Source organism: Yersinia sp. SCPM-O-B-9106 (C-191), assembly GCF_026183365.1.
GTDB classification, from domain to species: Bacteria; Pseudomonadota; Gammaproteobacteria; order Enterobacterales; family Enterobacteriaceae; genus Yersinia; species Yersinia rochesterensis.
In genome coordinates this window covers 343,313-400,983 of the sequence record NZ_CP110791.1, presented here as the reverse complement: position 1 = coordinate 400,983, position 57,671 = coordinate 343,313, and the positions used below count along the sequence as shown (strand labels likewise).

The window sequence follows — 57,671 nt, the reverse complement described above, 5'->3', positions numbered from 1 at the left end:
GGCAGGCGGTGGCCTTGGCCACCACGCTGGGTACCCTGGGTACAGTGACCGAGCAGGCCAGCGGGGTGTATACCGCGACCCTGACCGCCGGTACGCTAGCCGGTACGGCCAGCCTGACGGCCAGTGTTGGTGGTACTGCACTGGGCGTGGCCCCGGCCACGGTGACGCTGAACGGCAACAGCAGTGATCTGAGCACCACCAACTCAACGTTAGTGGCGACCCCGGTCAATATTGAAGCCAATGGCAGCGACACCTCGCTGGTGACGCTGACGCTGCGTGACAACAACAATAACCCGGTCACCGGGCAGGCGGTGGCCTTGGCCACCACGCTGGGTACCCTGGGTACAGTGACCGAGCAGGCCAGCGGGGTGTATACCGCGACCCTGACCGCCGGTACGCTAGCCGGTACGGCCAGCCTGACGGCCAGTGTTGGTGGTACTGCACTGGGCGTGGCCCCGGCCACGGTGACGCTGAACGGCAACAGCAGTGATCTGAGCACCACCAACTCAACGTTAGTGGCGGCCCCGGTCAATATTGAAGCCAATGGCAGCGACACCTCGCTGGTGACGCTGACGCTGCGGGACAACAACGATAACCCGGTCACCGGGCAGGCGGTGGCCTTGGCCACCACGCTGGGTACCCTGGGTACAGTGACCGAGCAGGCCAGCGGGGTCTATACCGCGACCCTGACCGCCGGTACGCTAGCCGGTACGGCCAGCCTGACGGCCAGTGTTGGTGGTTCTGCACTGGGCGTGAATGCAGCTAGTATCGTATTAATGCCAATTCCTGTTGACTTAACTATGTCGGTTGATTCTGATCGAAAAAATATAGGTGATACGATCCAATTGACTATTAGTGCAAAACTTAAAAATACATCTGACCCAGCACCAAACACGAAAATAACCTTCACTAGTGTAGATGTTACTAATCGTCAAAATGCAGTAGTTACAAATAGCGGTGCATTGAAAATAAATGGTATAGATTATGATTTGTATACAGGCGTTACAAATTCGGCAGGGGAATTGGTTTTATCAATAACAGATCCGAATGGTATCGGTGTGAAAACGACACTTCAAGCTGTAGCAGAGAGTAATGATAGGCAACAAATAGGAGTCATTTTTAATATAGTCACCAGCCCTGATACACCACTGGCGAATATGTGGGGATATATGACAGAAACATTGACTTATTCTGGAGTGACTTTCACACGCCCATATTTGGCAGCAGAAAGAACAGGGGTTGATGTAGCTAGTGTGAACAATGAGTCTTGGGCTACTTTTACACAAAATCAGGCAGTGCTACTTTGTACAACATTACCAACCAGAGCACAATTGGTTGGTTTATATAACCTTTATCCAAACTCGACAATACAAACGCTTCAAGGATGGCCGCTTAATACCGTGTATCGTACTTCTGAGTTAAGCAGTCCTAGTAACGGTCATTTTTATGTTTATATGAATAATGGTACAGTTTCATATAACCCAGGAGGTGGTGATACAAATGGTTATAACGTGAGTTGTATCCATTAATAGAATTGAATAATATAAAGAGGGTTGTGCCACATTAATGGCGGGGCTCGGAAGTTGCACTTCCTCCCCTTTAAAACAGTCCAAAGGTAAAATTGCTCTTCCGGAGACAATCCGTTACCGGTAGAGCAACCTTTTTGGCTCTGTTGCATTAGTGATATGAAGTGGGCAAAAGTTGCGTTGTCGGTTATTTAGGCGCCAACTGATAAAATTGTTCCGCCGGTGACAATCCGTCACCGACTGGATGATGAAGCTGTTCTTTGCGTATCATGTGGACTAATTCAATACCCGCCAATATCGTCTGCGCACGTCTAAATGATTTGAAGCCCAGTATCGATCGTATCCGTCGTTTGATATTTCGATGATCCTGTTCAGGTATTTACTCTGCCTGATAGTTATGGCTTCTTCTTCTGGTTTGTCGGCATTGAGTGTTGACAGCGCTGCCGTGTTGGCACCACTTTTATCGATAGTAACAATTTCTGGCTCATCATGGTGTCGAATGGCTTTGCGGAAAAAACGCAGCGCGGCTGCTGCATCACGTTTGGTGGTCAGCAGAAAGTCGATGGTTTGGCCGTTGCTGTCAATAGCCTGGTACAGATATTTCCACTGACCTTTGATTTTTATATAGATTTCATCTATTTTCCACCGCCTACCTACTGTGCGCTTATGCCGGCGAAATACCTTATCAAGGGCACCAGGCGGATGACCCAGCGGTGTAACGTGGAGTGGTCAACAAGAATACCGCGCTCTGCCATTATCTCTTCCAGGTTGCGTAAACTCAGTGAGTAAGCCAAATACCAGCGGACACACTGAGCAATAATATCGACGGGATAATGTAAGCGACGGAAGGCGTTTGGATCAGATACATAGTTAGGCAGAATCGTAAATAAAAACAGCATGTTACCTGACGACGCCTTAATGCGACAGAACCTCTTAAACTCATAACGATAAGCATTGACATTATCCTCCCGCACCAAAGCCTCCCATTCGTTGCTCCTCAGCCCCAGAGTTCAGCGCACACCCGACCCCGGACAACACTTCAAGATAAAACGAAAGCTCCGTGCACTGCACAAATACCTGTTCCCCCAGCGTCAAACGAGAAACCGTTGCCTCTTCAGACGGCAGCATGAACATACCTACGTCAGCACATGGCAGGGGTTCGCATATGTGGCGTTCATCATCGATGTGTTCGCTGGTGTCATCGTGGGCTGGCGGGTCTCATCCACGATGGAAACTTCGTTCATCCGGGATGCACTGGAACAGGCACTGTGGGCCAGAAGGCCAGGCAGTGGCGTCATCCATCATAGCGATCGCGGGTCTCAGTATGTCTCTCTGGCTTACACGCAACGCCTGAAAGATGCCGAGGTGATGGCATCAGTGGGTAGCGTAGGAGACTCATACGACAATGCCCTGGCAGAAAGTATCAACGGGTTATATAAGGCAGAGGTTATCCACCGTCGAAGCTGAGAAAGCAGGCAGGATGTGGAGTTGGCGACGCTGGACTGGGTAGACTGGTTCAACAATCGGTGGCTTTTGGAGCGCATTGGTTATGTGCCCCCGGTTGAGGCAGAGCAAGCGTACTATGCTTCCCTGGTGAACAAGGATCTGGCAGCCTGAGTTCCCGGACTAAAAACTCTCCAAGAAAACCGGGGCGGTTCAGTATTGAAACGTTAACACAAAAAGCGACCGATTTAGAGCTGGCCGGATTCTGGCGTAGAGCTGCGACGCAGTGGCTTACTGTCATAGACCATTGCCTTGATGATGCTGAATCGGAACAGATTGCTCGGCGACGTGAACAGTGTTTACTGAAATCACAGGGGACACCAGAAGAGCGGCGACGAGCAGTCCGTAATCGTTACCGCAGTCAGGAACGATATAAAAACCGATATTAACCCTGGACACACAATAATGCGCATCCAGCGATACCGTAAGACGTGAGTTTTTATTGAGTCGTTGACCGGGTCAACTCGTCGGTGCTGCGGTGATAATTAATCAGGTAACGTTAAGAGAAAAAACCGATTTATCTGGCTGTTGTTCAGGTGGACTGCGTCGATAATGACCCTGGTGAGGCGCTGACGCAGTGCCTGAATTCACTGTGCGCTAACTCAGGGCACAGCAGAGTATGATTACTTAGAAGGCATACCGTACACCCAGCATAACATCATTCGACGTCACCGAAACTTTCGCTGTTTTACCACTTCCCTTAGGGGTCGTGTAATTTGCTTCAACATCTCCGGCATCGAGGTAACGGTAACTCAGGTCCATACTCACGTTATCCATGATGGCCCAGTTAACCCCCACCCCCACCGTCCAGGCAAAGTTGGTCGTACTGCCGGAGTGGTTACCGCTTCTTACCGAACCATCAACGATACCCGTACTGATTTGGGTATCGGTATCGACTGTATGGTGGTCCAACGACAGATGACTGACCCCAATCCCGGCAGAAACCCACGGCGTGAAGGGGGTGCTGTTACGCATATCCCAGTAGGCATTCATCAGCACGGTCTGGAGTTGAACCTCGAGGCTGTTCTCTGTTTTGCCTTCAAAGTCGGGATAGCCCCAGGAGGCTTGATTGTAAGTCAGGCTGTTATTGGAATGGGCTTTCCCGTAACCGGTATATTCCAACTCCACACGCACCGGCGCATTGAACTGCGAGTAAAAATCGTAACCCGCCGCCAGAGAGCCTGCAAAATTACTGTCACGTTGACGACCAAAATCATCCGAGCTCCCGTCTGATGCATAGCTCAGGGATTGATTACCGAGATTCATTATCCCCACCCCCACCTTACCCGAAAGGTAGACCCCGTTTTCAGGGGCGGCGACTACAGAGGCAGACACCAGTACCAGTAAACCCGACAGCAACGTTTTATTGAATATCATGACATTTCCTTGTGAGTAGAGTCATGGGCAGTGATAACACCTCGGGGTCCAGGCTCTGACAACAGAGCTATTGTCACAACGACAGGCATAAACGCTTAAAGAATCGACTGTCCTTGTTACCCATCATGTTATCGCCACCCCTTTATTGATAGAATATAACGATCGATAATATACTATCGATCGTTACTACCGATCAATTAAAAATGTAAATATCAATAAAAACATGCTGGTGTCGGAAAACTCACCACTGTCATACGAGGTTGCAGGGCATGTTCTCGCCCATCAGTGAAAGCGCTATTTTTTATTTTGGTGAAGGGGGGGTAATGGTCACCGAAACGGTACCAGTCGTGGGTAGTGATCAGTTGCTGCCCAGAGCACAGGGTTGGTTCGCTGCGTATTGGTCAGTCTTTCATTAAGTCATTCCGTGGGAAACCTCTGTCTGAGTTGAAAATAGCGCCAGTCAAAAGAAGGGAATACCACGTAATTAAATCGAGAGGCCGGGCTGAGTACTGGCCCATCTCACAGAGCCGGTCGTTATGGTAACGTCTCAGTACTGGCTGCAACCAAATGAGCGTTCTGCGCTGCTGTAGCGTTTGGTACGATGCTTTGCCATGTAACTCAGACGGAAAGTCAGTGCATCCAGTTTACCCATGAACTCCGGCTTATTGAGCTCCAGGAAAGCCAGAGGATTATCAACAAAGTGTACCAGCGTCAAATATTCAGGCCAGTCACGCTTATTCATTGCACTTAGCCAGGCGTTCTGAACAAGAGAGGCCAGACCTTTCCCCTGCTCGCCGTAGCTTCCCAGAGCATTGAACGTGTCTGTGTTGACGAAGAGGGCCATGTGATAATGCTTCTTGCCACCCAGTTCCGGTTGCTCCAGCACCCAGACGTAGCGAACTGAAGAGCGATGGCAGCGTTTACCTTCCCTGGCTTTTCTTTGTCGGTAAGCGACTATCTGAGCTTTCAGTGAGTCGATAAAGCGGGACATTAGCCCCGGGCTTAAGTCAGCATCACTGACAATACTGTCACCCACATCTCCGGCTTCCGGTAAGTGTAAATCCACCCTGATAACCGTGGTTTGTGGATGGTCCTGCAGTGCGTTACAGAGTACCCCTTCGATACGCTGTAGATATTTCTCGTTGAAAGGTTCATGGCGTTGGTCCACTACCATTGGGTGGATGATGTCATCGAACAAAAACATAATAGTTTCCTCCACCTGTCGGGAAACAGCAGGCATAGTACTGCCTTCCTGAAACACAGACAGGCATAGTACTGCCTTCCTGAAACACAGACAGGCATAGTGATTGGGAGATTTAGGGAGTAACGCTGATAGGGATATTGATTACAGGCGTTGTTTGTTGTTCAGCATATGGCTCAGATGATTACAGCATTATGCTCATTTAGGTATTTATTTAAGCAGCTGTATAATATGGATATTAATAGATTATTAGGTACATACTTAACAGACATATGGATGCCCATACTGATAATAGGTATATATTACCTATCCGACACTCACGTACGTTCACTGAACCTTACACCATACCGCTTAACACACTGATTTATTAGCTAAAATAACTCCGAAGTTAGCTGTTCCATATAATATGCCTTTACCCTGGAATGGCGGTCTACCCCGTCAGCATGTCGAGTGGCTTAAATCAGCGGATCGAGTACAGTGCGGTAGGCAAATGAGACATACTCATCCATCATGCTGGTGAGCCTGTGGTTCTCAGTCTGCCGGTCATTAACCCAGTTATTGACCTCCTCGCCTGATTTTAACGTCAGATTTTCAATCCAGTCAGCAAGACTATTTCCCAGCATCAAATCATACCAGCACAGCCAGACAAGCTTGAGACGGAGCTCAGTTCCTCTGAATTGCTGAAACAGGCTGGTGAGTTTATTTGCCAGTGAACGTTGTTTTAAACGGACACATTCGGAAAGTAAAATACCCTCCAGCATGGGGTGATGGACGAGTAAATGTTCCTGCGTACATAAACTAACGCTCAGGTCGTCCTCAAGGGATAATGATGCTGCCGATGTTTTACCGTAAATGATCCGGTGCAGGCATTGCGGAACAATCGCAATAACCGGGTCTTTCCCAGGAAATTGCAGACATCCTACGGTCAGAGCATGGGTGTAATAAATATTCTGATGACACATACCTTGGCGAACGGCCAGCTTTGTAAAATCCATCAGCCAGGTCTGGTAATATTTGTGAAGCTCTTCATAACGGGTTTTATAATCTTTCATGGTTTAAATATTCCTCGGGTATGAATGACAGGCAGCAGAAAATCTCCGGGTAGTCGGATAGTTATTTTCATGCTGCGAGTTTAGTTAGGGGAGAGGCCTATTTGCGGGACTGATTAATACGTTCCTGAAGCCAGGCTTCAACTTCGCTTTTTAACCAGCGAGAGCTACGACCCATCTTTATTGGTTTTGGGAAAACATCATCTTTAATTAGCTTATAGAACCACTTATCTGTTAACCCAGTCAGACTGGTGATAAATGCCATATTGACAAACTGGTCTTCTAAAAGAGAAGTATGGGTGTTCATTATTCGATTCTCCGGTTAAGAAAGGTAAGCCGGACTCGTGATGTTTGATAACGACCACGTGCTTCGGCATACCAACCGGGTATGGCGTAAAAAAGTAGAGGACTGTTGACCTCTGTTAGTACGCTGCGTACAAGCTGCTACCACAGACTCCAAGCAGCCATGCATTTATTCTCAGGCATCCAGAGCTTTCTGTTAAGGTTCACTGCATCGCTATCGCCTCATCAAAGGAATGACGTTTTGCAAAGCAGACGACTATAATGCGTAATGGTTACTGGGCCGGACGTAAAATTAGGGGTTAACGAGGTACAACCTATGCTAAGAGATCCACATTTCGGCGATTTAGTAACATAGACTCACGTTAAGGGAACTCATGAGAAATGCCGTAAGTCTAGGTGACTGAATGATTGGATCCTCGCACCACATCACTTAAGGTTGCAGCGTGCATAATTTGCAGACTTAGTCTCTGAAAACCTACAGCTATACATCATGAAAAAATCACTGTAAATTCAGTAGAATATCATTATTTTTTCAGTGGGAAATCAGCAATAGATGATGTTTTTTTAGTCATAAGTGATCCCTGGAGTCCCTTTCGAGTTTGTTTTTTCCCGCAACATTAGGAGGCTAAATGTTGTATTACGACGCAGTCAGAACTGACATTATGATTATCAGGTTGCTCCGATCTGGTTTCATTTACACCCCACATGACAGTGCTGGCGTACTAAGGAACAGTAATGATTCGCTCTGGGATGAGTTGCGTTGTGATACCTGGCAGCAGTGGAAAGCAATAGTTGAAAATGAAATCGGGGAGTATTTGTTAAGCGGTGCCACTCAAAGCTACTTTGTTACTCATTTGCAACAGGTAGCAGAAGAGCTGCTCATTGATAAAATCTACTTCCGTCGTTTGTCTGCTACTCCAAGGGCTGCATGGTTTGCGCTTTTGTATATTTGTGTGAATTGTATCGCTGACGATGAAAGTGCCCGAGGTGAACTACTTCGAGAAAGCATGCTTATTGAGGAGGCTTACGCAGCCTTAGAGGAGATTAATGCGGCTTCAGGTATAAATAAATACAAGGATAATCGCACGTTACACTTTGATGATTCTACAATATCGGTTCATCAGGAAAGTACTGGATTAGGTCATGGTCTCGAGCTAAAAAATAATAATAGTGATAGTGATAAACTCGACATTCTATTTTCATATTGCAACTGTATCACACCACCTCATGAAAAAATAAATACCAGCCCTCTTACTGGTCGAGAATTAATTGGTGAGATCATGCGTCACATAGATGATGCTCCTGTCTCACTAAAAAGGAAGAGAAATTATATTGCTGAACTTAATAACAGATGGCAGAGAAATTATAATGAGTTTTTGACTGACTTTGACTGGATAGATGCTAAAGACGACGATCAGGTTATATATTTGTGGACTTATCTCAAGAATAAAAATTTTATCCCTCCATATTTTGAGCCTTTTGATGGGGAGATGAGATATCAAATGCTGATATCTTGTCTGGATAATTGGTCTCCACTTGTAATCGGTGATAAGCAAGATTTCATCAGTAAAATGAGTCGGGCGTGGTCACAAAAAAAATCATCAGAAAAGAAATCAAAAGAAAAAGTTAAATCAAAATAATTTCAGACAGATATTATCCCAGTGAATCACCCCCGAAGCCTTCCTGGCTCGGTTTTTTTGTTTTTCTGTCTGAGGTCGTTTCATGAAAAAATCAGAAGGTCTGCAGGCCATCGAAAAGCCGCTGGCGTCACTCCCCCATGCCATTAGAAAACATATTCTTGACCATATTCAAAAGCTCACTCACTACGAGCCAGTCATCGGCATCATGGGTAAGACAGGAGTGGGTAAGTCGTCGCTGTGTAACGCATTGTTCCAGAGCGAGGTCACGCCCGTCAGTGATGTCGATGCCTGCACCCGTGACGTACTGCGATTGCGGCTGAGCAGTGGCGACCACAGCCTGATACTGGTAGACCTACCCGGTGTAGGTGAGAGTGAGCAACGGGATAGCGAATATGAATCTCTGTATCGCAATATCCTCCCTGAGCTGGATCTCATTCTGTGGGTCATCAAAGCCGACGATCGGGCGTTCTCCGTAGATGAACGTTTCTACCGGCGAGTGATGACGGGTTACCAGCAGCGGGTACTGTTTGTCGTTAACCAGGCAGACAAGATAGAACCTAGTCATGAATGGTATGTCACTGGCAATGCGCCATCACCGCACCAGTTGGTGAATATTGAAGCAAGGCTAGAATCCATTCGCCAGCTATTTTCACCGCATCATCCGGTATGTGTCATCTCAGCCAGGACTGAATGGAATCTGCCACCAATGGTAGAAACGATGATGCGCTGCCTACCTGACCGTGCCGCCAGTCCACTGGCAACTCAGTTGCACGGGAGGTTATGCAGTGAACCAGTAAAAAAGCAGGCGCGTGAGCGCTTTGGTGATGCGGTGGGAGAGGTCTTTGATTCAGCTGGATCGGCGTCATTCATTCCCGCACCACTCAAAGTGGTCATTCGAACAATCCGCGATACTGTGGTATCCGTTGCCCGCGCAGTATGGGACTGGATTTTCTTCTAAACAGATTCATTTGCCATTATCACCGGGACATACCCTGTCCATTTTGACGTTTTATCACTTACCTAATGGGGTCTGTTTTCTCCTCAGGCCCCGCCACGGCTGATATTGGCCACAGTAAAAAATACGTCTTTCGGTGTCCATTCCCTGTCCCACCCCCTCGTTAAAATAACCGCTTTATTTTCAACTTATTATCTCACCGGAGAACCTGTCTCATGACTCAAGCTGAACGTCGTCATGACCGGCTTGCTGTTCGATTATCGTTGATTATCAGCCGCCTGGTGGCGGGTGAAACGCTAAACATGCAAACGCTGGCAACTGAGTTTGGCATGTCGGTTCGTACCCTGCGGCGGGATTTTCGCGAACGTCTGATATATCTGGACCTGGAGTATCGCAAAGGTCAGTGTCGTTTGTTGTCCAGCAGTCGCCAACGGGAACTGGCGGTGATGACATTTGCTCGCCAGTCGGGGGTTGAAGCACTGTTTCCTGATATGGATAACCATCTGGTCGCCTCACTGTTGAGTGGGCCGGGGAGTCTCCCTGTCTTATCTGGCAGGGAGCAGCACAGCTGTCATCCCCAGACTCGGGCATATTCACCCAACTGGTGAGCGCGGTATCGGAACACCGGAAGGTGACGCTACTGGGAAGCGGTTGTCGTTGCACAGACCTTGCTCCCTATCGCCTGGTTCTACGTGAGGGCGAATGGTATCTGACGGGTGAGCATCAGGCCCGGATTGCCGTGTTTCCGCTGGCGGATATTCGGGCAGTCACGCTCCACAACGGCAGCTTCGCTCCAGATATGGCGATGCGCGACATCCTCTCTCACCCGGATTTTCTTCAGGCTTTACCCCACTTTCGCTTTTTTCATTCATTGCTTGTCGCAACTGACGACGGGCTTATACCTCAGAAGGAATAACCACGATGAAATTACTGACTACTACAATCCTGTCCGCCAGCATTTTCCTGGGCGCTGTTTCTCCGGCTGATGCCGGAAATATCGTTGGCTCTGTCAAGGCCTGGCAGTACATGCAGGCTGACGGCTGGAAATCTGCCGATGGCATGGATGACAACACATTGCACAATATGCTCTATCAGGCCAGCGTGATTGATAACTACCCCTGGACGAAACAGTTCCTGCTACGCGTTCGGGGTGGTGGTGCCATTTTCCTGGCCGACAAGAAAACCCACACTATTCGTCAACTAAAACTGAATCCTGCTGGTGAAACTTACAACGATATTGAAACGGTTTACCAGGGAGAAGATAAAGGAGAAGGATGTTATTTCGCCATCATTGATAACCAATCCTCAGTACGAGATAAGGCTATTGATGATCTGATTCGCCCTTCGTGGCCAGCGGTTCACGATACTGATGATGTTCTTAAGGCTAAAATTGCAAAAGTCAGGCAGCAGATAGCCCCGAAAGTCATCATGGTCATGCCTGATAACTGTACGAATAAACAACAGCAAGCCGCGCTGGCGGCTAAACGCTCGGAAAACGATCGGGAACTGCAGCAATGGGTGGCACAGCAGAGCCTGGCTGAGCTGTGTCGCCGTACCGGTAATTGTTGAGGCAATCCCTTGGGAAGAAAGGAATAGAAAAGTGAGTAAGGATTATCATAAGGTTACAGTAGTATTGATTCTGGGACTGTCTGCGCTGCTCTCCGGCTGTGATAACAAAGACAATGCCGAAGTGAAAGCCATTGCCGGGTTTAAAGACCTGACGGCACCCCGCTTTACCGATGTAGTATCAACACAAGCGGACATTGATAATCAGTGGGTGAAGAAAGACGCTTTTGGAACGCCGCAATACACGGTGATTAAAACCCGCAAATCGCCGGAAGGATGTAAGGCAGGGAATTATTACTATCTTGCCGATATGCGAGAAAAGACAGTTCAGCCGCTGATGGCATCTCTGTGTCTCGCAGACAACATCACCCTGAGCTTTCGCGAGGAAACCGACCGCTATACCAGTGAGAAATATGTCGTCTACTCTCACGACGGCAAGGAAATGGGCAAAGTTTATTTGCCTCAAAATCAGGAGCGCCACCAATGAGCCAATTTGCTAAAGTTTTACCTGTCATCGCCGGTTTAATGCTGTGCCATCTGTCATCCGCTTATGCGGATGAACAACGCTATATCAGCATCCGCAACACCGATACAATTTGGACTCCCGGTAATATCTGTGTATATCAGTTCCGCCTGGATAATGGCGACAGCGGTGTGGGATTCGGCCAACTGGCTGTTTCACTGCGGTTGAAAGACAACGCTGGCAACACGCTGGCGATGGGCACAATGGAAGTCGCCCCCTTTGGTGACAGCAATGCGACCCGCTCTCAGGAAGCATTTCTGGAACATGAATGTGTCGAAAACGTCAGTGCTGTTGAAATCATGAAGGCAACTGAAGAGCGCAGCGGCTATAAGTCTGACCTGCCACTGTCTGTATTCGACCCACAATATTACCAGCCACTGCCGATTTCGGTTGTCGGAAACAAGCCATCGTAATCTGGTTCAGGCTCGTATTTGCCAGACCTCTGCCCTCACGCAACACCGCCACTACACACCAGGCCATGCCTCCTTCGGGACGCATGGGCTTTTTGTTTTTAATCTCCCAATAAGGAATTAACGATGACCCGTTTAGCCTCCCGTTTTGGCCGGGTGAACTCTGTTCGCCGCGACCGCCCTCTGACCCATGATGAACTGGCCTACTATGTCCCCAGCGTCTTTGGCGAAGACAAGCATGTCTCCCGCAGTGCCCGATACACGTACATTCCCACTATTACCTTATTGGATAAATTGCGCGAAGAAGGGTTTGTGCCGTTCTTTGCCTGCCAGACCCGGGTACGGGACCCCGAGAAACGTGATTACACTAAACACATGCTGCGTTTGCGGCGCGTCACTCAGATAGCCGGTCAACAAGTGCCTGAAATTATTATGTTGAACAGCCACGATGGCAGCAGTAGCCACCAATTAATCCCCGGCATGTTTCGTGCAGTCTGTGCGAATGGTTTAATCTGTGGTGAGTCTTTTGGCGATATTCGTGTGCCACACAAAGGCGATATAGTGGATAAGGTGATCGAAGGCGCGTATGAAGTGCTGGGGATTTTTGACCGGGTAGCAGAACAACGTGAAGGTATGCAGGCATTAATGCTGTCAGCGGAGCACCAGCATGCACTGGCCCATGCTGCACTGACCTACCGTTACGGTGAGGAGCACCATCCCGTCACGGAGTCCCAAATCCTGATGCCTCGACGGTGGGAAGATAAAAAAGATGACCTATGGACAACTTTTCAGCGTGTGCAAGAAAACCTGAGCAAAGGGGGATTATCGGGTCGCAGCGCCACAGGCAAACGGGCACAAACCCGCGCAGTGAATGGGATTGATGGCGATATCAAGCTGAACCGCGCATTGTGGGTGATGGCGGAGCAACTTAAACAGGCAGTGACTTGATGCAACATGTTCCCGCCGACGCACGACAGGCAGACGAACATCCAGAGCCATTGGACAACAAACCTGGCTACCGTTCGATATCAGACGATGATATCTGTGCCTGGTGCAGCAATCTGTATTACCGACCCGGTGAAACCAGCCAGTGCCGGTTGATTAGCGAAAACAATGACTGGCCTGCCTGTTTTGATGCCAATGGCTACGCGCAATCCTGCCCCCAACTGCAACTGATTTTCACCGATCTCTGTCATCACACGACTGATAATTAATCGTACCTAAACGCACTCCCCGGTAAGTACTTACTCACTTTTATCCCCCCCACAAACAGGTTCCCCCGGTTTTCCGGTGGGGCCTGTTTTGTTATTAACCGATTATGGTACAAGGATTTTTCTCATGAACAGCCCCCTCAATACCGAAACAAACACACTCATAGCCACCCAGGTTTCTGATGCGCAACGCATCCATTTCTGGGCAAAACACTTTGGTCAGGTACCCAAATGGGCGTTGATTGAACCACAGTTTTTTCGTTGGCTGGACCGGTTGTGTGACGACTACCACGGCGACTTCTGGGACTTTTACACGCTCAGTAACTGTGGGGCATTTATGGTGCCGGGCACGGAGCAAGACTATGTGTTGTTTAACGCGCTCAATGGCAATGGTGCCACTGTCAGTCGTGAAGCTGCCGGTATCATCGCCTGCCTGATGGCTTACAGTCACCATGCCTGCCACACCGAGAGTGAGGCCATGACCGACCACTTTTACCGATTACGCGAATATGCCTTACAACACCCTGAAAGCCAGGCCATTTTTGACTTGATTGACTGACAAGCAGGAGTTCCCCCATGCCACATCAGCCTATGCGTGCTTCACTCCCCACCTTGCCTTTTGCCCAGCAACAGATTATCAGCCAGGCACTGGCGATACTGGAAACCCAACTCCGACACCGGCCCTATACCTTGACCTCACCCGAGGCAGTGAAAGCCTGGCTGCAACTCCATCTTCGCCCTCAGGGGCGGGAGTGTTTTATGGTGCTCTTTTTGGACAACCGCCACCGCTTGATGGCCAGTGAAACCGTTTCTGTCGGCACCTTTAATGCCACCACAGTTTACCCCCGCGAAATCGTTATTCGGGCACTGCACCACCGCTGTGCTGCCGTTGTCATCGCCCACAATCATCCGGCCGGAGACCCCACTCCGAGCCAGGCTGACCGTACACTGACTACCCGGCTGGTTAATGCGCTGAACATGGTCGACATCCGTGTACTGGACCACCTGATTATCGGTGAAAGCGAGCCGATTTCGTTAGCCGAGTTGGGGTGGCTGCCATGTTAACGACTATCCAACAAACCCACATCCTGACCCTTCGCGGTCGGCAATGCAGTACCGCACATATCACCGAGGACGACAATGCGCTGCTGTACCGGATATCCCATTGTCAGGTGGCATTCAGCGATGGCGAATGGATCCATTTTACCGGCACAGGCTATCTGATTCGACTTAATGCCTGGAACCACCCGGTATTGCGACTCCGACAGTTGGGCCTCTCCAAAGCCTGCCGCCGTCTGGTCACCACATTAATGAAACGCCATGGGCTAACCTACCTGCATATTGATGCCCTGGGGGATGTGTTGCCCGGTTTCGCCACATTCGACTGGTGATACCCCCGTTCGTTTCCTGACGTATCCCGCATTATCCACATTGAGAACATCCCCATGAAACCACGCGCCACAGCGCAGGATGCATTGCCCGTGCCTGTTATTTATCAGCAACTGCTCGCTTTTCTGCTGGAGCACCACTATGGCCTGAGCCTCAACGATACGCCCTATCACGATGAACAGATTATTACACAGCAGATAGAACAAGGGATTTCAGTCGGCGACACCATCAACACACTGGTTGAGAAGTATGCATTAGTGCGAATTGGTCGTAACGGGTTCAGCGCACTGGTACAAGACCCGATGCTGAGTAAGGGCGATATCGCCCGTGCTCGCCAGGCCGCAGGTCTGTGGCGTGCGCATTTTCCGCCAACGTTGCTGTACCCAACCGAGTCCCTCAATCCTATTCAATAGAGACCGTTAACATGAATAACCACATTACGACTTCCCCAACATGGGGCCTGAAACGTGATATTACGCCGCGGTTAGGGGCCCGACTGGTTCAGGAGGGAACGCATCTGCATTTTCTGAGCGACAGAGCCCACATTGTCGGCACCTTTTCCCCTCAAGCCACTCAGGTTCTTGATGCAGCGTTTCCCGCGCTGATAACCAAACTAGAATCGCAACTGCTGTCCGGAGCGCTGGATCCACGCCGTCAGCAGTGCCTTACGGTCCGGCACGGGGAATTTGTCTGTGAAGCGGATACGCTGGGTAGTCACGGCTATGTCTATATCGCGGTGTATCAAGAACTGTCTTGAACGGCAGGCACTGGCACCTGAAACATCCCTCTTCCTCGACGCCAACAACAAGAGTTGGCGTTTTGCTTTTATGGAGTTCCTACGATGTCTACTTCACTCAGCGCAGTTATCAACGAGCCGCAGGTTCTAACCGGCCACACCGATGTGATTTGCTCCACCAGCATTGAACGTATCATCACCGTGCGTAACACTGCGCTGGTGTAGATTGAAGCCCTTATCCACCAGCTTGAGGATATTTCGGCCATCACCCACAGCATTGGCGGTGGAGTGGCAAGAGACTGGGCCATGCGACAAGACTTCCGCTGCGGCAGCTGGCTCATGGAGAAAACAGAAACGGGCATGAAAGCGATTACCTGCAATCTCGATCGCAGTATATGGCGAGATCTGATGTTGAAATCGGGGATGCTGAGCCTGATGGATGCCCAAGCCCGTGACCAGTGGTACAGAAACCTTGAGGGAGATAATATTCCTGCCATCAACGAAGCCAACATACTCAGTACCTTTGAGCAACTCCACCAGCAGAAGGGCGACGTATTTGAACGCGGGGTCATCAATTTATTCAAAGGATTATCCTGGCACTTTAAAACCAACAGTCCATGCCAATTTGGCAAAAAAATAATCATTAGCAACCTAGTCAGTTGCAACCAATGGGGCTTTACCCTGAACCACGGTTACCGGCGAGACCAGTTGGCGGATTTGGAACGAATGCTTTATCTGCTGGATAGTAAACCTATTCCTGACAACCGTGGCGATGTGACAACTCGGCTTTATGCGCATATCAGTGCCAATCCGCATATAGCGAAAGTTTATGAAGACGATTACTTTTCGATAAAATATTTCATGAAGGGATCAGCGCACTTGGTCTTTAAACGATCAGACTTAGTGAATAATATGAATGATATTGTGGCGAAGCACTATCCAGAGATGCTGGCAACTCGCGTGTAAGTATTGCACCTAACATGCTACTGTCATCAAGTCATATCGCTGTTTGGTTACTACAACTTTTCTCCCATACTAGCCTGTGCAAAAGCCACAAAAGTTAGCGAGGGTACAAATGTGGGCACAAAAATAATCGAATTATATAAAATAGTTATATTACATGAAGATAATATCAAAGGGCGATTCCGAGTCCGGCACCATATTTAAAGAAACCAGCCTAAGGGCTGGTTTTTTGCTTTCTGGGAGTTCCGGTAGATTTCTGGTCGTCTTGGCCACAGTTACCACCACTCAGCCTCTTCCATTCAGCCTGAACATTTCCCCCTGACGGCACACTTAATCCTCCGGACACGGTGCCGGTACCTGCAGACCCTAAACTGGCATATAGATAGTATCTCTAACATGCTTACTTCTTTGATGGGCTTCATCACCGCCAAACTACGTCCGGTCTCTGTCTGGTCAGAAAAAGGGATTGTGTCACTCATGACGGTGACGAAAAGCACCTGCTATTGATAGACAAACGTTACCCCAATCACCGACTGAACATTACTATCAATAACCACTTCATCAAAGCTTGATGCCATTGCAGTGAGCTTTAATTGTTTAAGTATTTCAATACAGTTATGACGTTGCATTTGATATCCCTTTTAATAACGTGTTGTAACGCTGACAACTGGCTTGGGGTGGGAAGCATTTTATAACTGTCATCGCCCCCATTCAGCATAGGGTGGCGGAAACCGTCAAACTGCTTGCCGGTGAGCAACTATTTCCCCTTCTCTGATTTGAATAACGTTGAAATCGCCGATCTGGTCTCAAAATTCCTGAAAGATAAAAACCTTCAGTAATCAATAAGTGGTGGAGTCGTTGGTGACTCCACTATTGCTTATCCAATCAACCTGCTATGAACCTTGATTAGCTGCCAGGCCACGATTAGCTCGCAAAGTAAAAATGAATTAACAATAAATATGTCTTGGTGTAACATTCAATATGATTGATAATGCTTATCATATTGATATTGGTTATCATTGCCATGATGGTTATATGGATAAACAGTTGAACAAAACCCCTATAAGGAACGACGAGCCTACGACCATACATCCCGCGGGCAGTAAGCCGCTGTCTATCACCAGCGAGCAACTGCTGGGAGAACACAGTGTCGCTTTTATTATCCATCAGGGTGAATGTTATCAGCTACGTCAGACCAAGGCTGGAAAACTGATTCTGACTAAATAACATACCGACAGACCTAAGCTCCTCGGTGTTGTGACGCCGAAAGCTGAAGATATTAATGCAAGCCACCCAGATTTTCTAATCAAGGCAGCCAGCAAGCTATCTATTTGTTTTTGCATATTATTTTGCATAGAGAATATGGAGAATTGCCGACATGCCTCGTTTCACTTCTGACCGTTTCCGTTGGTCCCCACTCAGTTTGGCAATCGCTTGCACACTGCCTTTTGCTGCTCAAGCTGCTGATCCTACATCCACTCAAACCAACAGCAAAAGACATGCCGCCGACCCCATGGTCGTTACCGCGACCGGTAACGAGCGCAGCAGTTTTGAAGCGCCGATGATGGTGACGGTGATTGAAGCCAACACGCCAACCAGTGAAACCGCCACCTCCGCCGCAGACATGCTGCGCAATATTCCGGGGCTGACCGTCACGGGGAGCGGGCGGGTTAACGGGCAAGACGTCACACTGCGTGGCTACGGCAAACAAGGCGTCCTTACCTTGGTTGATGGTATTCGCCAAGGGACTGATACCGGCCACCTGAACTCCACTTTCCTCGATCCGGCGCTGGTAAAACGTATTGAAGTGGTGCGTGGCCCATCCGCCTTGCTGTATGGCAGCGGCGCACTGGGCGGGGTAATCTCTTATGAAACTGTCGATGCCGCCGATCTCTTGCAGCCGGGCCAAAATACCGGTTATCGGGTTTACAGCTCTGCCGCCACTGGCGATCACAGCTTCGGGCTGGGTGCCAGTGCCTACGGTCGCACCGATGATGTCGATGGTATTCTCTCCTTTGGTACTCGCGATATCGGCAACATTCGTCAGAGTGATGGTTTTAATGCACCGAATGATGAAACCATCAGTAATGTGCTGGCAAAAGGCACCTGGCGCATTGACCAGACTCAGTCATTGAGTACCAATCTGCGCTATTACAACAACAATGCAATAGAGCCAAAAAACCCGCAAACCAGCGCGGCGTCCAGCTCTAACGTCATGACAAATCGCTCGACAATTCAAAAAGATGCTCAGCTTAAATACAACATTAAGCCCCTTGATCAAGAATGGCTGAATGCCACGGCGCAGGTTTACTACTCCGAAGTGGAAATCAATGCGCGGCCACAGGGCACGCCAGAAGAGGGGCGCAAGCAAACCACCGAAGGTGGCAAGCTGGAAAACCGCACCCGCCTGTTCACCGATAGCTTCGCCTCACACTTGCTGACTTACGGCACAGAAGCTTACAAACAAGAACAAACGCCGGGTGGCGCGACTGAAAGCTTCCCACAAGCCGATATTCGCTTTGGCTCCGGCTGGCTGCAAGATGAAATCACCCTGCGTGACCTGCCGGTGTCCATTTTGGCCGGTACCCGCTATGACAACTATCGCGGTAGCAGTGAAGGCTACGCCGATGTCGATGCCGATAAATGGTCATCACGCGGCGCGCTCACCGTGACACCGACTGACTGGCTGATGCTGTTCGGTTCTTATGCTCAGGCTTTCCGCGCTCCAACCATGGGCGAGATGTACAACGATTCGAAACACTTCTCCATTCCTATCGGTGGCGGAAGATACATCACCAACTTCTGGGTACCGAACCCTAATCTGAAACCAGAAACCAACGAAACCCAGGAATACGGTTTTGGTCTGCGCTTTAGTGACCTGTTGATGGCCGAAGATGACCTGCAATTCAAGGCCAGTTACTTCGATACCAATGCCAAAGATTACATCGATACCAAGGTGGATATGGCCGCCATGACCACCACGTCGGCAAATATCGACAGAGCAAAAATCTGGGGCTGGGATGCCACTATGAGCTACAAAACCGCCCTGTTTAACTGGGATCTGGCCTATAACCGCACGCGCGGTAAAAACCAGGACACCAATAAATGGCTCGAATCCATTAACCCGGATACGGTCACCAGCACCCTAGATGTTCCCGTGGCTAACAGTGGTTTTGCTGTGGGTTGGATTGCCACCTTTGCTGACCGCTCTCAGCCATTAAGCACCGGCAAACGCCAGCCCGGCTATGGCGTCAATGATTTCTATGTCAGCTATAAAGGTCAGGAACAATTTAAAGGCGTGACCACCACGGTGGTGCTGGGTAACGCATTTGAAAAAGAATATTACGCACCGCAAGGTGTGCCGCAGGATGGTCGTAACGCGAAGTTCTTCGTGAGCTACCAGTGGTAATTGATTGAAAAAGTTAGTCTGAAATAACACTTCCGGTAATTCAATTAGCGAATTACCGGTTTATCATTCCTACCTATTACCTGCATATAAAAAATCAATCGAATGAGGAAATCATTATGAGCAATTCAATATATGAGCAATATCTACAGGCTAAAGTCGATAATCCTGGCAAATATGCGCGCGATCTCGCCACTCTGATGAATATTTCAGAAGCGGAACTGACCCACAGCCGTGTCGGCCATGATGCCAAACGGCTGAAAGCAGATGCTCGCACGCTGCTGGCTGCATTGGAGGCGGTAGGTGAAGTCAAAGCTATCACCCGCAATACCTATGCCGTGCATGAACAAATGGGCCGTTACGAAAACCAACATCTGAATGGTCACGCCGGTTTGATCCTCAATCCGCGTGATTTAGATTTGCGTCTGTTCCTCAATCAATGGGCTAGTGTATTCACACTGACAGAAGAAACTCGTCATGGTGTGCGCCACAGTATTCAGTTCTTTGACCATCAAGGCGATGCTCTGCATAAAGTGTATGTCACTGAACAGACTGATATTCCTGCTTGGGAAGCGCTACTGGCGAAGTTTATCACCACAGAAAACCCAGAGTTGCAGCTAGAGCCATTGAGCACACCTGAAGTGACTGAGCCCACCGCCACTGATGAGACTGTCGATGCCGAATGGCGCGCGATGACTGACGTGCATCAGTTTTTCCAACTGCTCAAGCGCAATAACCTGACCCGCCAGCAAGCATTCCGCGCCGTGGGTGATGACTTGGCTTATCGGGTTGATAACAGCTCACTAACACAACTTTTGAATACTGCTCAACAAGAACAAAACGAAATTATGATTTTCGTGGGTAATCGTGGTTGTGTACAAATTTTCACCGGTATGATTGAGAAAGTCACTCCGCATCAAAATTGGATTAATGTTTTCAACAAGCGCTTCACACTGCATCTGATCGAAGACGCCATTGCTGAAAGCTGGATTACCCGCAAACCAACAAAAGACGGTTTTGTCACCAGTTTGGAACTATTTGCTGCAGATGGCACCCAACTTGCACAGCTTTACGGCCAGCGTACTGAAGGGCAACCAGAACAAACCCAATGGCGTGAGCAGATTTCTCTCCTAAATCATAAGGATATTGCCGCATGAGACTAAGGCTACTGTCACTCCCTTTCATTCTGTCACTGAGCGCCTGTTTTCTGCCGTTAAAATCTTTCGCTGCAGAACGTATCGTCACCATTGGCGGCGATGTCACAGAAATCGCCTACGCACTGGGTGCGGGTGGCGAGATAGTGGCCCGTGACAGTACCAGTCTACAGCCTCAGGCAGTGCAAAAGCTGCCTGATGTCGGTTACATGCGCATGCTTAATGCCGAAGGAATTTTGGCGATGAAGCCGACCATGTTATTGGTCAGCGAATTGGCGCAGCCCTCACTGGCACTGAAGCAGGTCGCGGAGAGTGGTGTTAACGTCGTCACCGTCCCCGGCCAAATTACGCCGGAAAGTGTCGCGGCAAAAATTAGCGCGGTTGCCACGGCGCTTCATCAGCCGGAACAAGGGCAAAAACTGATTAAAGACTATCAGCAACGTTTGGCCGCCGTGAGCAATACGCCGCTACCGGTCAAGGTACTGTTTGTCATGAGCCATGGCGGCTTAACGCCCATGGCAGCAGGCCAAAATACTGCTGCGGATGCTATGATTCGAGCCGCCGGTGGTAACAATGCTATGCAAGGTTTCAGCCGCTATCGCCCGCTGTCACAAGAGGGCGTTATCGCCAGTGCTCCAGATTTATTGCTGGTCACCAGTGACGGCGTAAGGGCGCTGGGCGGCAATGAAAACATCTGGAAACTGCCCGGTATCGCCTTGACACCTGCGGGCAAAAATAAGCGCCTGTTAGTTGTCGATGATATGGCATTACTGGGCTTTGGACTGGAAACCCCACAAGTGCTGGCGCAACTGCGCAAAGGCATGGAACAAGCGCAATGAATTGCCGTATCCATCCGCGCCTGATGTTAAGCATCTTGCTGATGATTCTAATTATTTTAGCGCTCGGCTCGGCCAATATGGGGGCATTAACGCTCTCATTTCGCACTCTGTGGCACGCCTCGCTAGATGATGCCATGTGGCATATCTGGCTGAATATCCGCCTACCCCGTGTACTGTTGGCGGTGGTGGTCGGCTGCGCGTTGGCGGTTTCTGGCGCTATCATGCAAGGGTTATTCCGCAATCCACTGGCAGACCCCGGTCTATTAGGTATCAGCAGCGGCGCGGCCCTGTGTGTCGGGCTAATTATTGTTATGCCTTTCAGCCTGCCGCCACTATTAGCACTTTACAGTCATATGGTCGGCGCGTTTATTGGCAGTCTGGCCATTTCTGCCATTATTTTCACTCTCAGCCGCTGGGGGCATGGCAACTTATCGCGTTTGCTACTGGCCGGTATCGCGATCAATGCGCTGTGTGGTGCGGCGGTCGGGGTGCTGACTTATATCAGTGATGACCAACAATTACGCCAGTTTTCCCTTTGGAGCATGGGCAGTTTGGGTCAGGCGCAGTGGTCGACATTGATGGTGGCCACATCATTGATTCTGCCCGCCTGTGTGCTGGGTTTATTGCAGGCGCGTCAGTTGAACTTGTTGCAGCTAGGGGATGAAGAAGCGCACTACCTCGGTGTCAATGTGCGACAAGCCAAACTGCGCCTGTTGTTACTCAGCGCCATTTTGATCGGTGCCGCTGTTGCCGTCAGTGGGGTTATTGGCTTTATCGGGTTGGTGGTGCCGCATCTTATCCGCATGCGCATCGGGGCAGATCACCGCTGGTTACTCCCCGGAGCCGCACTGGGTGGGGCTTGCCTGTTACTCACCGCCGATACACTGGCCCGTACTTTGGTCGCACCGGCTGAAATGCCGGTCGGGTTGATAACCAGCCTACTGGGTGGCCCTTATTTTCTGTGGCTGATTTTACGTCAGCGGGAGCAACGCATTGGTTGATATGGCGATGGTTAATACGGCGCTATTAGAAGCAAATCAGCTTTCCTACCATGTTCAGGGACAAAAACTGATTAATAATGTTTCGCTACATATTGCCAGCGGTGAAATGGTGGCGATTATCGGGCCAAACGGTGCGGGGAAATCTACCCTGTTGCGCTTATTAACCGGCTACCTTGCGCCATCTGAGGGCCAGTGCCAATTGCTGGGAAAAAACCTCAATAGCTGGCAGCCCCAAGCATTGGCCCGCGCCCGAGCGGTAATGCGCCAATACAGTGATTTGGTCTTTCCATTCAGTGTCAGTGAAGTCATTCAAATGGGCCGCGCACCTTATGGGGCGGCACACAATCGCCAGGCGCTGCAAGAAGTGATGGCACAAACAGACTGTCTGGCACTGGCGCAGCGGGATTACCGTGCCCTGTCCGGTGGCGAGCAACAGCGGGTACAACTTGCTCGTGTACTGGCGCAATTGTGGCAACCGGAACCGGCCCCGCGTTGGTTGTTCCTCGACGAACCCACCTCCGCATTAGATCTGTATCATCAACAACATACCCTGCGCCTATTGCGCCAACTCACCCACCAAGAACCTTTGGCGGTGTGCTGTGTGCTGCATGATTTGAATCTGGCCGCACTCTATGCCGATCGTATTTTATTGTTAGCGCAGGGCGAACTTGTTGCCAGTGGCACGCCAGAGGAAGTCCTCAATGCCGAAACGCTGACCCGCTGGTATCAAGCCGATTTGGGGATTTCACGCCATCCGGAAAGCGCCCTGCCACAGATTTATTTGCGTCAGTAATAGCCAGCCTAAGGCTGGTTTTGCTTTTCAGCGACCTTAGGCTCTTCCTCCGCCAGTAGTTCATAAATCGCCGCGCCGACTTTTTGCACTGCGCGTTCAATTTCTACCGTCATCGGTTTGCTGTAACTCAGCCGTAAACAATTGCGGTATTTCCCCGAGGCTGAACTGATAAATCCGACGGCAACCTGCACACCTTGCGGTAATAAGCAGCGATTAAGCCGCAAGCTATCAAACCCATGCGGCAATTCAACCCACAACATAAAGCTGCCTTGCGGTCGGCTCAAACAAGTATTCGGCGGAAAATATTTCATCACCCAACTGGTCATAATGTCGCGATTACGTTGATATTGGCGGCGCATCCGGCGCAAATGCTGCATGTAATGGCCTTGTTTGATAAATTCAGCCATTGCCAACTGCGGTAATGTGGCAACCCGCCCGGCGGAAATATATTTCATGTGCAGCGCTTTATCTAAATAGCGGCCCGGAGCAATCCAGCCAATACGCAAACCCGGCGCCACTGTTTTTGAGAAGGAACTGCACAGCAATACTCGCCCGTCATCATCGAATGAAGCAATAGTCGGTGGCCGTGGATATTGATAAGCCAGTGCGCCATACACATCATCTTCAATAATCGCGACGTCATAGCGCTGGGCCAGTATCAGTAATGCTTTTTTGCGCTCATCGGGCATATTGTAGCCCAGTGGATTATTGCAAGTCGGGGTGAGCTGAATAGCCTTAATCGGCCATTGATCCAAAGCCATTTCCAGGGCCTCCAGACTGATCCCGACTACCGGATCCGTTGGGATTTCAATCACTTTCATGCCCATCCCTTTCAAGGTTTGCATGGCACCATGAAAGCTAGGGGAATCTACCGCCACAATGTCACCGGGCTGGCAAACCGCGCCTAACGCAATGGCCAGCGCACCGTGGCACCCCGAGGTAATAATGATATTTTCAGCCGATTGATGATTGCCGCTGTCCAGCATCACACGTGCAATTTGCTCACGTAGAATCTGAGTGCCATAAATATTATCGTAATCCAGCACTTCTTCACTCTGATGGAGGCTAACACGGCTCAATAAGCGGCTGAGGATTTTAAGCCCAGGGCCAGAAAGATCTGGCGAGCCAGCCCCCAGATGGATAATGCTCTCTGGATCGCCAGTGGTGAGAAACGCCAACAGATTTCCCCACTGCGATATTTCTAGTGGCCGCTGTGCATGAGTGCATACCGCGGGTAATGAAGGGAGATTTGAACTGCAACGCACGAAATAACCCGACTTCGCTCTCGCCTCAATCAGCAAACACTCTTCCAGTTGCCGATACGCCTGCTGTACGGTGCTAATACTCACCCCATGCTCGTCACTCAAGATTCTGACCGAGGGGAGTCGCTCACCGGCGACATAGAGCCCTTCTTTAATCCGTTGGCTCAAAATATCGGCCAGTTGTTGGTAACGAGTCATTGGTTTCACCTGATAAATAAGTAGCAGCCAGTACAGATGGCGCGAAATAACACCATTCAGTTCATATATCGCATATCTGTATGGAAATAATAGTCCTTATTTGCATCTGTAATGTTTTGCGCCAAAGTTTCATGCTAGTGACTCACCTACTGACGGGGAGTCGATAATGAATAATATAATTGAAGATCAAACAGATGGATGCTGCTCGTCAACTGCACGAGCCATCCAAAACCGCCCTAATATTTTTATTCGGTTATGGCTGAAAGCATACAGATATGTACATCAATGGAATGAACAGCGCAAAACTGCCAATCTCATGGCGAGATTGAATTCCGATCAATTAAAAGATATTGGCCTGAGCCGAGAGGATATCAAGCGAGATTACAGCCGCCCGTTTTGGCGCTGAGAAAATAGAATGTCATCATTAGCCCGCAGAAATTGCGGGCTTTATGATGAATATATTGAGCTTGTTAGAAGTCGTAGCCCACTGTTGCTTGTACTGAACGCTCTGCGCCCCAGTAGCAATAAGAAGTGTTGTAACAGGCGGCGACATATTTTTTGTCTGCGATATTATTCACATTCAATTGAACAAATGCGCCTTTCAATGAAGTTGCCCATGTTCCTAAATCCGCACGAACCGAGGCGTCACCCAGTGTATAAGAAGGGACGCGCAAGGTATTGGCATCATCAGCCCACTGCTTGCCAATGTAACGGATGCCCGCACCCACATTGATGCCATAACCCGCTTCATACTGCGCCCACAGTGATGCCATATTGGACGGCGCTAATACTGGTGTATTGCCATCATTACCATCAATTGCATCTTTGAATTTCACTCGGTTATAGGTATAGCCCGCAATCACACTCAGCCGATCATTAATCCGGCTTCTGGCTTCCAGCTCTAACCCCTGTGAATTCACCTTACCGGCTGGCACATAATAAGCGGCCGGTACTGCGCGGTTTGCCACATCATTTTGGGTCAGGTCATATAAAGCGGCGGAATAGAGTGAAGAGCTGCCCGGCGGCTGATATTTGATCCCCACTTCATACTGCTCGCTGGTCATCGGTTTCAACAGTTTTTGCTGTGCATCTGGGAATAAACTTGGTGTGACCGCTTGGCTGTAACTCACATACGGCGAAATACCACTATCAAAACCATACAATAATGAAGCACGTCCGCTGGCGTGATTATCCGTGCGCTCATCGGTACTGTTGGCAGTCTTATCAATATTTTCTGTTTTCATCCGGTCATAACGGCCAGATAAGTTCAAATGCCAGTTATCCAAGGTCATTTCATCTTGCAGATAAACCCCACTCTGCTCATAGCGGCGATTTAAATAGGATGAATTAATGCCGGGAGTGGTCAATAAGTCATCACGATACAAGGTACTGCCGCCAGAAACACCGGTGTAAGGGTTCAATGTGGTGGCATAAGCACTGTCACTGCGCAGATTATTGCGGAACTTCTGGAAATCCAGCCCCAGCATCACCTTGTGTTCCACTGCCGCAGTGGCAAAATCCGCTGTCAGTTGGTTATCTACCGCAAATGCATTGAGTGAAGACTCTTCACCGGAGTAATAGCGGTTCATCACGCTAGGGTCAACTTTACTCCATCCCCCTTGATAAACCTGCTCTAGTTGAGAATTAGAATGGGTATAGCTGGCGTTTTGGTGGAAAGACCAAACATTATCAAATTTATGTGAAAATTCAGTGCTATAGATTTGCTGCCAGCGCTTAAACACGTTGTGATTGCTTTCGCCATCAAAGAAACCACGGCTTAGTTTCCGCCCATAAATGCTGCCATCCGCCGGCACGGCACTGTGATAGCCACCGGAAGGGTCTTTTTGCAAATTGGCGCGCAGTAACAATGAAGTATTTTCATCTGGCTGCCACAATAATGACGGCGCGATCGCATAGCGCTCTTCGCGCTGATGGTCATACATGGTGTCACTGTTGCGGGTTATCCCGGTCAGGCGAAACGCCCAATGCTCGGATATTGCATCGGTATAATCAAATGCCGCAACTTGCGTATTGTTATTGCCGCCCGTCAGGCGGAAATGACCTTCCGAGGTAAACTGCGGGCGCTTAGAAGTCATCATCACCACACCGCCGGGAATGCTCTGACCATATAATGCAGAAGAGGGGCCTTTGATAACATCAACACGCTCAAGGAACCACGGGTCAATCTGCAACACGTTAAAACTGCCGCCATCACTGAGTAAACGCAGGCCATCGAGGAAGGTATTATTCACATCGCCGCCATGGAAACCCCGCAAGGCAATAGTGTCATAGCGGGTTGCGCCGCCGGAAAAACCGGTGAAAACACCTGGGGTATAATTCAGCGCCTGGTTCAGCGTGGCAACATTTTGATCATCCATTTGTTGGCGGGTAACTACAGATACCGTTTGTGCGGTGAGAATTAACGGCTGATCGGTTTTAGTTGCCCCCTTAGTGGTTTTTGCGGTGTAACCCAAGGTGGGTAAGTCGGCTTCGTGGCCTGCTTTAGCCGTCACTTCTATCGTATCGTCAGCAATAACGGCTAATGGAATAAAAATAGCCAATGAACATAAAATAGCCGAACGCTTTATTATAAAAGCCGAAAACATAGTTATCTTCCCCAGATAAAATAGATGGTTATTTATCAGCTTCCATTGCTATTTTCACCTGGCGAACCCCTTGCCTAGCCGCCACATATCGTGAATCCATAAATGCAGCGCACAATTTATTAAATGAGAGTGCTAATTACAATGATAATTATTATCTTTAATGATTGGTTTAGGTGAGTAATTATCGGAGTAAGATTATTCAGTAACTCGCAAGGTGTGTCACAATAACTGTCAAGCAGGCACCACTGCATTAATAAATGGGTTCATTGTGACACTCACTTTCGGGCTGACCGGTTTTATGAAAAAGAATGGGTACTTTGTTTTACATCGATATAACCCCCTACTCTGTCTGTTATTCACACTTTTTTGCGCGTCACTTATCGCGACTTCAACTACAACTTTTGCGGCGACAGTATCAGACACTACAACGGAAGGCAGTGAGGAACCGGTAAAACCTGCGGTATCAGTTCAATTAATTAGCTTGCAAAAACAGTTAGATAAACTCAAACAGAGTGTGTCAGTCAGTACATCGGACAATCAGTTAAGTACGCTGAATGAAACAGCATTGACACTGGTTCAGGATGTCGACATTCTGCTGGCCGATTTGAAGCCCAAGCGGGAACAACTGCAAACACAGTTGGATGTTTTAGGCCCACCGCCAGCCGCAGGAACACTGGCTGAAACTCCGATAGTCGCTCAACAACGCCGTGCGCTAAACACCCGAAAAGTCCAGTTAGAGGGCCAGAATGATCAAGCTCAGGCCATCAAAGTCAACGCAGAGAACTTGGCTGCACAGATTGTTGCGTTACGGCGAACTGCGCTGAAATCACAAATTGCCTTAAATTCCGGCAGCATCTTAGGGGCTAAATTCTGGGCGCCTATCGTCAATCCCAATGCCGACGATGACCAGCGGTTGAAAGGTTTTGTGCAAGAACTGGCGGATGCCTGGTATGCTGCTTGGGAGCCGGAATGGCGCACGGGCACGGTAATGTACCTGTTGCTGACCCTGTTGATCGGCGCATTTGGCTTTAAGCTCCTCGACAAACTGACGGCCTGGTTTTGTGCCAAGTGCTTGCCCCAAGGCCCACTACGCCGCAGTTTTATGGCCTCAGCCACCACTTTATACACGGTGCTGATTACCGTCACGATAGCGCAATGTATCACCCAGGTATTCACCCGCACGCCGGATGTCTCACCGCTGGTGATGAATTTTGCACTGGCATTTGTTCAGCTGATGTTTTTCTCCGCGTTGGTCGCGGGTCTTGGCCGCGCGTTTTTATCCAATCAGCGCCCCTCATGGCGGCTACCCGCCATTGCCGATGAAGTCGCCGCGTCTCTCAAGCTGTTTCCTCCGCTATTAGCCAGTTGCATCATGATTTTTGGTGCTATTGATCAGATGAATAACATGATCAATATCAGCGTATCAGGGACAATTTTTGGCAATGGTATCTCGGCCCTATTGATGGCGCTGACTGCCGCGATTATCCCATTACGCGCCAACCGAATACGCCGCCAGCTGATAGTCAATGGTGAAAAGCCGGAAGCTTATTCCACTCTGGCCGGATTAATTCACTTGGCCATCGGCATTACTGCAGTCGCCATATTATTGTCATTGTTGGTGGGATATATCGCACTGGCGAAATTTTTAAGTTACAAACTGGTATGGGTTTGCCTGGTGCTGGCCTGTTTATATTTACTGACCCATCTTTGTGTCGATTTAGCAGAAAGTCTCTTTTCCCCCACCAGCAGTGCTGGCAAAGCGATTAAGCAGTCGCTCAATATTGACGATCGCCATTTGGCGCAAGCGGCAACATTATTATCAGCGACCAGCAAAGTGACGCTGATATTACTGGCTATTATCGCGCTGTTTAATGGCACTTTTGGCTCGACAACCCCGGTTTCACTGCTGCAAAAGACTATGGAGCTCTTGGGTGGCGAGGGGTTGGAAAAACTCAATATCGTGCCAACCAATTTGCTTAATGCGGTTATTTGTTTGCTGGTTGGGTTATATGTGCTCAAAGCAGCACGGCGTTGGCTAAGTACTGAATTCCTGCCGAAAACTCAAATGGATTCCGGTATAAAAACCTCGGCAATCACCCTGTTCAGTAATATCGGTTATGTGCTGGTGATACTGCTGACCTTATCGGTGCTCGGTATTCAGTGGAATAAATTAGCCTGGATTGTCAGTGCATTATCAGTCGGTATCGGCTTTGGCTTGCAGGAGATTGTGAAAAACTTTATTTCCGGCATTATTCTGCTCACCGAACGGCCGGTCAAAGTGGGAGATTTAATCAGTATTAGTGGGGTTGAGGGGGATATTCGGCGCATCAATGTCCGTGCCACAGAAATCCAACTCAGTGACCGCTCGACGGTTATCGTGCCCAACTCTCAATTGATTTCGCAGAATGTCCGCAATGCGACTATGGCTAATGCGCAAGGGGTGGTGACCATTGCCCTGACATTCCCGCTAGATTTAGATATTGAACTGGCGCAAGCGCTGTTGATAGAGGCGTATGAAGAACACGAATCGATACTCGACACCCCAGCCCCATCAGTGAAATTTAGCCAGTTAAGCCCAGATGGCATTGTGCTCAGTGTCACCGGTTTAGTCCCCAGCCCACGAATGGTCAGTAACACCAAAAGTGAGTTGTTATTCAGCATATTAAAACGGCTGCGGGCCTCAGGGGTGTCTCTGGCAATGGCAGCGCCGACCAAAAGCATACCGACCGCGAATTAACCGGATAATTAATAGAGAGTGGGCCATAAGCAATATCAATACGATAAAACTTATGGCCCCTGAATGACTTATTTCGCCGGGCTGAGACTAAATACTTTCGGATTGCGCCCTAACCATTAAGCAGCTAACGCACTGTTTTTACTTACGCCCACTTCAGCGCTGGATCAAATAGCGGATGGTCGGGCCATCTTGCTGAATATCCAATACTGTATAGCCGTAATTTCGGGCATCTAACGGAATATTATTAATGGATTGTGGGCAGTCGCTGATCACTTCCAGAATTTCACCCGGTTTCAGTTGCGGCATAGCTTCGAGCGTCGCGACCGCCGGGTATGGGCAGGGTTCGCCCACCATATCCAACCGGTAATCCGGCACGATAGCGGTTGGGATTGCTGAACTATCAATGGCTAAATTATCAGCTGATGAAGAGTGGCTCATGATGGCTCCTTAACCAAAGTGGATGCGGCAGCTTTCTGTTGGCGGAAGAAGCGTTTTTCCCACCACAGCATGGCGGCAAACGCGATGGCTAACATCAGGTAAGTCACCAGCAATCCGCCGATCGGCCCGAAAGTTTCCAGCAGGTTAACTTTGTCATAATTGGTTGCCAATGCTGGGGCAAAATCGTCCCAATAATACGCCAAAATAGTCGCGCCAATAATATTCCCCAGCCCCACCCACCAATAGTGAATTTGCCCTTCTACCGCGCGATACATCCAGCCCGTTTCACAACCACCGGCGAGCACGATACCAAAACCAAACAGTAACCCCCCGATCACCGCATTTGGCCCTGCCCACAAAATCTTGGGCGCAACCCCCAGTTGGACATAACTGAATATCCCAATAGCACTGACCGCCATCCCCAGAATAATCGCCTTCGCCATGTGAGTGCGCCCGGTGATCCACAGATCACGGAATGCCGAGGTAAAGCAAATCTGCGCCCGTTCAATCAGCAAGCCAAAACCAATGCCACATAGCATGGCGATGCCCAGTTTCGGGTGGCGGAATAACTCAATCAACGACCAGCCCAACGCCAGAACAAACACCACCATGCCGAGACGAAAACGTCGTGCAGCCCTGGCGGGATGCTGAGTCAGCGGCGAGGCTGATGTCACTTTTTGCAATTTCACCGGGATACGAAACAGCGGCAACAAAGTGAATTTGGCACCAAAATAGGATCCTGCTGCCGTCGCGAGCGCGAAGAACCAGGCGTGCAGTGAAAACTGTGGAATGCCGGTAAAGAAAGCCGCCAGATTACAGCCCATTGCTAAGCGCGCACCAAAACCGGCGATAATGCCGCCCACCAGCGCTTGAGCAATGCGAATATTATGCTGGGGCTTTCGCAATTTCACATTGTTAGCCCACAGTGCAGCGGCGATACATCCGGCAAACATGCCGATGATCATCATGCCGTCGATGCGATCTAATGGCGTCCCTTCCAATCCGATAACTTTAAAATAACCCCACTCTTGCGGATGCGCGCCAAACAGTTGCATCAGATGGCCGCCCCAGCGCGTGAATTCGCCCGTCACCGCCCAAAAAGTGCCCGTCAAACCAAAGTAATAAGTCGATAAAATACCTGCGGCGATTACTGCCGGCAGTGGGGCCCAGAAGCGCACCAAATATTGAGATTTAAACATCTGCCAGCTCACACTGACACCTCCAAAATACGTGTTGTCGCCGACAAAATGAGGGTCATATGCCGTGACGAGGAAATAGACCTATCTATAATAAGCCAATTATTTGGTTAAGGGAGACACGACGTATTGAAAATTAGATGTTAACCAGAAGTTATCCTGCTCAAAGGGGAGTATTGGGCAAGGGATAAGTATTTCGAATCAAAGTGGGTCATCTTCATCCGAGGATTGATAATCCAGGGACAAAGCCAGGCGCAAGATAGCCGCCACCGGCTCAAATAAGGGCTCGGGAATGGTATCGCCACACACCACATCGCGGTGCAATGCCCGTGCCAGCGCAATATTTTCCACAATAGGAATTCCTTGCTGTTGCGCTAATTTGATAATCAATGCCGCTCGTTCGTCTTTACCTTTTTCAATCACGACTGGAAGCGGGGCATCATCAGGGTGATAAAATAGACACACCGCAAAATGGGTGGGATTACGCACCACCGCCGTGGAGCGCTGAACATTTTTAGCAAAACTGCCGCTTTGCACCTCTTGCTGCAACTGCCGCCGTTTTTGCTTAATATGCGGATCCCCATCGCTGTCTTTGTATTCTCGCTTGACCTCTTCATGAGACATTTTCAGTTGTTTCAGGGTGTTATAGCGTTGAAAACTATAATCCAGCAGAGAAAAAACGCCATAACAGGCAATCAATGCACCTAATAGCCAACTCATTAATGTGCCAAATACTGGAATAGCGCAGTGACTGCCACAATAGGCCAGATAACCAAAAGAGCTGGCATATCGCGCTAATAAATAGCCGAAAATTAGGGTTAACACCCCCACTTTCAGTAATGATTTGGTCAACTCAAACAGGCTACGCAATGAAAAAAGCTGTTTAGCATTATTGATGGGATTGATGTGTTCGCCTTTGAACGCCACCGCCTTAGTCGCTAATAACGGCCCGACCTGCGCCATACCGGCCATTATCGTCATTAAAATCAGTGCCCCGCCCAATATCCCCATAATGTGGATAACCACCGCCATGCACTCTGCCCCAATACGCGCCAGTGCGAAAGTGAAGGGTTGCTGTAATTGTTTGATTGAACTGCGAATAAGAGCGCCGACTTGCTCGAGCAAGCTGTCGCCCACCAGCAAAAAATAAGCCACCAGCACCACCAACTGTATCCCCGAGGTTATCTCGACACTTTTAATTACCTGCCCTTTTTCCCGAGCTTCTCTCAGCCGTTTAGCTGTGGGCTTTTCATTCTTTTCACTGCTTTCACCGCTCATTATTATCCCCTTTTATCAGCGGGATAAGTGTGCTTATTTTTTGTTCGGTTTGATTAATGCCGACCAAATAGTGATGCAATGCATAAGGCAGACTGATCAGTAACAACAGCAGGGCTAAGGCACTTTTGATCGGCATGGCCAGGAAGAATACATTCAGCTGTTGAGATGAGCGATTGATTAATCCTAAAGATAAATCCGCTAAAACCATTACCAACATCGCCGGTAAGGCAAAGCTTAGACAGAGTTCATACATCAGCCGCCATTCACTTTGCAAAAATTGCAGCATGGCCGATGAGGGCTGAATCCCACTGCCCGCAGGCAAGATTTCATAGGAGCCATAAAGTGCTAACAGCACCAGATTAAACCCGCCTGAAATCAGAAATAGGACGGTCAATATTTGTGTAAATAACACCCCAAAAATGGAGGACTCCATCCCCATGCTGGGGTTAAATAATGTCGACATGGTGGCACCGCGTAAGGTGTCAATCAGGAAGCCCGCCATATCAATCGCCCAAAAAGGCAATGCGGCGACAAAACCAATCATCACCCCAATCATTAGCTCGATGCATAACAACCAGAACCACCCAGTGAGGTTACCCTGATGCAGTAATGTGGTGGTGAAAAACAGCGGAGTGACTGGCAGGGCGATGGCAAAAACCACACTATTACGCAATAAACTACTGCCCAAACTGCGGGCGGTAAACAGAGGTAATATCAGCAACATACCGTAAGGGCGCATCATCGCCAGCCCCAAAGCCCCTATCCAATGTAGAGCATCATGCATATCAAGACCGCATACTGGTTATCTGCAAAAAGGTCTGCTGGGTATAATTCAGCAATGTCGATCCCATCCAATGATAGGTAATCAATAACGTGGCTGATACAGCCAGTAATTTAATCAAAAATTGTAATGTTTGGTCCTGTATTTGGGTTAACGCCTGTAACAAGCTAACCACTAATCCAACCACCGACGCCACCACCACCACCGGCATCGAGAGTAATAAAACTATCCATAACAATTGAGTCGCCAGATGAACCACAATGGCCGTGCTCATTGCTGCTTCCTTTGATGGAAATTCACAAGTAAGACCCTACTAACTGCCCTAGCAGTAGCCCCCAACCATCTATAAGTATAAAAATCAATAACTTGAATGGGAGTGAGATGGTAATGGGCGAAACCATCATCATCCCCATGGCCAGCAAAATGTTGGAGACAATTAAATCAATCGCCACAAAGGGCAGGTAAAGCAGCAAGCCAATCTTGAACGCCTCGGTCAGTTGGCTGAGAGTAAAAGCGGGCATTAATATCAGTAATGAATTGGATTTGATGGTGTCGCGATAGCGTTCCGGCCACTTAGTTTGGACAATATCATTGAAGAAATTGATCTGCTCCGCATCAGTATTCCGTTGTAAAAAATCGCGGTAAGGCCCCAGCGCACGCTCATCAATATGATGCAGCAAAGCCCCCATATCATTGGGCAGCGGCTCATCCTGGAGGCGAGCATGCACATCCAATCCGACCGGGGCCATAATAAAAATGGTTAACACCAGCGCCAGACCATAAATAGCAATATTGGGCGGCACCTGCTGGACACCCAAGGCATTACGCAGCAATGAAAAAACAATTGATAGCTTAAGAAATGATGTCCCCATCACCATCAGCAAGGGGAGCAATGACAGGATGAAAAGCAGGACAATTAATTGAGAGGACGAATTCAGCAACTCCATAATCTATTCCGCAAAAATCGGCCTGTTGGGTGAAGGAGAATGCCCCTAGTATTTATCGATTCACCGCGATCCCCTATCAGGTCATGGCCTGAATAAATCCCGATGAGCTGACTCAGGTCAGTGATTCGGGTGCATGAGCGCCGCTAACACCGCTGCGGCATCAAGTGTGCCGATTGTTATCCACAACAATTGGTGTTGCAGCAAGGCAGCCAGTGAATAAATCCCGATGAGCTGACTCAGGTCAGTGATTCGGGTGCATGAGCGCCGCTAACACCGCTGCGGCATCAAGTGTGCCGGATAAACCACTGATCGATACGCACCACCATCTGCCCATCACAACACAACAAACTGCCACTACCGACGGGCTGCCCCTGTAGCCGGATATTCACTTCACCATAAAGGTGGGTTTGGCAAACCAATGTTTGCCCGACATCTAACTGTTTGATGTCACTCAGCGGCAATGTCAGGCGGCCAATTTCCATGACCAGTGTTTGCGGTAATTGCTCAAGTTGCACCGCCTGTGGCATTTTCGGCAGCGCGGCAATATCCAGCGCGAGCAATGAGTCAATATCGTCATTAATCTTTTGAATAGTCATGTTATTTTCATCTTCCAGTTTGATGTGAATCTGCGGTAATTCCCTTTGCCATAACCAACAATTCCCTTGTTCCCATTCAGCGGCACAGTTGATTCGCACCCCATCCCCCGGCCTGATTTGTTGCAATTGATGCAGTGATAATCGGCTCCACCCCACCACTAGCTCCGCCTGCCACTGGAGGTCATGCTCGGTAACCCGCTCTTGGGGCCAGTCGGACAAAGTTTCAGCTAACGCCGCCAAAGGCCAGTCAAACAACACGCCACTGAGTGACTGGCCTTCCAGCTCGAAAGCCAACACTACCGCCCATTGGGGCAGAAGTGTCATCGCCACTGGCGCGGGGGCATCAATCGCCAACTCGGGCAGCACAGCAGACAAGGGGCTGACAGCCCAAGTAGCCATGGCACTGACCAATTCAGTCGCCAGTAAATGGGGATTATCGGTAGCCAATGAAGCTGCTAGCCAGTGGTTCCAACAAGTCTGTGATAGCCAGCAACCGCACGACTTGCCAGCATAGTGAAGTGGCAGGTAAACACCCTCGCCCTCGACCTGCGCCAATGTGGCGCAAACACCGCTGGAATGACGCCCACGCCCAATCACAGCACTGATATGGCGTAATTCAGCCGACAATATCGCCATCATGGGTCACCTCCAACACGCAAGGGAAGCCCAATTGATGCAGTTGTTGTTGCCAGCGAGATTGCAGGCGCTGTAGGCGCTCGGCCAAACCCCGGTTGCCGTGACTGAGCACAATAACCAAACCATGAGCCGCCAGACTGACATGAACCCGAGTGCCAGCCAGTGCCCCACTGACGATGCGGTAGTCCGTCTGCATCACATTTTCATGACCCGAGTTCGCCATTGCATAGGCCATATCCTGCATGGAAGATGAACGCAGAGGGAGATAGCGGGAAAATTGCTGTTTTTGTCTCTCATTACCTAAATTTTGCGACGGTTCGCCGCTAAAGTGTCCCTCACTGAGCGGCGGTATTGCACCTTCAACATCGATTCGACTCATCTTTGATTAACATCCGTAATTTTTCCTGCTCGCGCTGATTAGTCCGTAATAGCGCCAGTTGTGCTGTAATGGCGGCTTGCTGTTGCAGCCGTCGAGCCGCTAGCTCAGCGAGTGATTTTTGCAGCCGCCGCTCCGCCTGATAGGTTTGGTGCTGCAAAGCTCTTTGATCCCGCGCTTCGGTCGGGTTCAGCGTACCGCGCCATTGAGCAAGTATTTGTAATTGCTGACATAGCCCTTGGCGTGTTTGATGGAAGTGCGCCAATTGCTGTTCTTGTTGTTGCTCTTCTTGCTGCAAACTTATTAATTGGCGACGCAATCGGCGCTCTTGGTGTTGGCGCAATGCCAGTAAGCGCAGAAAAATCGCTAATGTGGGATGGCTTAACCCAGTGCTTGCGCGAGCTGCGCCAAGGTGTGAGTAAGCCCGGCGGTGTCGGTTTCGCGCGCGAATAATGCATTCTCCTGTTGCAAGAAAGCACAAATAGCCGGGTAGCGCTGTAGCGCCTCATCGGCTTGTAAATCTTGCCCTTCCTGATATTCACCCACTCGCACCAGCAATTCGATTTCCTGATAGCGGGCCTGTAGATGGCGCAGTTTTTGTGCCAATGCCCGATGCTCCGCACTGACAATTTGCGGCATGATACGGCTGACACTGGCGGCAATATCAATGGCCGGATAATGCCCGGCCCCCGCCAGTTGTCGCGATAAAACAAGGTGCCCGTCCAACAGCGAGCGCACCTCATCGGCCACCGGCTCATTCATGTCATCGCCCTCGACCAGCACAGTGTAAAAAGCCGTGATACTGCCGCGATCACTATTACCCGCCCGCTCAAGTAACCGCGGGAGAGCCGCAAAAACACTGGCGGGGAAACTGCCCATCACCGGGTGTTCCCCCGCCGCCAAGCCAATTTCACGCGCCGCCCTGGCGTAGCGGGTGAGCGAATCGGCCATTAACAGCACTTTCAACCCGCGCTCACGGAAATATTCGGCCACTGTGGTGGCGGTATAAAGACCTTTTAGCCGCTCCAGCGCGGGGCGATCGGAAGTGGCCACCACCACCACAGTGCGGGCGCGAGTTTGGGGCGTGAGCACTTGCTCGAGGAATTCCCGCACTTCTCGGCCGCGTTCACCAATCAGCGCCAACACGGTAATATCCGCCGAACAGCCGCCACATAACATGCTCAATAAGCTGCTTTTCCCTACTCCGGCGGCGGCAAAAATCCCCATTCGCTGCCCTTCGCCACAGCTCAATACGCCGTCAATGGCGCGAATACCAGTGGTCAATATTTGCTGGACGGGTTGGCGAGTGAGTGGGTCTGGCGGCGGGCAATCCAATTCACACCAATGTCCGCTCAGGGGCGGGCCACCGTCCATCGGCTCCCCCAAACCGTCCAATACCCGCCCGACCAAATCATCCCCAACTCTGACACGGTGCGCATACCCCAGTGGAGAAATCCATTGACCACATCGCAAGCCAACGGAAGAGGAAAACGGGGATAACAATGCCGTTTGCTGCTCTATGGCGACCACTTCAGCCAACCTATCCGGTGAGGCGATTTGGCATAATTCCCCCAGCGCCACACCGGGTAAATGGGCGCGTAACAGTGTTGGGCCGACATCTAAGATCGGCCCGCAAGACACCATGCCGCTTGGCGGGCAAGGCGGTAAGCGCAATTGTTGCTGCAACTGGGTGCTTAATCGTGCGATATCAGGCGGTTTCATCAAGCTCATCTCCGATAAGCTCGATGGTGCTTGCCACCTTAATATTCATTTCATCGCCCAATTCCTGCCAGGAAAGCACCGGCAGCGCAAAAATATCCCGCTCAACAATTTTGCGCAGAAAACGCCGCACATCAATGGTAGTCAGTAGCACCGCATCTGGGTTTTCAGCAAATGCGCTTTTTATTTTGTCGAGAATTAGCCGCGAGTGTTTATCTCCCAGAGCAGAATAGGTTCCCGCCGAGGTCTGGCGGATAGACTCGCGGATCAGGTTTTCAGCCCCTTCCCCCAACCGCAATACCGGCAGCCAAGCTTGGTTTTTGCTAAATCGGGCACACACATGGCGACGTAAGGCGATACGGACATATTCGGTCAGCATCACGATGTCTTTCTCTTTGGGCGCCCACGCCACCAGCGCGCCAAAAATAGTGCGCAAATCGCGGATCGAAACATCTTCCTCCACCAGCCGTTGCAGTATTTCTGCTACTTTTCCGACCGGCATTTGGCGCTGTAGTTCTTTGACTAACTCGCCGTAACGCGCTTCCATGGCATCCATCAGATAACGGGTTTCCTGCACGCCGATAAACTCGGCGGTATGCCGTTCAAGTACCCGAGTTAAGCAATGAATAATACGCTGATGCCCTTGCGCATAAGGGAGACCCAAAGTGCTGGCATGCCCCCCTTGTTCAGCGGCCAACCACTCAAAAGCGCCCATTTTCATGCCCAGAGTTTGGCTGCGAGTCGCCAGTGCCGCACTGGGCTGGAGCAGTAATAAGTCATCGGCAGGTAAAATCAATTTCAGCACTTGCTCCTGATAAACCCGAATTGACAGCTCATTTTCGGCCAATGTCGGAGAACTGCGGATAACTACCTCGGGCAATGGCACACCAAGATGCTCAAACCAGCGCCAGCGCAGGCCATCAATGTCCCGCCCCAAATGGGGATAATGTAAATTGGGGGCGCAATACAACATCAGCGGCACCGCGCCAGGCGTCATGGTGTTAGCCGACGAAAGCATATTCTTGCCGCTGGCACTGGCCCCGGCACTCTGCTGCTTTTTCCGATACAGTAAAAATGCTGGGGTGGCGACCAGCGCGGCTAAAGTGATAAAAATCAGGAAAGGGAAACCCGGTAATAGAGCAAAAACGGTCAAAATGGCTGCCGCCAGCCACAAAGCATCGGGTTGACGCCCCACCTGCACGGCTAAGTCTTTGGCCAAGCTCTGTTTATCACTGCCGGGAACGCGGGTAACAATAATCCCGGCGGTGATAGAAATCAGTAATGACGGGATTTGAGCACATAAACCATCGCCGACGGATAACACCGCATAAGTGGTCATCGCCTGTTCCGCCGACATATTATGTTGCAGCACCCCAATAGTGATGCCGCCAATAATATTCACCAGAATGACAATAATTCCGGCAATGGCGTCCCCTTTAACAAACTTCATCGCCCCGTCCATGGCACCAAACAGGCGGCTTTCTTTTTGCACCCGCTCGCGCAAGCGCCCAGCTTCGGCGGAGTCAATCACCCCGGCTCGCATATCACCATCAATGCTCATTTGCTTGCCCGGCATGCCGTCGAGTGAAAAGCGGGCGCTCACTTCGGCGACGCGCTCCGATCCTTTGGTAATCACGATAAACTGCACCACGGTGATGATGGTAAAAATGATCAACCCCACCGCCAGATTGCCCCCAACCACAAACTGACCGAATGCCTCGACAATTTCACCGGCATCGTGCTGGAGCAACACCAGCCGCGTGGTGCTGATGGTCAGTGCCAGCCTATAAAGTGTGGTGATAAGTAGCAGCGACGGGAAAACCGAGAATTCGAGCGGATCGCGCAGATAAATTGAGATCATCAGCAGGATAACGGAGAACGCGAGGTTAACAGCAATCAGCACATCCACCATGACGGTGGGCAGTGGCAAGATCATCATAAAGATCGCCACCAGCAACATGATCGCTAAGAAAACATCCTGCCGCGCTGCGATCATCATCAGGCCGCGTGTCAGGGCCGATTCTCTCATCGGTATTCTCCTGGCAAGCGGCGGAGTAAAGCGCACTGTTGCTGATAAAGCTGATACCAACACTCGGCTCCCGATGACGCCGGAGGGGAGCAACTGACCATCATGCCCATTTTCAATAAGTAAATACGCTGAGGAACCCCATTAAAACGTTCGAGTTGCCAACATTCCTGTAGCAGCAATAAGTCCTCATGGTGATAATGCCGATGCTGCACGCCCGTGGTCAGTAATAGCCGCGCATTGCGCCACTCAAGGAAAATTCGCTGCGGCCCTATGTGCCATTCCATGCACGAGGTGATTGCCGAGCAAGGTAATTCCGCCATTTGGATGAACAGCTGGAGGTTACGGGTCGCGACTAAATCCATTTCCATCACCCGAAGCCCATTGATATACATTATTGAAATAATAAACAGCCAACAATTCTCACACTATCGGGCATTCGCCTGAGTCGTAAAATCACATCTCCAGCAATACCGCCAAAACCTGCTGCTGCTGCTCTTGATCATTAAAACAATCAACCGGCATAAGGTTGAATAACTCATAAAATCGGCGAATAAATCTATTGCGGGTCTTGGTGTCCGGCCCAGTAATCACTTCAATCCGGGGCTGTAGCCAACGGCTAAATAGCCAAGGCTGGCCCACCACCGCCAACACTTCATGCAAAATCACATCCCCCGCCACGCCACAGGCCCTCCCCATGTGATTGCAATGATCTTCCAGCCCTAAAAACATCAGCAAACGACGAAGTTGATACAATGTGGCAGCCAGACGCTCACCACGTTGAGGGGGCGGTTGAGAAGCTAAATCAAATGCCACCGCGCGCATTAATACCCGCACACGTTGCTGGCGCTGCGGCCAGCGGCTAACCTGCGAAAACCACTCTGCAACGGACAACTCATTTTGCTCAATACTTTGTGCGAACAATTGCTTGATAGCACCTAGCCCTTGGCTTTCCTGACTGCCCAGTTCGAACAAACCAAATAACTCGATTTCCCAGCCGCCCTCTTCCAATAGCGGTTCAAGTAATTGCGATAAGCTGCGGCGGCGTAACGGATTATTTTTGCTGTAGGCCAGCATCGCGGCCAGCAACAAGATTTGCTGCCCTGCCGATAGCCCTCCCTGGCGGAGTTGGCTGGCAAGTGACGAAATATCCATATCCAGCCGGATATTCTGCGGTAGCAGAGAATCAGCGCTACCGGATAACTGGGAGATTAACTTCACCAGTAACTCTTGGCGACGTTGGCTGCGTTCCTCAGCTTCGACAGATTTTTGATCTTTTAATCGGGATCCCAAACTCAGCCCGATTTCTTCCATGGTTTCTTCCAATGCAGTTTGTCTGACCTCCAACAATTCCATGCTGGCTAACGCCATAATCGAGTGCGCGGGTGTTATTTCGCCATGAAGCTCAGATCCATGGAGTGACGAACCATGAACAGCAAGGGTTTCGGACACATTATGGGCATTTATCATGCTCGGCTCCTGATGAGATGAATTCCTGCTTTGGTGATTCCTGTAACCACTGAAGAAGTTGCGATAAATGGTGCTGAAGAGAAAGTGTGATTTGCAACATCGGCGAGCTTAATTGCGCCTGATCTGACGCCATTTTTTCATCTGCGATGCACCGCACTCGCGCCCCTAAAGCAGAGGCCACGGCAGAAAAATGCTGGGGATGAACACGCAGCATCAGCCCATGCAACACCTGCGCATCGTCGAGGGCCATTTTCTCGACTTGCGCGCCCAAGCGGTGGATGAGAATCTGGCTCGCCTCTTGCTCCCCGGCCCAAGCAGTTACCACCGACGCAATCGCCGCCAAAATAAGCTCCCGACCCTGTGTAATCAGTACAGATTCCAGTTGCTCTGCCGCCACTAACCAGCTGACATGCTGCGCTAACACATCAATTTCCAGTTGGCTCCGCGTGTGTTCGAGCAGCTTATCCACCTGTTGTTGCGCCTGGGCCAGTAGCCGCGCACTCTCGGCCTGCGCGCTTTGCACTATGTCTGCTGCTTGCGTGTGAGCATCTGACACCCTATCGCGACACTGTTCCATTTCCTGTAACTGAGCCGCTGGGATAACACCGCCAAGAGGCAGTGAAAAATCAAATTTTTCCACTCGAATCTGAAAAGGATTCACAACAAACGCTCTAACCGGGTTAACCAATGATCAACCGAAAGGGATAGCGCCCGCGGCAAAGATAACGCCCGTGTTAACGGAGGTAACGAAATAGACATTGCCCGCCACACCACATCATCACCGCGGGCACCATGAGTAAGACTCTGCCCCAACCGCAAAGCAACAGCGGGCAATTGTTGTGGATTTAATCTGGCAGGAAGGTGGCCGCGATACCCCATCCCCATAAGTTGCTGAATATCGCCCTCACTTAATAGCGGCGAGAGTGACTGCCGGTAACTGCGAAAGCGCAGATAATCATCACACTGTAAATGAACCAATCCCAACGCCAAACAGCGGGCCGACAAGCGCTCAGATGCCACTATTTGACATTGCTGTTGCTGACTCAAGACGGCGGGCAGCGCCTGTTGAGGAAAGTTTCGCAAGCGATTTAGCTCCGCATTCAACGCGGTATCCAGCAATTGGCTGCGGCCATAGCAATAACTTTCTGTGTTAACGCCAGCCGCCGCCAACCACAATGGATGGGCAAATTGAGCTGGCCGCCAGGCTAACTGATACAAATAACGAATATCGGAAGTTAACGGCAATATCATCCTTTCCTCCGGCCATTTATCGCCGCAGATAGCGCAATAAGCAGGCGGTCGACAGCCCGACCAACAACACCAGCAACGCGCCTAAGACAATTTGTAATGTCGCGGCATGACGTAATAGCCATTGCAGGGCCGCTTCTGAGTGGCTTTGTTGCCGTGTTACCGGGGCAGTGAATCGATAATTAGCGGGCTGCATCACCACACTAATTTGTGAAAAATCAATCCCAGGAATGCCATCGCGGACCAGGTTCTTAATTTGTGGCTGATAGCTCAGTAAATTGACCTCTGGCGAATATTTTATAAACACCGAGGCAGCATGGGGGACACTGCTTTTCCCGTCTGTCGGCGCTGGCATGGCAATGGTCACATCAGCTTGAATCACCCCATCCATATGGCTCAGCATACTTTCCAACTGTTGCTCTTTTAAATAGACCATTTTGGCCTGTTCTTGCCCCGGCGAAGTCACCAACTGATTCGACGGGAACAGCTGATCCACAGTAGCAAAGCGCTGGCGAGGAAAACCATGCTGGCGTAGCAGCTCCACCGCGTTAATAAACTGACTTTTATCGACATTCAGCCCGACCGTCCCGCCTTTCTCAGATTGTTTTTCCGCTTTGATTTGGTGCAACATCAATAACGCCAGCATCTGGTTAGCTTCCCCTTCCGACAGCCCGCTATACAACTCCATACCACAGCCAGAAAGCGACATCACGACCAGTAATAGCGCTACCGTGCGCCGCACCTGTTTCATTGCATATTGACCAATTTATTAATATTTTGCCCGATAACACCGGCAACTTTAGCCGTTAAATCAATGGCTAATGTGGCATGCATCCATTCAGACTGCATGGATAACAATGGGTCTGGAGACATCATGGCCGTGGCCGGTTCAGTCGGCTGCATTAACTGAGCAAACTTAGCGATGTGCTGGACGTCGGCAGGTGGCTGAGAGGGGATATTCAACTTAACGGCGGCTTTGATAGCATCAATTTCCATCGGATAATCTCGCTTTAATAAAAATGTTTATCGCGCAGGTTTACATCTTGGCAGAACAAGCAATCCCTTGTTGCAACAAAGCCAACATGCCCTGAGCATCCTGAGAGGAGGAGGTCGCCAATAACGCCAATGCTTCAGTTTGGCGATTAAGCCCAAATAACAGCATTGCCTCACAGACTAAACGCACTTGAGGTTCAGGAATTAACTGGGGCAATACGTTAAGAATATCGCGAGCCTCTGCCAGCAAGCTGTGGTTGACTCCCGCCAATGCGGCCTCCACCACTAACTGGCGACAAGGAGCTGAAAGTAAAATCATATTTTGGCAATAATCCCACTGGTCATATCCTTAATTCCCTTCATCAAAGCACTGCTGAAATTGATATAAGATGAATACTGCTGCATAGCAAATTGCATCTTTAGCATATGCTCAGGATCCGAGGGATTACCGGATGCCATCTGGCTTTGAAAATCCTGACCAATCTTATTGATGCTTTGTGCCAGCCCATTCACTAATGCGTTTATGTCCATTAATCCTCCTATTCCATTAGCGACCGCATATGTGACGGACACTGCTGAAAACGGCGACGAAAACTATCAGAGAAATGAGCGTGATTACTAAAACCACACTCTAGGGCAATATCTGCCACGCGTAATCGCGTGGATAGCAGCAGCTCGCACCCTTTTTTCAGCCGTTGCTCCAAAAGCCATTGCTTCGCAGACATCCCGAACTTTTCATAAAATAGGAAATTCAATTTACGTGTCGAAATACCTAATTCATTGGCATAACGCGCAACTGTCCAGGGATTGAGGCGGTTTTTATCAAAGAACTCCAATAATTCATTATTAGTTCCGACAATTGATTCTAATAGTCTGGAGAAATACACCGGCTCCAGGCCTAAACAATAAAGATAAAGAAATCGTAACGATGCACTTCGCTCAATATCAACTAACTGCTCAGCCGCGCAAATAATATCGTTATTAGCAGGTAATATCTTATAGCGTTCACAAACACTTGGGGGTAAGCGGAATTTATTCGGCTGCACCATCTTACTGGCTAAATCTTTGTATAGCGGTAAAAGATCGATAGAATGACATAATATTGAAATAAACGTACTTTGTGAAAAAGAGGACACACTCGCCTGCTCATCGGTAATCACTAAATTACCGGCAGGCACAGTATGGCCGACACCTTCAATGCGTAATATTCCCTCTTGCCGAAATAGAATAAATTTTATTGATTTCATCATATCCCTTCGAGTGTCATTGTCCTTGGACAAGAGTGACAAATAATACCGCTCAGGGTTATCCGGCTTAAACCTTAATCCCATTAATAATATTCTGTTGACTTTCTCCTGATAACTTAATGAACTCTTTAAGTGCGGCTAATATCTTCTTCTCCCCCGCAAGAGAGGCTAAGCTTTCGACAGTCTCTTTTTCAGTTGTGACCAATTTTGTTATAATAGCTTCTTTCGCATCACTGTCATGATTCATCCAGGTTCCTAAAGCCCCCGCCGCGACCACACTCATCATGGAGGTTAATATTGGGGCATAATTTTTAGCGAGTAAGCATAAACTATTATTAATAACCGGATGGATAAACCCTCCGATTACGCCGAGAGAAATCACAATTCCAGCTCTAATAAAATACGAAGTGAAGCGGGCAATTTTTTTAGAATTTATCGGTGATGCCTGGCAATGCCTAGCTAGCATAAAAACAGCTTGTTGTATGGCATCGCTGCCCATCGTCAGTTCTTCTTTATTTTGACTGGCGCAACTCCAGTTATGATAAGCACAGGCCAAGTTAGACAGTGAGAGCATAAGATTTAAGCCCGCAATAACAGCAACAGGGGTTGCTACACCACCGCTACAAATACTGATCCCAACCCCGACAACAAACGAAGTCAGAGAAATAATCGATTCAATCACATTAATAAAAAATTGTTTCTTAGCTAATTTTACTCTGGCACTTTTTAATTCATCAAGCTCACAGTCTTGAGTGTCACCTAATCTATTAACGCCAATATTTGCCTCTTTAATAGCATTATTCTCAAGCTTTTTCATCAATTCAGTTAAAGCAAGAAGAATAGGTTTTTTATCATCAGATGCCGGATTGACACTTGTTCCCATAGGATTAAATGTGGAGATGACCTCTGGACACTGATTTATTTCGGATGCAGTTATTAGGCTCATAGTTATCCACCTTAAATATGGCTTATACAAACTGTATTGTCTGTTTCAGATACTATTTAATAATTGATTGGCTTTTTCGGCCGTCGGAGCATATTCAGAGTTAAGATAGCTCATTTCAATGGCAGTTTGTAAGGCTTCTCGGGCATCCGCTCCATTTCCCATGGCCTGTAAACAAACGGCCATTTGATAGACTGGTTCAGGATCTTGCGCCTCTAAAAGTAGTGCACAAGCATAAGCACTCAGCGCTAATGTAAACTCCTGCTGCATTTGCATGGCACCCGCCAAAGCCAAATGAAATTGCGGTTCTAGCGGGCAATGTAATGTCAGCCAAGAAAACTCCTCTATTGCAGCAATATAATTATCCACCAGCCAGGCCTGATAACCTCGTTCATATCTTGTATGCACCTCCTGAGGAGAAACATCCTGACTATCATTCATCATTTGTGTATTAATAATACCTTTGCACGTCAATGTGACATTTATTTTTTCGCAAATAGACTGTAATTTTTCGATATTACCCTCACTCATATTCCCCCTTAGCTAACATCAAATAATAACCAATCATCACCATCAATATTTTTATTGAAAGCACCTTTGGCTATGAGCAACTTAATAAGGCGGCGACGTATTAACTGCAAAGTTGGGTTGGCAATATTATCAACAATCATCATTCTGATTATCGACAGGTCAGTAATACTCATACCTAATTGATGTAATAAATTAAATAATTTTAAAAAATCACCGGGCTGGCCATCATTATTTATGACCTCTAGATGGCAAATAATAAACTCACTGTGCTCAACCCGGTAAATGACACGATAGCCATAATGGAAAAACTCATGACCCATTTTAAATGCACTATTTTCAAAGTAAGCTATTTTGACTGTGCAGCCTTGATTACTTAAGTATTGTTCAGCATTACATGGGTTATATTTCATATATCATAACTTCACAGCCATGGAAATTTGGCCCATCATATTGCTTACGGTATTACACAAATCTTTCATGTTTTGGCGGGCTTCATTCATCTTATCCGACAACTCACTGATATTTTTACTATAAGATTGTGCACCAGTGCTTTGCAGATCACTGGTCATGCGTAGCAAATCAGCATTCCGCGCCATATCTCCTTCAACTAATTTACCGCTACCCGCACCAAGTTGCCCTAGCGCCGAGCCGCTATGTGTCGCAATATCACCGAGTTTTAAACTGGCCGCCGCCCCCACACCGCTAACCACACCCGAGAGAATAGTACAAACACCATTGGCAATGGCACCAGCCGCTGTTTTATCGATAGCTTCCCGCTTATTCTGCATTGAACTTACTTGAATATTCCAACCTAACATTTGTTGCTTTTGATTATAGGTATTCAATAAATCACGCATTTTTTTAAATAAAATATTCATTTGAAAAATGATATTGGACAAATCTGACAAGAAATTGGACAGGTCTGAGGTAAATTTATTTCCTATTTCTTCATTATCTTTTTCAGTGGCAATTTTATTTTGCTCAGGAAAAATTATTTTATGATTTACTGTCATATCCATAATAACCTCTCTATATCAATGAACTCGCAATACTGACCTGCAACATGCCATTCTGGCGGACATTGTCATTGAGTTTTGTCAATGTATCTTGCGCATCCTGGGACGTTTCTTTGAGTTGTTTAAGCTGATGCTGTTTATTTTTCTCTACCCATTCATCCATAAACTGAGTGAAATCTTGATCAAGAATTAATTTTTGAATCTCTTTTTGCAACCCGGAATTCTGAATAGATAACTGGCCATTATTAATTTGTACTGCCGCACTACTGCATTTTTGAATAATCAGTAAAGGTGACGTGGCAATATCTTTTAAAATGGTCTTAATTGATTTTTTCATAATCGCTTTGGTACATTGCCGGCCCAATTCTTCTGTGGTGAGAGTGACCCCTTTTTTTATTGCATCCTGAGCCAGTTTTTTCGTCACCCCACTCACCAGTTTTTCAATGCCTTCGTGGGTAAATGATTTAGTGATATTACGCACCAAAGTCATTTCCGCCTTTACCGCTTGCTTAGCCGCCGTCGACGCCATATTAGAGGCCTCAACCATTTCTATTTCCATCGCTTTCATTGAGATATTACGGCTGACCTGCTGACTCACATCTTTACCGAACTGCCCAGCCAACTGCTCAACTTCTTCAGTCGCTCCGCGTTTGATAGCATCAGTCAGTGCTTCGCCGCCGCCCTTTGTCAGCACATCACCCGCGCCTTGGGTCACCGCACGGGCAGCATTGATTGCGCGGCCCGCCTGAAACAGGTCAATGGCCATAGCAAAACATTCAAAACCAAGTTGGACTTTTCCTGCAACATCAATAACTTCCTGACATTTTTCCTTTGATGCACCCAATAACATTGCCGTTTCTGCTGCGGCTTTAACCAAACCTGCTGTGCCCGCCGCTAAATAAGCGACACCCGAGGTAATGGCGACGGGATCGCCAGTTAATACGCCCTCAACAACCTTCAGCGCGCCATAAACCACTTCGGCAGCCCCGATAATCCAATCAAATACGGCATTGAAAATGCCCGCTTTTTTGGCTTTATCTGCCTGTTCAATCGCCTTATCAATCTGTTTTTGATATTCAGCGACGCGTTTATCGCGCAAGAAAGCCTGCACATCTGTGGCACGTTCCATTTGCTTGCCGATCGACTTGCACAAATCAGAGAAAATCCCAAGATTCAGATTTCCGGCCATCGACATAATGAGTTGCATATCCGTGCTGCCCAGTCGGTCAAGCGAAAGTCGGTTATTGCCCACTTCATTTGAACCCGAGCGCGGTAAAGATGTTAGCAAGCGATCGAGTGCGCCTTGAGCATTTTGTCGCGTCACTTTAGGCGAGTTTGTATTGGCATCTATTAAGGGAGGAAACCCAGCAATACCGCGCCAGTCAGGCATTTTTACCGGCGATAAAGCCGAGCTTTTACCCGCATTCACTATTGCACAATCATTCAGAAAAGTGGCTTTAACACCTATCGCATCGGGCATGTCATACCTCCAACTGTAAAGCCGCTAAGCCGCGCTCGGCTCGTTGTTTCACTTCAGTCCATTCAGTGTGCGAATGGCACCAATTCAATGACATGCGGAAAGCTTTTTCCGCATAAACTCGGTTATTGCAGGCCACATAACATTCTGCAGCAGAACAAGATGGGCGGGGGTCATCGACCTGAATTTGTCCCGCACGACTAAAGCAATAAATTGCCTGATGGAAATCAGCCGTTTGCTGATAACAAGCCCCCAACGTCAGCCAATAAGAGAAATTCCAATGATCCAGTCGCACTAATAGATTTAATAGCTGCTTGGCGCTGTTATATTCCCCTCCCTGGCATAACTGAATGGTGTATTCATATACCAATGCCAAATCTTGTGGGTTCATTTTGGTTAACATGCGCAGAGAACCGCCGCGCCTCATAAAATTAATAACCTCATCACTGGGTTGAATACTCATTTCACACCATCCTTACCCTCGCGATTGAGTTAGCAGAAACTTCGAGCAATCGTCATCAGTAAATCTTTTAAGCCGGTCTGCAATGTACTGATGTTATTGGAGCAAACGTTATAACTTTGCATTATTTTCTGTAACTGCAATTGATCCTGGCTCATGGTGTCCGTGGCCCGGCTCTTCTCATTATCTAATGAAGCTTTCACCGCCTGTAATTGCCCTTTATCCAGCTCTGGGCCATTCTTTTTTAAATACTCATCAATACTCATTCCATCAACGGTAATGCTATTTTTCCGCATAAAATCAATCACCGAATCAGGTAGCGGCTCTTTGGTTTTATCATCCCCTTTTGTCGCTTCGGCAATAACTTCATCAACACGGTTAGACATCTCTTGCGTATCACTGGCATATTTTGAGCGCGCCTGCATCTCTTTAAAATTAGAGCTAGCAATATTAGAAAGCACATCAAGAAATGAGTATAAGACTTTCAATCCCAGACTAAAGATATCATCAGAATCATTAACCGTATAAGGCGAGGAATGTTTAATTACATCATTTTCAGATGGTTTGGCTGCATGTGCGGCAAAATACTTTGGCATATTGATATAAGTATTCGTTGGCATATAGATGCTCCTTCACTCCAATCGGAGTGATATTTAAGGAAATATCGTTACTGAGTATTCTCTGTAGCATTCATGTTTTTAAGCTGTGTTTCTAATTGTTTAAACTGTATGCTCATCTGAGAAATACAATCCATCATCTTGGCTTTTTCTTGTTTAAAACCATCAGGAAAAGCGGCATCCAGTCGTGATAATACTTCTCTTGCTTGACTATCATTATCTGCCCGCTGTTGTAGTAAGTTTATATGCTGTTGAAAAACCTTAAGTTTATCTAAGTCAGACTCTAACTTACTATACCTCCCCTGCAAATCACCCAGCATGTATTGAATAGGGTTACTATCATTCATATAATATATCCTTATCTATTCATGAGATATTAAATTAATTTTGTCTCATTCATTAATCAGTGTCTTTTATATTAACTGCATTTCTTTTAAAAATAGGCATAATAAATTGAATTACTTCTTGTAACGGAGAGTTAAGGTTTCTATGATTTTTTCTGCACTACCCAATGCTAATAACATATCATTAAGATACTTATAATTCTCCGGTGTTTGCTGGAGAGACAACTGATGAATAACTAATGATTTTTCTTTTATTAGCAACGACTTTTTCTGCTGAATGGATAAAGAGTCATACTTAACACAATCTTCCAGGTCCGTAATATGTCTCATCAATTAATTCCCTATTCTCAAAAATCCATCGGTATTTGTACTAAGTTAGATGCTTTTAATAGGGAGATACTCTGCTCTCCAATCAAAATAACCTTATAACCATTTCCCAACACAGCACCTTGCTGCAAACGAACACCATTAGCCAGTTGCACAAATTTTGAATGGCTATTTCCACCATAACTAACAATCGCCGCAGGGAGGAGTTGAGTGGCCTGATCCGAGGCTGGGATATTTTGATATCTGACTGGAAATACATCAGGTTGTTGACTGAGTGTCGCTAGCATTAACCTAAGATGTTGCTGCTGCTCGAGTGACAATACGCCGCTAATAACGATCTCTTTATTACTTTGCGTCATAGTTAGATAACTTAATAATCCCAATTCTTTGAAACGATCAATCAGAAGTGGGATTTGGCCATCATGAGGATTAATAACCGTCCAACCTTTTAAACCTACAATGGCTGCTAATGCTTCCTGAACACTTAACCATTTCGCCCCCATCTCAATAGCACCCTGGATAGCAACATATCCTGTTTTTTTACCGGCCTTAACGTCTATATCCTGATAACCATACTGGTGTAATACCTCACTGACACTGGCAATTAACCTATCATCACAAACTAGTTGATTACGAAATACCACATGGTTCGAAATCAAAAAATTCTGCAACTGGATAACTGCTGGGGATGATGCACAGTGACCGCTCAACACAACACTGCCATCAGCTAGCCAGGCGGCATTTACGCCCTCCAAAGTGGGCCTTTTTAATTGTTCCAATAATTGTGTTGGGATAGAGGGAGGAAGATAAGAAAAAAGCCGATTCGATTGCTGTGTAAACCAAAATATAAAAGAGAATAACAAGCCTAATAAGATAAATGTCGCCACAGATAAGCATAATAACAAGCGAGATCCTGAACGGCGGGTCACTCTTATTCCGCTCAAAACATCTTTCTCCTCGCCGAGCACCAATGCTAAACCCGCTGTTTCAATGACTTGCCGTAAAGGAACGGGTTGTTGTAAATCATGCCGCAAGCCATTAATCCAAACAACACCCGACACCTGTAGCATTATTTGGTTCTCGCTGATTATCAAGGTTAATATTTTCCCCTGATGTAATGGCAATAGCACATCAGCCCCCTGCTCCCCCAGAGTAAACACTCCCTCAGGCAAAATCAGTTCTCGGCCATTGAGTTCACCATCCAATATGCGAAGCTTGAATTGTACTACCATATTATTCCCCTGTGTTAATCGGTACGGCTTTGATTAAAAACAACCGAACAACACTGTGGGATTGCTTATTGGTATTACGAAACAACCCACCTAATAAAGGAATATCACCCAATAAGGGTATTTTATTTTGTGATTCAATTTGTTTATCTTGAATGAACCCACCCAAGAGTAAACTTTGTCCAACCCGCAATGTAGCTTGGGTTGAAATATCTGAGTTTTGTATTTCTGGTAAAGGCTCACTGCTACTGATTGATGCCTGTTGTTGTCCATCCTGAATATTAAGGTTAAGTAGGACTTCTTTCACACCATCAGAGTCAATCATCCTTGGCGTTACTCGTAATAATGAACCGGATGTTATTGACTCAAGTTTTGCCACCTTATCACCTTGCAGTTTTGTATAAAAAGTCACATTTTTATCTAATACTGCTTGGATATTATTCAAGGTAACTACTGATGGGCGAGATAAAACTCGCGCGCGTGAGTTCTTTTGTAACGCATTCAGGCGCACCATAAAGTTTCCGCTATCCCCTATCACGGTGGAGAATCCATTGGCATTATTTTGAGGTTCCCCACTGTTAAATGAGATACCGGTTCCACCAATGGATGTGGATGCTGACCAATCGATACCAAGCTGACTGATATCCCCGGCATCAACATCAATGATCGTCACCGAAATTTCTATTTGGACAGGCCGTAAATCCAACTGTGTAATCAAACTACGATAAAGCGGCATATTCGCCTGGCGATCGCGAATAATAATCGCATTCTGCCGAGGGTCTGCCGAAAAAAGTGGCGTGCTGGCAGGTACACCCTCTGTTTCTTTTTCGCCCCCCAAAGATAGATGATTACCTGCACTCATTTCTCGTAGCACACTAACAAGGCCCGGTAATTTAACTTGTTGGTCCCTATACTGGTAGTTAGAGTCAGCAGCAGAAGCATATTTTAACTGGAAGACTTTCACTGTTTCTTTATTTTGGTTTTGCTCACGAACTTTCGCGGAAAACATTTTAGTCAGAGAACTCACACGCTCAATGCAGACTGGCACCCCCGTAACTTCAATAACATTAAGTTGCGAAATAGCCTTTACAGTACAGTTTTTAGCCGCAGGTACACCACTTTGATTTAGATATTTTATTAAGGAAGCCGTTGACAGGCCTTCAGGAGATATAAGCTCCCTTTTAATAGATTGAGTTTTGTAGAAGTAGAGGATATCACCGTCATAATACCAAGTAATATTGTATAGCCCAGCCAGCTCGGACAATATTTTCTCGGGTGTTTTATCCCGTATTTTGCCACTAAATTTTTCAGTTATTTCTGGGCTAACGAACACAGGAATTCCATAATTTACCCCTAGATCTTGTAATAAATGAGTAACCGTCATACCTCGACTATAAATAAAAAAAGGTTCACCTTGCCAAGGAATATCTTTCCCATTGACTTGAAACATAAAAAAAAACAATATTAAGCCAGCAATTTCTTTCATACAGCCACCTTGCTGACATCTATTTTATGTTCACTTAGAATACGTTTTTTAGGTGCTTTAAGTGGAGTTGCCAATGAGCTAAAGATATCAACTAATTCATTGATTTTATGCAGTTTTATTGATAATTCATGATGTTCATCATCAATGTTTATTCTGTCACTAATAGTATGCCGATACCAAAGCCACCAATCGTTACTCTTAAGTTGTAATGCAAAGTCTTGCGTATCCTCAAGAGCCATTAACATGAGAGAAATATAATAAATCGTCGAGTCGGATATCATTTTTTTTTCAATAAAAAAAAGCCCAATACAAATAGAATGGTCATAATCCATCGCTTTGGCAGGAATACCATTCAATGTAAAGTGCATAATTTGAGTATCTGATAAATTAATATCTTTAATTAACGCCTGCATTTTCAATATTTCTAACATTGACAATAACTCCAGCAACACCACGATTCAATTATCCCCTATAATCAAATCTCCGTTATAAGGTTAAAACCTGATTTACTCATTATTCATAATTAAACGAATCTATAACGAGCAGTAATGAAATCAGTGTAATTCTTGATATCATTTTTAGGCTGTGGCGTACTAAAAAAAACAGTCAGGTGACTTCATGGAAAATTCATCATCACTCGTCACTCGATTGACATTCTTACTCGGTATAACCTTAACGGCTATTTGGCTAATTTCAATTGCCACAACAGCATTCTTTTCATATGAAGATATACGTCAACGGTTAGTAAATGAATTAACACACATGGCGTCATTACGCGCAGATTTAAGCAATTACCAATTTGAAGGGGCTGAACGGGATGCTATCTCGCTGATCAACCGTCAAACTCATCATCAAATGAACTGGGGATTCCCTATACCGCTTAAAGGCGAGAATATGAATAATACTCTCGTTAACTCAATAATATGTAATACCCCACAGTCGAAGCATGACCTTCAAGTAACACAGGCTTATGGCACTTCAGGTCAAACCTATTATCTTGATAGTTTTACGATTAAAAGAAATCAGGGGATTACAATATTTAAACCGCAAGACGCATCTAACGATTATTTGCAGCAACGCCGCAAAGAGCTAATTTTACTCCCTGTGTTTCCCACCCACGATAATATTTTTTGGGGTGCACCCACGTATACAAAAAAAAGTGGCTGGCATGTTTCTGTTGCCGCCTGTGATCAAGAAGGTTCGTTAGCCGGATTCTCATTAAAACTAAATGAATTAGTCACTAATAATCAATCAATTGAGCAGAGAGACATTAACTTATTGCTGGATAAGAATGGTGAGTTATTACCTCTTTATCAACAGAATATACCGTCAAACCAGTTATATGAAATTCTCCGTCAGTTGAAAAATAATCCCTTACATGATGGTTGGCAACAAACACCAGATTATTTAGTGCTAAGAACTCAGCTGAAAGGCCCTGGCTGGCAACAATTAGTTATTTATCCACGAATAGGTTTTGCCTGGGAAGCAGCAAAGCCCTCATTGCATCAACTCCCTTTTGCATTAGCTATTTTGCTGTTACTCACCCTGGCGCTTTCTTTATTACTACGATATTACCTGGCTATTCCCTTATGGAATTTTGTCAATATCATTGGTGCCACTGGCCCACATGCGATGGAGCCGAGATTACCCGTTAAACGCATGGATGAATTAGGTCATATTGCTCGTGCTTACAATAATTTACTAGATACATTGAATGAGCAATACGACACACTAGAAATGAAAGTAAAAGAACGTACACTGGCATTAGCAAAATCTAAATTAGTCGCCGAGCAGGCAAATCATCGTAAGAGTATTCATCTAACAACAATAAGCCATGAAATTCGTACTCCCTTAAATGGAACTCTAGGTGCAGTCGAATTATTACAAAATACCTATCTAACACCTGAACAATATCGGCTAGCAGAAACGGCTAGCCAGTGTTCGCACTCATTGTTGGCGATAATTAATAATCTTTTGGACTTTTCGCGTATTGAGTCTGGACAATTAACACTGTCCCAAGAGAAAACGGCGTTATTACCTTTGCTGGATCAGGCAATGTTAACTATTCACAGCCAAGTTCTCAGTAAGTCTATTGCTCTCTCTACTTATGTCAGCTCAGATATCCCTCTAGAGCTTGAGCTGGATAGTCAGCGCCTAAAACAGATCCTGATTAACCTATTGGGCAACTCGGTTAAATTTACACAACAAGGAAGTATTAGCCTCACTGTTGAACGCAAAGGCCAACAACTCTGCTTTACTGTTGAGGATACCGGCTGTGGCATTGATTTACAGGATCAACAAAAGATATTTCGCCCTTTTATTCAGACTTACGACCATAGGCAAGGGACGGGCCTGGGACTGACTATTGCGGATAATCTGGCCAAAATGATGGGGGGGCACATTACGCTTTACAGCAAACCAAACTCTGGGAGCCGTTTTTCATTAACTCTGCCGTTTAATGGAATAACCCCCGCGATGCCTTTTAAGGGGGAATTCTATGCCCCCCTCTCACCATTACAGACGCAATTATCTGCTTGGGGTATAACCTGCCAATCGAAGAATAGCCAATCTAATTCCCTCCCATTGACGCTGTTGGCGGAGAAAGAATTATGTTACTTACCAGGCCGTTTATATACCAAAGTAAAACAGTATTTGGATAATAAAAGACACGCTACTCCTTACCAGCCAGAAATACGACATACTCTCCCGCTACAACCTTGGCATATGAATATATTGCTGGTCGACGATGCAGAAACTAATCGTGATATTACTGGTATGATGCTACGGCAATTGGGGCATAACATTACGCTGGCGGAGAGTGGCGAAGTGGCGCTGCGTATCGGACAGAGTCAACATTTTGACCTGGTGCTGATGGATATTCGCATGCCAGGCATGGATGGCCTGATGACAACTCAGCGCTGGCGTAATGATGCAATTAATCTGGATAACCGCTGCATGATAACAGCGCTTAGTGCGAACACTAACCCTGACGAAAAAATAAGGGCTTATCATGCAGGGATGAATCATTATATTTCTAAACCCGTCACATTCAGTCAATTAGCTAAGGTTCTGGATCTGACGGCACAATTTCAACTCGAACGTGGGATTAATCTCACTCCACAAATAACTACGCCCCAACCATTATTGAATCTAGCTGACGGCTCACTTCGATTGAAAATATTAAAATCACTACAAGATTTACTGCAACAAGCAAGAAACTCGCTTACTCATACCCCCACATTATCAGACTGTCTTCACACTCTAAAAGGCTGTGCCGGGCAAGCAGGATTAATTGAATTGCAAGACGCCGTTATCCAACTGGAAATAGCCATTGATACTAAGAAAGTAATTACACAGGAAGATATTACCCACCTCGAAGAGATAACCCATTGGCTATTTCAGCCACAAGGCCCCGTGGCACTATTTAAATTATCAGGTAAAGGATTCACTTTATGAACACAAAACTATTAATTGTCGATGATCATGAGCTGATTATTAATGGCATTAAAAATATGCTTGTTGCTTATCCACGCTATCAAATTGTCGGCCAGGCAGATAATGGGTTGGATGTGTATAACTTGTGTCGTCAAACCGAGCCAGACATTGTCATTATCGATTTAGGACTACCCGGAATGGATGGTCTTGATGTCATTATTCAGCTTCTCCGCCGCTGGCCCACCATGAAGATCCTGGCATTGACTGCTCGTCATGAAGAGCATTACGCCAGCAGAACACTCAATAATGGTGCGCTAGGGTATGTTCTGAAGAAAAGCCCACAGCAAATCTTGCTGGCAGCTATTCAAACTGTCGCTGCGGGTAAGCGCTATATTGACCCCGCACTGAATAGCGCCTTACTGAGTAAATTGGCTCAAGGTGGTGAGGCTAATCAAACCATCTTGACGCCACGCGAGCGACAAATATTAAAACTGATCACCGAAGGTT

General features: G+C 47.8%; 63 protein-coding genes and 4 pseudogenes (2 of these 67 running past the window's edge). 27 read left to right on the top strand and 40 right to left on the bottom strand.

Going from position 1 to position 57,671, the window contains the following annotated elements:
• Positions 1-1,529, top strand: the 3' portion of a protein-coding gene (gene yrIlm, locus OP863_RS01830) for a YrIlm family inverse autotransporter adhesin (RefSeq protein ID WP_265525825.1). It extends 7,159 nt beyond the left edge of the window; the window shows 1,529 of its 8,688 coding nt (coding positions 7,160-8,688); its start codon lies beyond the left edge, outside the window; the stop codon is at positions 1,527-1,529.
• A 184-nt stretch (positions 1,530-1,713) separates the two neighbouring features.
• On the opposite strand, the pseudogene OP863_RS01825 reads toward yrIlm, so the two are convergent.
• A pseudogene (locus OP863_RS01825) lies at positions 1,714-2,425 on the bottom strand (IS6 family transposase).
• A gap of 229 nt (positions 2,426-2,654) precedes the next feature.
• Here OP863_RS01825 and OP863_RS01820 point away from each other — a divergent pair.
• A pseudogene (locus OP863_RS01820) lies at positions 2,655-3,143 on the top strand (IS3 family transposase); the annotation flags it as partial.
• Complete coding sequence (locus OP863_RS01815; protein ID WP_322740185.1) at positions 3,140-3,418, top strand: PerC family transcriptional regulator; 279 nt, start codon at positions 3,140-3,142, stop codon at positions 3,416-3,418. The pseudogene OP863_RS01820 and the gene OP863_RS01815, both read left to right, overlap by 4 nt.
• Before the next feature lie 238 nt (positions 3,419-3,656).
• Here OP863_RS01815 and OP863_RS01810 read toward each other — a convergent pair whose 3' ends face one another.
• The 4 genes from OP863_RS01810 to OP863_RS01795 form a co-directional block, all read right to left on the bottom strand.
• A complete protein-coding gene (locus tag OP863_RS01810; protein WP_265525824.1) occupies positions 3,657-4,406 on the bottom strand; it encodes an outer membrane protein in 750 nt (249 codons plus the stop codon).
• Positions 4,407-4,953: 547 nt separating this feature from the next.
• Positions 4,954-5,610 carry an inovirus Gp2 family protein gene (locus OP863_RS01805; protein ID WP_265525823.1) on the bottom strand — a complete coding sequence of 219 codons (657 nt, stop codon included), beginning with the start codon at positions 5,608-5,610 and terminating at the stop codon, positions 4,954-4,956.
• 452 nt (positions 5,611-6,062) lie between these two features.
• Positions 6,063-6,659 (bottom strand): hypothetical protein, encoded by a 597-nt coding sequence (locus OP863_RS01800; protein WP_265525822.1) that lies wholly within the window; start codon positions 6,657-6,659, stop codon positions 6,063-6,065.
• Between the two features lie 97 nt (positions 6,660-6,756).
• Positions 6,757-6,963: a helix-turn-helix transcriptional regulator gene (locus tag OP863_RS01795; protein ID WP_265525821.1), complete on the bottom strand. Its 207-nt coding sequence runs from the start codon at positions 6,961-6,963 to the stop codon at positions 6,757-6,759.
• A gap of 625 nt (positions 6,964-7,588) precedes the next feature.
• Between OP863_RS01795 and OP863_RS01790 the strand changes: the two genes are divergently transcribed.
• The 14 genes and pseudogenes from OP863_RS01790 (at position 7,589) to OP863_RS01725 (ending at position 16,355) form a co-directional block, all read left to right on the top strand.
• Positions 7,589-8,599, top strand: coding sequence for a hypothetical protein (locus OP863_RS01790; RefSeq protein ID WP_265525820.1), 1,011 nt, complete (start codon positions 7,589-7,591; stop codon positions 8,597-8,599).
• An 82-nt stretch (positions 8,600-8,681) separates the two neighbouring features.
• Complete coding sequence (locus OP863_RS01785; RefSeq protein WP_265525819.1) at positions 8,682-9,557, top strand: GTPase family protein; 876 nt, start codon at positions 8,682-8,684, stop codon at positions 9,555-9,557.
• A 212-nt stretch (positions 9,558-9,769) separates the two neighbouring features.
• Positions 9,770-10,470: pseudogene (locus OP863_RS01780) on the top strand (WYL domain-containing protein).
• Between the two features lie 5 nt (positions 10,471-10,475).
• Positions 10,476-11,123 (top strand): hypothetical protein, encoded by a 648-nt coding sequence (locus OP863_RS01775; RefSeq protein ID WP_050104448.1) that lies wholly within the window; start codon positions 10,476-10,478, stop codon positions 11,121-11,123.
• A 31-nt stretch (positions 11,124-11,154) separates the two neighbouring features.
• Entirely contained in the window at positions 11,155-11,607 is a 453-nt protein-coding gene (locus tag OP863_RS01770) for a YfjS/YafY family lipoprotein (RefSeq protein ID WP_025382926.1), read from the top strand.
• On the top strand, positions 11,604-12,056 hold the full coding sequence (locus tag OP863_RS01765; RefSeq protein WP_265525818.1) for an IrmA family protein: 453 nt from the start codon (positions 11,604-11,606) through the stop codon (positions 12,054-12,056). The genes OP863_RS01770 and OP863_RS01765 overlap by 4 nt, the downstream gene beginning before the upstream one ends.
• A gap of 123 nt (positions 12,057-12,179) precedes the next feature.
• A complete protein-coding gene (locus tag OP863_RS01760; protein WP_265525817.1) occupies positions 12,180-13,001 on the top strand; it encodes a DUF932 domain-containing protein in 822 nt (273 codons plus the stop codon).
• Complete coding sequence (locus OP863_RS01755) at positions 13,001-13,267, top strand: hypothetical protein (RefSeq protein ID WP_265525816.1); 267 nt, start codon at positions 13,001-13,003, stop codon at positions 13,265-13,267. Before OP863_RS01760 ends, OP863_RS01755 begins: the two co-directional genes overlap by 1 nt.
• Before the next feature lie 124 nt (positions 13,268-13,391).
• Positions 13,392-13,823: an antirestriction protein gene (locus OP863_RS01750; RefSeq protein WP_265525815.1), complete on the top strand. Its 432-nt coding sequence runs from the start codon at positions 13,392-13,394 to the stop codon at positions 13,821-13,823.
• 32 nt (positions 13,824-13,855) lie between these two features.
• A complete protein-coding gene (radC, locus tag OP863_RS01745; protein WP_265526217.1) occupies positions 13,856-14,329 on the top strand; it encodes a RadC family protein in 474 nt (157 codons plus the stop codon).
• Complete coding sequence (locus OP863_RS01740) at positions 14,323-14,655, top strand: DUF5983 family protein (protein ID WP_265525814.1); 333 nt, start codon at positions 14,323-14,325, stop codon at positions 14,653-14,655. Before radC ends, OP863_RS01740 begins: the two co-directional genes overlap by 7 nt.
• A 54-nt stretch (positions 14,656-14,709) precedes the next feature.
• Positions 14,710-15,066 carry a TA system toxin CbtA family protein gene (locus tag OP863_RS01735; RefSeq protein WP_265525813.1) on the top strand — a complete coding sequence of 119 codons (357 nt, stop codon included), beginning with the start codon at positions 14,710-14,712 and terminating at the stop codon, positions 15,064-15,066.
• Between the two features lie 11 nt (positions 15,067-15,077).
• Positions 15,078-15,410, top strand: a complete 333-nt coding sequence (locus OP863_RS01730) for a type IV toxin-antitoxin system YeeU family antitoxin (RefSeq protein WP_265525812.1) — start codon at positions 15,078-15,080, stop codon at positions 15,408-15,410.
• Between the two features lie 84 nt (positions 15,411-15,494).
• Positions 15,495-16,355, top strand: a pseudogene (locus tag OP863_RS01725) (DUF4942 domain-containing protein).
• Between the two features lie 497 nt (positions 16,356-16,852).
• On the opposite strand, the gene OP863_RS01720 reads toward OP863_RS01725, so the two are convergent.
• Positions 16,853-16,981 carry a hypothetical protein gene (locus OP863_RS01720; RefSeq protein ID WP_271301906.1) on the bottom strand — a complete coding sequence of 43 codons (129 nt, stop codon included), beginning with the start codon at positions 16,979-16,981 and terminating at the stop codon, positions 16,853-16,855.
• Positions 16,982-17,387: 406 nt separating this feature from the next.
• Here OP863_RS01720 and hemP point away from each other — a divergent pair, with 406 nt between their 5' ends.
• From hemP to OP863_RS01690, 6 genes are all read left to right on the top strand, one after another.
• A complete protein-coding gene (gene hemP / locus OP863_RS01715) occupies positions 17,388-17,579 on the top strand; it encodes a hemin uptake protein HemP (RefSeq protein ID WP_162472791.1) in 192 nt (63 codons plus the stop codon).
• A gap of 151 nt (positions 17,580-17,730) precedes the next feature.
• A complete protein-coding gene (locus tag OP863_RS01710) occupies positions 17,731-19,761 on the top strand; it encodes a TonB-dependent hemoglobin/transferrin/lactoferrin family receptor (protein ID WP_145591754.1) in 2,031 nt (676 codons plus the stop codon).
• A gap of 116 nt (positions 19,762-19,877) precedes the next feature.
• Entirely contained in the window at positions 19,878-20,915 is a 1,038-nt protein-coding gene (locus tag OP863_RS01705; RefSeq protein ID WP_145589659.1) for a hemin-degrading factor, read from the top strand.
• Complete coding sequence (locus OP863_RS01700; protein WP_145589660.1) at positions 20,912-21,751, top strand: heme/hemin ABC transporter substrate-binding protein; 840 nt, start codon at positions 20,912-20,914, stop codon at positions 21,749-21,751. The genes OP863_RS01705 and OP863_RS01700 overlap by 4 nt, the downstream gene beginning before the upstream one ends.
• Complete coding sequence (locus tag OP863_RS01695; RefSeq protein WP_038637022.1) at positions 21,748-22,752, top strand: FecCD family ABC transporter permease; 1,005 nt, start codon at positions 21,748-21,750, stop codon at positions 22,750-22,752. The genes OP863_RS01700 and OP863_RS01695 overlap by 4 nt, the downstream gene beginning before the upstream one ends.
• Positions 22,745-23,545 (top strand): heme ABC transporter ATP-binding protein, encoded by an 801-nt coding sequence (locus OP863_RS01690; RefSeq protein WP_145591752.1) that lies wholly within the window; start codon positions 22,745-22,747, stop codon positions 23,543-23,545. The genes OP863_RS01695 and OP863_RS01690 overlap by 8 nt, the downstream gene beginning before the upstream one ends.
• Positions 23,546-23,553: 8 nt before the next feature.
• Here OP863_RS01690 and OP863_RS01685 read toward each other — a convergent pair whose 3' ends face one another.
• Positions 23,554-25,005: a PLP-dependent aminotransferase family protein gene (locus tag OP863_RS01685; RefSeq protein ID WP_265525811.1), complete on the bottom strand. Its 1,452-nt coding sequence runs from the start codon at positions 25,003-25,005 to the stop codon at positions 23,554-23,556.
• Between the two features lie 166 nt (positions 25,006-25,171).
• Between OP863_RS01685 and OP863_RS01680 the strand changes: the two genes are divergently transcribed.
• A complete protein-coding gene (locus tag OP863_RS01680) occupies positions 25,172-25,411 on the top strand; it encodes a DUF1127 domain-containing protein (protein WP_038637025.1) in 240 nt (79 codons plus the stop codon).
• Positions 25,412-25,475: 64 nt separating this feature from the next.
• Here the strand turns inward: OP863_RS01680 and OP863_RS01675 are convergent, their stop codons facing one another.
• Entirely contained in the window at positions 25,476-27,611 is a 2,136-nt protein-coding gene (locus OP863_RS01675) for a TonB-dependent siderophore receptor (protein ID WP_145589664.1), read from the bottom strand.
• Between the two features lie 268 nt (positions 27,612-27,879).
• Here OP863_RS01675 and OP863_RS01670 point away from each other — a divergent pair, with 268 nt between their 5' ends.
• Positions 27,880-30,348, top strand: a complete 2,469-nt coding sequence (locus OP863_RS01670; RefSeq protein WP_265525810.1) for a DUF3772 domain-containing protein — start codon at positions 27,880-27,882, stop codon at positions 30,346-30,348.
• Positions 30,349-30,501: 153 nt separating this feature from the next.
• On the opposite strand, the gene yedF is transcribed toward OP863_RS01670, so the two are convergent.
• The 32 genes from yedF to OP863_RS01510 form a co-directional block, all read right to left on the bottom strand.
• Positions 30,502-30,786 (bottom strand): sulfurtransferase-like selenium metabolism protein YedF, encoded by a 285-nt coding sequence (gene yedF, locus OP863_RS01665; protein WP_145589666.1) that lies wholly within the window; start codon positions 30,784-30,786, stop codon positions 30,502-30,504.
• A complete protein-coding gene (gene yedE, locus OP863_RS01660) occupies positions 30,783-31,997 on the bottom strand; it encodes a selenium metabolism membrane protein YedE/FdhT (protein ID WP_038637029.1) in 1,215 nt (404 codons plus the stop codon). Before yedE ends, yedF begins: the two co-directional genes overlap by 4 nt.
• Before the next feature lie 186 nt (positions 31,998-32,183).
• A complete protein-coding gene (locus tag OP863_RS01655; protein WP_265525809.1) occupies positions 32,184-33,260 on the bottom strand; it encodes an EscU/YscU/HrcU family type III secretion system export apparatus switch protein in 1,077 nt (358 codons plus the stop codon).
• A complete protein-coding gene (locus OP863_RS01650; RefSeq protein WP_038637032.1) occupies positions 33,250-34,044 on the bottom strand; it encodes an EscT/YscT/HrcT family type III secretion system export apparatus protein in 795 nt (264 codons plus the stop codon). Before OP863_RS01650 ends, OP863_RS01655 begins: the two co-directional genes overlap by 11 nt.
• A gap of 1 nt (position 34,045) precedes the next feature.
• Positions 34,046-34,315 (bottom strand): EscS/YscS/HrcS family type III secretion system export apparatus protein, encoded by a 270-nt coding sequence (locus OP863_RS01645; RefSeq protein WP_004391785.1) that lies wholly within the window; start codon positions 34,313-34,315, stop codon positions 34,046-34,048.
• Positions 34,316-34,337: 22 nt separating this feature from the next.
• Positions 34,338-34,988, bottom strand: coding sequence for a type III secretion system export apparatus subunit SctR (gene sctR, locus OP863_RS01640; RefSeq protein WP_145591750.1), 651 nt, complete (start codon positions 34,986-34,988; stop codon positions 34,338-34,340).
• A 284-nt stretch (positions 34,989-35,272) separates the two neighbouring features.
• Positions 35,273-36,223 carry a YscQ/HrcQ family type III secretion apparatus protein gene (locus OP863_RS01635; RefSeq protein ID WP_265525808.1) on the bottom strand — a complete coding sequence of 317 codons (951 nt, stop codon included), beginning with the start codon at positions 36,221-36,223 and terminating at the stop codon, positions 35,273-35,275.
• Positions 36,201-36,599 (bottom strand): hypothetical protein, encoded by a 399-nt coding sequence (locus OP863_RS01630; RefSeq protein ID WP_145589670.1) that lies wholly within the window; start codon positions 36,597-36,599, stop codon positions 36,201-36,203. Before OP863_RS01630 ends, OP863_RS01635 begins: the two co-directional genes overlap by 23 nt.
• Entirely contained in the window at positions 36,580-36,954 is a 375-nt protein-coding gene (locus OP863_RS01625; protein ID WP_145540876.1) for a type III secretion protein, read from the bottom strand. The genes OP863_RS01630 and OP863_RS01625 overlap by 20 nt, the downstream gene beginning before the upstream one ends.
• 23 nt (positions 36,955-36,977) lie before the next feature.
• Complete coding sequence (locus tag OP863_RS01620; protein WP_145591748.1) at positions 36,978-38,318, bottom strand: EscN/YscN/HrcN family type III secretion system ATPase; 1,341 nt, start codon at positions 38,316-38,318, stop codon at positions 36,978-36,980.
• The gene (locus tag OP863_RS01615; protein ID WP_038637041.1) at positions 38,305-40,344 is read right to left on the bottom strand and encodes an EscV/YscV/HrcV family type III secretion system export apparatus protein; all 2,040 of its coding nucleotides are present in this window, start codon (positions 40,342-40,344) and stop codon (positions 38,305-38,307) included. Before OP863_RS01615 ends, OP863_RS01620 begins: the two co-directional genes overlap by 14 nt.
• A complete protein-coding gene (locus tag OP863_RS01610; RefSeq protein WP_038637043.1) occupies positions 40,341-40,712 on the bottom strand; it encodes a type III secretion system protein in 372 nt (123 codons plus the stop codon). Before OP863_RS01610 ends, OP863_RS01615 begins: the two co-directional genes overlap by 4 nt.
• 85 nt (positions 40,713-40,797) lie before the next feature.
• Positions 40,798-41,811: a TyeA family type III secretion system gatekeeper subunit gene (locus OP863_RS01605; RefSeq protein ID WP_265525807.1), complete on the bottom strand. Its 1,014-nt coding sequence runs from the start codon at positions 41,809-41,811 to the stop codon at positions 40,798-40,800.
• Positions 41,795-42,472, bottom strand: a complete 678-nt coding sequence (gene sctL, locus OP863_RS01600; protein WP_265525806.1) for a type III secretion system stator protein SctL — start codon at positions 42,470-42,472, stop codon at positions 41,795-41,797. The genes OP863_RS01605 and sctL overlap by 17 nt, the downstream gene beginning before the upstream one ends.
• Positions 42,469-43,062, bottom strand: coding sequence for a type III secretion system domain-containing protein (locus OP863_RS01595; RefSeq protein ID WP_265525805.1), 594 nt, complete (start codon positions 43,060-43,062; stop codon positions 42,469-42,471). The genes sctL and OP863_RS01595 overlap by 4 nt, the downstream gene beginning before the upstream one ends.
• Positions 43,063-43,078: 16 nt before the next feature.
• On the bottom strand, positions 43,079-43,810 hold the full coding sequence (ssaJ, locus tag OP863_RS01590; protein WP_038637049.1) for an EscJ/YscJ/HrcJ family type III secretion inner membrane ring protein SsaJ: 732 nt from the start codon (positions 43,808-43,810) through the stop codon (positions 43,079-43,081).
• Positions 43,807-44,055, bottom strand: coding sequence for a type III secretion system inner rod subunit SctI (sctI, locus tag OP863_RS01585; protein WP_038637051.1), 249 nt, complete (start codon positions 44,053-44,055; stop codon positions 43,807-43,809). The genes ssaJ and sctI overlap by 4 nt, the downstream gene beginning before the upstream one ends.
• A 40-nt stretch (positions 44,056-44,095) precedes the next feature.
• Complete coding sequence (locus OP863_RS01580) at positions 44,096-44,371, bottom strand: EscG/YscG/SsaH family type III secretion system needle protein co-chaperone (protein WP_038637053.1); 276 nt, start codon at positions 44,369-44,371, stop codon at positions 44,096-44,098.
• Positions 44,368-44,583, bottom strand: coding sequence for a type III secretion system needle filament subunit SctF (gene sctF / locus OP863_RS01575; protein ID WP_032820403.1), 216 nt, complete (start codon positions 44,581-44,583; stop codon positions 44,368-44,370). The genes OP863_RS01580 and sctF overlap by 4 nt, the downstream gene beginning before the upstream one ends.
• A gap of 8 nt (positions 44,584-44,591) precedes the next feature.
• Entirely contained in the window at positions 44,592-45,299 is a 708-nt protein-coding gene (locus tag OP863_RS01570; RefSeq protein ID WP_038637055.1) for a helix-turn-helix domain-containing protein, read from the bottom strand.
• A 67-nt stretch (positions 45,300-45,366) separates the two neighbouring features.
• The gene (locus tag OP863_RS01565) at positions 45,367-46,245 is read right to left on the bottom strand and encodes a hypothetical protein (protein WP_265525804.1); all 879 of its coding nucleotides are present in this window, start codon (positions 46,243-46,245) and stop codon (positions 45,367-45,369) included.
• A 45-nt stretch (positions 46,246-46,290) separates the two neighbouring features.
• Entirely contained in the window at positions 46,291-46,773 is a 483-nt protein-coding gene (locus tag OP863_RS01560) for a tetratricopeptide repeat protein (RefSeq protein ID WP_145589675.1), read from the bottom strand.
• A gap of 8 nt (positions 46,774-46,781) precedes the next feature.
• On the bottom strand, positions 46,782-47,183 hold the full coding sequence (locus OP863_RS01555) for a pathogenicity island 2 effector protein SseE (RefSeq protein WP_038637061.1): 402 nt from the start codon (positions 47,181-47,183) through the stop codon (positions 46,782-46,784).
• Positions 47,184-47,186: 3 nt separating this feature from the next.
• Entirely contained in the window at positions 47,187-47,792 is a 606-nt protein-coding gene (locus tag OP863_RS01550) for a chemotaxis protein (protein ID WP_145591744.1), read from the bottom strand.
• Between the two features lie 10 nt (positions 47,793-47,802).
• Positions 47,803-49,269, bottom strand: coding sequence for a type III secretion system translocon subunit SctE (gene sctE / locus OP863_RS01545; RefSeq protein WP_145589678.1), 1,467 nt, complete (start codon positions 49,267-49,269; stop codon positions 47,803-47,805).
• Position 49,270: 1 nt separating this feature from the next.
• On the bottom strand, positions 49,271-49,729 hold the full coding sequence (locus OP863_RS01540) for a SycD/LcrH family type III secretion system chaperone (protein ID WP_145589679.1): 459 nt from the start codon (positions 49,727-49,729) through the stop codon (positions 49,271-49,273).
• Between the two features lie 29 nt (positions 49,730-49,758).
• Positions 49,759-50,346, bottom strand: a complete 588-nt coding sequence (locus OP863_RS01535) for a chemotaxis protein (RefSeq protein ID WP_145589680.1) — start codon at positions 50,344-50,346, stop codon at positions 49,759-49,761.
• Between the two features lie 47 nt (positions 50,347-50,393).
• The gene (locus OP863_RS01530) at positions 50,394-50,690 is read right to left on the bottom strand and encodes a chromosome partitioning protein ParA (protein WP_038637069.1); all 297 of its coding nucleotides are present in this window, start codon (positions 50,688-50,690) and stop codon (positions 50,394-50,396) included.
• A gap of 111 nt (positions 50,691-50,801) precedes the next feature.
• On the bottom strand, positions 50,802-51,017 hold the full coding sequence (locus OP863_RS01525; RefSeq protein ID WP_038637071.1) for an EscE/YscE/SsaE family type III secretion system needle protein co-chaperone: 216 nt from the start codon (positions 51,015-51,017) through the stop codon (positions 50,802-50,804).
• Positions 51,018-51,034: 17 nt separating this feature from the next.
• The gene (gene sctD, locus OP863_RS01520; RefSeq protein ID WP_038637073.1) at positions 51,035-52,246 is read right to left on the bottom strand and encodes a type III secretion system inner membrane ring subunit SctD; all 1,212 of its coding nucleotides are present in this window, start codon (positions 52,244-52,246) and stop codon (positions 51,035-51,037) included.
• 1 nt (position 52,247) lies between these two features.
• Complete coding sequence (locus tag OP863_RS01515) at positions 52,248-53,729, bottom strand: EscC/YscC/HrcC family type III secretion system outer membrane ring protein (protein ID WP_145587858.1); 1,482 nt, start codon at positions 53,727-53,729, stop codon at positions 52,248-52,250.
• Positions 53,726-54,160 (bottom strand): hypothetical protein, encoded by a 435-nt coding sequence (locus tag OP863_RS01510; RefSeq protein ID WP_145587860.1) that lies wholly within the window; start codon positions 54,158-54,160, stop codon positions 53,726-53,728. The genes OP863_RS01515 and OP863_RS01510 overlap by 4 nt, the downstream gene beginning before the upstream one ends.
• Before the next feature lie 187 nt (positions 54,161-54,347).
• Between OP863_RS01510 and OP863_RS01505 the strand changes: the two genes are divergently transcribed.
• The gene (locus OP863_RS01505; protein WP_265525803.1) at positions 54,348-57,185 is read left to right on the top strand and encodes a two component system sensor kinase; all 2,838 of its coding nucleotides are present in this window, start codon (positions 54,348-54,350) and stop codon (positions 57,183-57,185) included.
• Positions 57,182-57,671: the 5' portion of a two component system response regulator gene (locus OP863_RS01500; protein ID WP_038637077.1), read on the top strand. The gene runs 143 nt beyond the window's last position; 490 of the gene's 633 nt are visible here — the first part of the coding sequence; its start codon is at positions 57,182-57,184; its stop codon lies beyond the right edge, outside the window. Before OP863_RS01505 ends, OP863_RS01500 begins: the two co-directional genes overlap by 4 nt.

Bases quoted from the DNA above. Each gene is read 5' to 3' on its own strand.
- OP863_RS01810 (WP_265525824.1), bottom strand. From the start codon at position 4,406: ATGATATTCAATAAAACGTTGCTGTCGGGTTTACTGGTACTGGTGTCT.
- OP863_RS01805 (WP_265525823.1), bottom strand. From the start codon at position 5,610: ATGTTTTTGTTCGATGACATCATCCACCCAATGGTAGTGGACCAACGC.
- OP863_RS01800 (WP_265525822.1), bottom strand. From the start codon at position 6,659: ATGAAAGATTATAAAACCCGTTATGAAGAGCTTCACAAATATTACCAG.
- OP863_RS01795 (WP_265525821.1), bottom strand. From the start codon at position 6,963: ATGAACACCCATACTTCTCTTTTAGAAGACCAGTTTGTCAATATGGCA.
- OP863_RS01790 (WP_265525820.1), top strand. From the start codon at position 7,589: ATGTTGTATTACGACGCAGTCAGAACTGACATTATGATTATCAGGTTG.
- OP863_RS01785 (WP_265525819.1), top strand. From the start codon at position 8,682: ATGAAAAAATCAGAAGGTCTGCAGGCCATCGAAAAGCCGCTGGCGTCA.
- OP863_RS01775 (WP_050104448.1), top strand. From the start codon at position 10,476: ATGAAATTACTGACTACTACAATCCTGTCCGCCAGCATTTTCCTGGGC.
- OP863_RS01765 (WP_265525818.1), top strand. From the start codon at position 11,604: ATGAGCCAATTTGCTAAAGTTTTACCTGTCATCGCCGGTTTAATGCTG.
- OP863_RS01760 (WP_265525817.1), top strand. From the start codon at position 12,180: ATGACCCGTTTAGCCTCCCGTTTTGGCCGGGTGAACTCTGTTCGCCGC.
- OP863_RS01755 (WP_265525816.1), top strand. From the start codon at position 13,001: ATGCAACATGTTCCCGCCGACGCACGACAGGCAGACGAACATCCAGAG.
- OP863_RS01750 (WP_265525815.1), top strand. From the start codon at position 13,392: ATGAACAGCCCCCTCAATACCGAAACAAACACACTCATAGCCACCCAG.
- radC (WP_265526217.1), top strand. From the start codon at position 13,856: ATGCGTGCTTCACTCCCCACCTTGCCTTTTGCCCAGCAACAGATTATC.
- OP863_RS01740 (WP_265525814.1), top strand. From the start codon at position 14,323: ATGTTAACGACTATCCAACAAACCCACATCCTGACCCTTCGCGGTCGG.
- OP863_RS01735 (WP_265525813.1), top strand. From the start codon at position 14,710: ATGAAACCACGCGCCACAGCGCAGGATGCATTGCCCGTGCCTGTTATT.
- OP863_RS01730 (WP_265525812.1), top strand. From the start codon at position 15,078: ATGAATAACCACATTACGACTTCCCCAACATGGGGCCTGAAACGTGAT.
- OP863_RS01720 (WP_271301906.1), bottom strand. From the start codon at position 16,981: ATGCAACGTCATAACTGTATTGAAATACTTAAACAATTAAAGCTCACT.
- hemP (WP_162472791.1), top strand. From the start codon at position 17,388: ATGGATAAACAGTTGAACAAAACCCCTATAAGGAACGACGAGCCTACG.
- OP863_RS01710 (WP_145591754.1), top strand. From the start codon at position 17,731: ATGCCTCGTTTCACTTCTGACCGTTTCCGTTGGTCCCCACTCAGTTTG.
- OP863_RS01705 (WP_145589659.1), top strand. From the start codon at position 19,878: ATGAGCAATTCAATATATGAGCAATATCTACAGGCTAAAGTCGATAAT.
- OP863_RS01700 (WP_145589660.1), top strand. From the start codon at position 20,912: ATGAGACTAAGGCTACTGTCACTCCCTTTCATTCTGTCACTGAGCGCC.
- OP863_RS01695 (WP_038637022.1), top strand. From the start codon at position 21,748: ATGAATTGCCGTATCCATCCGCGCCTGATGTTAAGCATCTTGCTGATG.
- OP863_RS01685 (WP_265525811.1), bottom strand. From the start codon at position 25,005: ATGACTCGTTACCAACAACTGGCCGATATTTTGAGCCAACGGATTAAA.
- OP863_RS01680 (WP_038637025.1), top strand. From the start codon at position 25,172: ATGAATAATATAATTGAAGATCAAACAGATGGATGCTGCTCGTCAACT.
- OP863_RS01675 (WP_145589664.1), bottom strand. From the start codon at position 27,611: ATGTTTTCGGCTTTTATAATAAAGCGTTCGGCTATTTTATGTTCATTG.
- yedF (WP_145589666.1), bottom strand. From the start codon at position 30,786: ATGAGCCACTCTTCATCAGCTGATAATTTAGCCATTGATAGTTCAGCA.
- OP863_RS01655 (WP_265525809.1), bottom strand. From the start codon at position 33,260: ATGAGCGGTGAAAGCAGTGAAAAGAATGAAAAGCCCACAGCTAAACGG.
- OP863_RS01650 (WP_038637032.1), bottom strand. From the start codon at position 34,044: ATGCATGATGCTCTACATTGGATAGGGGCTTTGGGGCTGGCGATGATG.
- OP863_RS01645 (WP_004391785.1), bottom strand. From the start codon at position 34,315: ATGAGCACGGCCATTGTGGTTCATCTGGCGACTCAATTGTTATGGATA.
- sctR (WP_145591750.1), bottom strand. From the start codon at position 34,988: ATGGAGTTGCTGAATTCGTCCTCTCAATTAATTGTCCTGCTTTTCATC.
- OP863_RS01635 (WP_265525808.1), bottom strand. From the start codon at position 36,223: ATGATGGCGATATTGTCGGCTGAATTACGCCATATCAGTGCTGTGATT.
- OP863_RS01630 (WP_145589670.1), bottom strand. From the start codon at position 36,599: ATGAGTCGAATCGATGTTGAAGGTGCAATACCGCCGCTCAGTGAGGGA.
- OP863_RS01620 (WP_145591748.1), bottom strand. From the start codon at position 38,318: ATGAAACCGCCTGATATCGCACGATTAAGCACCCAGTTGCAGCAACAA.
- OP863_RS01615 (WP_038637041.1), bottom strand. From the start codon at position 40,344: ATGAGAGAATCGGCCCTGACACGCGGCCTGATGATGATCGCAGCGCGG.
- OP863_RS01610 (WP_038637043.1), bottom strand. From the start codon at position 40,712: ATGGAAATGGATTTAGTCGCGACCCGTAACCTCCAGCTGTTCATCCAA.
- OP863_RS01605 (WP_265525807.1), bottom strand. From the start codon at position 41,811: ATGATAAATGCCCATAATGTGTCCGAAACCCTTGCTGTTCATGGTTCG.
- OP863_RS01595 (WP_265525805.1), bottom strand. From the start codon at position 43,062: ATGATATTGCCGTTAACTTCCGATATTCGTTATTTGTATCAGTTAGCC.
- ssaJ (WP_038637049.1), bottom strand. From the start codon at position 43,810: ATGAAACAGGTGCGGCGCACGGTAGCGCTATTACTGGTCGTGATGTCG.
- sctI (WP_038637051.1), bottom strand. From the start codon at position 44,055: ATGGAAATTGATGCTATCAAAGCCGCCGTTAAGTTGAATATCCCCTCT.
- OP863_RS01580 (WP_038637053.1), bottom strand. From the start codon at position 44,371: ATGATTTTACTTTCAGCTCCTTGTCGCCAGTTAGTGGTGGAGGCCGCA.
- sctF (WP_032820403.1), bottom strand. From the start codon at position 44,583: ATGGACATAAACGCATTAGTGAATGGGCTGGCACAAAGCATCAATAAG.
- OP863_RS01570 (WP_038637055.1), bottom strand. From the start codon at position 45,299: ATGAAATCAATAAAATTTATTCTATTTCGGCAAGAGGGAATATTACGC.
- OP863_RS01565 (WP_265525804.1), bottom strand. From the start codon at position 46,245: ATGAGCCTAATAACTGCATCCGAAATAAATCAGTGTCCAGAGGTCATC.
- OP863_RS01560 (WP_145589675.1), bottom strand. From the start codon at position 46,773: ATGAGTGAGGGTAATATCGAAAAATTACAGTCTATTTGCGAAAAAATA.
- OP863_RS01555 (WP_038637061.1), bottom strand. From the start codon at position 47,183: ATGAAATATAACCCATGTAATGCTGAACAATACTTAAGTAATCAAGGC.
- OP863_RS01550 (WP_145591744.1), bottom strand. From the start codon at position 47,792: ATGGATATGACAGTAAATCATAAAATAATTTTTCCTGAGCAAAATAAA.
- sctE (WP_145589678.1), bottom strand. From the start codon at position 49,269: ATGCCCGATGCGATAGGTGTTAAAGCCACTTTTCTGAATGATTGTGCA.
- OP863_RS01540 (WP_145589679.1), bottom strand. From the start codon at position 49,729: ATGAGTATTCAACCCAGTGATGAGGTTATTAATTTTATGAGGCGCGGC.
- OP863_RS01535 (WP_145589680.1), bottom strand. From the start codon at position 50,346: ATGCCAACGAATACTTATATCAATATGCCAAAGTATTTTGCCGCACAT.
- OP863_RS01530 (WP_038637069.1), bottom strand. From the start codon at position 50,690: ATGAATGATAGTAACCCTATTCAATACATGCTGGGTGATTTGCAGGGG.
- OP863_RS01525 (WP_038637071.1), bottom strand. From the start codon at position 51,017: ATGAGACATATTACGGACCTGGAAGATTGTGTTAAGTATGACTCTTTA.
- sctD (WP_038637073.1), bottom strand. From the start codon at position 52,246: ATGGTAGTACAATTCAAGCTTCGCATATTGGATGGTGAACTCAATGGC.
- OP863_RS01515 (WP_145587858.1), bottom strand. From the start codon at position 53,729: ATGAAAGAAATTGCTGGCTTAATATTGTTTTTTTTTATGTTTCAAGTC.
- OP863_RS01510 (WP_145587860.1), bottom strand. From the start codon at position 54,160: ATGTTAGAAATATTGAAAATGCAGGCGTTAATTAAAGATATTAATTTA.
- OP863_RS01505 (WP_265525803.1), top strand. From the start codon at position 54,348: ATGGAAAATTCATCATCACTCGTCACTCGATTGACATTCTTACTCGGT.